Source organism: Methylobacterium sp. 391_Methyba4 (assembly GCF_029691625.1).
GTDB lineage: Bacteria > Pseudomonadota > Alphaproteobacteria > Rhizobiales > Beijerinckiaceae > Methylobacterium > Methylobacterium fujisawaense.
The window spans coordinates 843,383-900,243 of sequence record NZ_CP121475.1 but is presented as its reverse complement, the minus strand read 5'-3'; the positions used below and the strand labels follow the sequence as shown (position 1 = coordinate 900,243).

At 69.2% G+C, this 56,861-nt stretch carries 49 protein-coding genes and 1 riboswitch (2 of these 50 running past the window's edge); of the genes, 28 read left to right on the top strand and 21 right to left on the bottom strand.

The genetic code is table 11. From position 1 onward, the window contains the following. On the bottom strand, window positions 1–471 hold the 5' end (the start) of the coding sequence (gene thiO, locus P9K36_RS04275; protein ID WP_278306592.1) for a glycine oxidase ThiO. Its footprint begins 753 nt before the window's first position; the window shows 471 of its 1,224 coding nt (coding positions 1–471); it begins with the start codon at window positions 469–471; its stop codon lies off the left edge, out of view. Between the two features lie 64 nt (window positions 472–535). Continuing rightward, a riboswitch (TPP riboswitch) is annotated at window positions 536–664 on the bottom strand. Between the two features lie 233 nt (window positions 665–897). Between thiO and P9K36_RS04270 the strand changes: the two genes are divergently transcribed. Both P9K36_RS04270 and P9K36_RS04265 read left to right on the top strand, forming a co-directional pair. Beyond that, complete coding sequence (locus tag P9K36_RS04270) at window positions 898–1,407, top strand: TIGR02281 family clan AA aspartic protease (RefSeq protein WP_236961578.1); 510 nt, start codon at window positions 898–900, stop codon at window positions 1,405–1,407. Window positions 1,408–1,790: 383 nt separating this feature from the next. Continuing rightward, window positions 1,791–2,945 carry a glycosyltransferase gene (locus P9K36_RS04265; RefSeq protein ID WP_111474226.1) on the top strand — a complete coding sequence of 385 codons (1,155 nt, stop codon included), beginning with the start codon at window positions 1,791–1,793 and terminating at the stop codon, window positions 2,943–2,945. Window positions 2,946–3,048: 103 nt separating this feature from the next. Here P9K36_RS04265 and P9K36_RS04260 read toward each other — a convergent pair whose 3' ends face one another. The 4 genes from P9K36_RS04260 to P9K36_RS04245 form a co-directional block, all read right to left on the bottom strand. Continuing rightward, window positions 3,049–4,308, bottom strand: coding sequence for an adenylate/guanylate cyclase domain-containing protein (locus tag P9K36_RS04260; protein WP_043383266.1), 1,260 nt, complete (start codon window positions 4,306–4,308; stop codon window positions 3,049–3,051). A gap of 76 nt (window positions 4,309–4,384) precedes the next feature. Next, window positions 4,385–6,367, bottom strand: coding sequence for an RNA polymerase sigma factor RpoD (gene rpoD, locus P9K36_RS04255; protein ID WP_043356038.1), 1,983 nt, complete (start codon window positions 6,365–6,367; stop codon window positions 4,385–4,387). Between the two features lie 198 nt (window positions 6,368–6,565). After that, entirely contained in the window at window positions 6,566–8,458 is a 1,893-nt protein-coding gene (dnaG, locus tag P9K36_RS04250) for a DNA primase (protein ID WP_043755675.1), read from the bottom strand. 100 nt (window positions 8,459–8,558) lie between these two features. Then, the gene (locus P9K36_RS04245) at window positions 8,559–9,020 is read right to left on the bottom strand and encodes a GatB/YqeY domain-containing protein (protein WP_043356034.1); all 462 of its coding nucleotides are present in this window, start codon (window positions 9,018–9,020) and stop codon (window positions 8,559–8,561) included. Between the two features lie 192 nt (window positions 9,021–9,212). Here P9K36_RS04245 and carA point away from each other — a divergent pair, with 192 nt between their 5' ends. Together carA and P9K36_RS04235 are read left to right on the top strand one after the other, a co-directional pair. Beyond that, window positions 9,213–10,445, top strand: coding sequence for a glutamine-hydrolyzing carbamoyl-phosphate synthase small subunit (gene carA / locus P9K36_RS04240; RefSeq protein ID WP_043383260.1), 1,233 nt, complete (start codon window positions 9,213–9,215; stop codon window positions 10,443–10,445). A gap of 162 nt (window positions 10,446–10,607) precedes the next feature. Further along, complete coding sequence (locus P9K36_RS04235) at window positions 10,608–10,985, top strand: hypothetical protein (protein WP_043356030.1); 378 nt, start codon at window positions 10,608–10,610, stop codon at window positions 10,983–10,985. Window positions 10,986–11,020: 35 nt separating this feature from the next. Here P9K36_RS04235 and P9K36_RS04230 read toward each other — a convergent pair whose 3' ends face one another. Beyond that, window positions 11,021–11,428 (bottom strand): pseudoazurin, encoded by a 408-nt coding sequence (locus tag P9K36_RS04230; RefSeq protein WP_278306591.1) that lies wholly within the window; start codon window positions 11,426–11,428, stop codon window positions 11,021–11,023. 334 nt (window positions 11,429–11,762) lie between these two features. Here P9K36_RS04230 and carB point away from each other — a divergent pair, with 334 nt between their 5' ends. The 4 genes from carB to P9K36_RS04210 all read left to right on the top strand — a co-directional run bounded on the left by carB (window position 11,763) and on the right by P9K36_RS04210 (window position 17,408). Next, window positions 11,763–15,236 carry a carbamoyl-phosphate synthase large subunit gene (gene carB / locus P9K36_RS04225; protein ID WP_043356025.1) on the top strand — a complete coding sequence of 1,158 codons (3,474 nt, stop codon included), beginning with the start codon at window positions 11,763–11,765 and terminating at the stop codon, window positions 15,234–15,236. 90 nt (window positions 15,237–15,326) lie between these two features. Beyond that, the gene (gene greA, locus P9K36_RS04220) at window positions 15,327–15,803 is read left to right on the top strand and encodes a transcription elongation factor GreA (RefSeq protein ID WP_170861838.1); all 477 of its coding nucleotides are present in this window, start codon (window positions 15,327–15,329) and stop codon (window positions 15,801–15,803) included. Between the two features lie 3 nt (window positions 15,804–15,806). Continuing rightward, on the top strand, window positions 15,807–16,307 hold the full coding sequence (locus P9K36_RS04215; protein ID WP_043356024.1) for a hypothetical protein: 501 nt from the start codon (window positions 15,807–15,809) through the stop codon (window positions 16,305–16,307). A 51-nt stretch (window positions 16,308–16,358) separates the two neighbouring features. Beyond that, entirely contained in the window at window positions 16,359–17,408 is a 1,050-nt protein-coding gene (locus P9K36_RS04210; protein WP_043383257.1) for a mitochondrial fission ELM1 family protein, read from the top strand. Between the two features lie 124 nt (window positions 17,409–17,532). Here P9K36_RS04210 and P9K36_RS04205 read toward each other — a convergent pair whose 3' ends face one another. After that, a complete protein-coding gene (locus P9K36_RS04205) occupies window positions 17,533–17,748 on the bottom strand; it encodes a hypothetical protein (protein WP_139239445.1) in 216 nt (71 codons plus the stop codon). A 35-nt stretch (window positions 17,749–17,783) separates the two neighbouring features. Between P9K36_RS04205 and trxB the strand changes: the two genes are divergently transcribed. The 5 genes from trxB (at window position 17,784) to P9K36_RS04180 (ending at window position 22,554) form a co-directional block, all read left to right on the top strand. Next, complete coding sequence (gene trxB / locus P9K36_RS04200) at window positions 17,784–18,788, top strand: thioredoxin-disulfide reductase (protein ID WP_043383250.1); 1,005 nt, start codon at window positions 17,784–17,786, stop codon at window positions 18,786–18,788. A gap of 629 nt (window positions 18,789–19,417) precedes the next feature. Further along, on the top strand, window positions 19,418–20,005 hold the full coding sequence (locus P9K36_RS04195) for a TetR family transcriptional regulator (protein ID WP_075379613.1): 588 nt from the start codon (window positions 19,418–19,420) through the stop codon (window positions 20,003–20,005). 110 nt (window positions 20,006–20,115) lie between these two features. After that, window positions 20,116–20,931 carry an oxidoreductase gene (locus tag P9K36_RS04190; RefSeq protein ID WP_278306590.1) on the top strand — a complete coding sequence of 272 codons (816 nt, stop codon included), beginning with the start codon at window positions 20,116–20,118 and terminating at the stop codon, window positions 20,929–20,931. Window positions 20,932–21,360: 429 nt separating this feature from the next. Beyond that, on the top strand, window positions 21,361–22,251 hold the full coding sequence (locus P9K36_RS04185) for a LysR family transcriptional regulator (protein WP_043356004.1): 891 nt from the start codon (window positions 21,361–21,363) through the stop codon (window positions 22,249–22,251). 42 nt (window positions 22,252–22,293) lie between these two features. Beyond that, window positions 22,294–22,554: a YARHG domain-containing protein gene (locus tag P9K36_RS04180; RefSeq protein WP_043356002.1), complete on the top strand. Its 261-nt coding sequence runs from the start codon at window positions 22,294–22,296 to the stop codon at window positions 22,552–22,554. Between the two features lie 124 nt (window positions 22,555–22,678). Here the strand turns inward: P9K36_RS04180 and msrP are convergent, their stop codons facing one another. The 4 genes from msrP to P9K36_RS04160 all read right to left on the bottom strand — a co-directional run bounded on the left by msrP (window position 22,679) and on the right by P9K36_RS04160 (window position 27,942). Further along, window positions 22,679–23,632, bottom strand: a complete 954-nt coding sequence (msrP, locus tag P9K36_RS04175; RefSeq protein WP_043356000.1) for a protein-methionine-sulfoxide reductase catalytic subunit MsrP — start codon at window positions 23,630–23,632, stop codon at window positions 22,679–22,681. Between the two features lie 160 nt (window positions 23,633–23,792). Beyond that, on the bottom strand, window positions 23,793–25,547 hold the full coding sequence (locus P9K36_RS04170; RefSeq protein ID WP_278306589.1) for an AMP-binding protein: 1,755 nt from the start codon (window positions 25,545–25,547) through the stop codon (window positions 23,793–23,795). A 99-nt stretch (window positions 25,548–25,646) separates the two neighbouring features. Beyond that, the gene (locus tag P9K36_RS04165) at window positions 25,647–26,381 is read right to left on the bottom strand and encodes a hypothetical protein (protein WP_043755663.1); all 735 of its coding nucleotides are present in this window, start codon (window positions 26,379–26,381) and stop codon (window positions 25,647–25,649) included. Between the two features lie 49 nt (window positions 26,382–26,430). Continuing rightward, entirely contained in the window at window positions 26,431–27,942 is a 1,512-nt protein-coding gene (locus P9K36_RS04160) for a leucyl aminopeptidase (RefSeq protein ID WP_043755661.1), read from the bottom strand. A gap of 287 nt (window positions 27,943–28,229) precedes the next feature. On the opposite strand from P9K36_RS04160, the gene lptF reads away from it, so the two are divergent. From lptF to rsmA, 5 genes are all read left to right on the top strand, one after another. Next, a complete protein-coding gene (gene lptF / locus P9K36_RS04155; RefSeq protein WP_043755659.1) occupies window positions 28,230–29,390 on the top strand; it encodes an LPS export ABC transporter permease LptF in 1,161 nt (386 codons plus the stop codon). An 8-nt stretch (window positions 29,391–29,398) separates the two neighbouring features. After that, the gene (lptG, locus tag P9K36_RS04150; RefSeq protein WP_043760753.1) at window positions 29,399–30,487 is read left to right on the top strand and encodes an LPS export ABC transporter permease LptG; all 1,089 of its coding nucleotides are present in this window, start codon (window positions 29,399–29,401) and stop codon (window positions 30,485–30,487) included. Between the two features lie 77 nt (window positions 30,488–30,564). After that, window positions 30,565–33,144: an LPS-assembly protein LptD gene (locus tag P9K36_RS04145; RefSeq protein WP_278306588.1), complete on the top strand. Its 2,580-nt coding sequence runs from the start codon at window positions 30,565–30,567 to the stop codon at window positions 33,142–33,144. Window positions 33,145–33,257: 113 nt separating this feature from the next. Then, window positions 33,258–34,373 carry a 4-hydroxythreonine-4-phosphate dehydrogenase PdxA gene (gene pdxA, locus P9K36_RS04140; RefSeq protein WP_043755657.1) on the top strand — a complete coding sequence of 372 codons (1,116 nt, stop codon included), beginning with the start codon at window positions 33,258–33,260 and terminating at the stop codon, window positions 34,371–34,373. Window positions 34,374–34,383: 10 nt separating this feature from the next. After that, window positions 34,384–35,262 (top strand): 16S rRNA (adenine(1518)-N(6)/adenine(1519)-N(6))-dimethyltransferase RsmA, encoded by an 879-nt coding sequence (rsmA, locus tag P9K36_RS04135; RefSeq protein WP_278306587.1) that lies wholly within the window; start codon window positions 34,384–34,386, stop codon window positions 35,260–35,262. Between the two features lie 45 nt (window positions 35,263–35,307). Here the strand turns inward: rsmA and P9K36_RS04130 are convergent, their stop codons facing one another. The 3 genes from P9K36_RS04130 to P9K36_RS04120 form a co-directional block, all read right to left on the bottom strand. Next, window positions 35,308–36,279: a TIM44-like domain-containing protein gene (locus P9K36_RS04130; RefSeq protein WP_278306586.1), complete on the bottom strand. Its 972-nt coding sequence runs from the start codon at window positions 36,277–36,279 to the stop codon at window positions 35,308–35,310. A 220-nt stretch (window positions 36,280–36,499) separates the two neighbouring features. Continuing rightward, window positions 36,500–37,597, bottom strand: coding sequence for an ATP-binding protein (locus tag P9K36_RS04125; protein WP_278306585.1), 1,098 nt, complete (start codon window positions 37,595–37,597; stop codon window positions 36,500–36,502). A 96-nt stretch (window positions 37,598–37,693) separates the two neighbouring features. After that, window positions 37,694–38,326 carry a helix-turn-helix transcriptional regulator gene (locus P9K36_RS04120; RefSeq protein WP_043355978.1) on the bottom strand — a complete coding sequence of 211 codons (633 nt, stop codon included), beginning with the start codon at window positions 38,324–38,326 and terminating at the stop codon, window positions 37,694–37,696. Window positions 38,327–38,641: 315 nt separating this feature from the next. Between P9K36_RS04120 and P9K36_RS04115 the strand changes: the two genes are divergently transcribed. From P9K36_RS04115 to P9K36_RS04100, 4 genes are all read left to right on the top strand, one after another. Beyond that, window positions 38,642–38,992, top strand: a complete 351-nt coding sequence (locus P9K36_RS04115; RefSeq protein WP_278306584.1) for a DUF952 domain-containing protein — start codon at window positions 38,642–38,644, stop codon at window positions 38,990–38,992. Further along, complete coding sequence (locus P9K36_RS04110; RefSeq protein WP_278306583.1) at window positions 38,989–40,065, top strand: quinone-dependent dihydroorotate dehydrogenase; 1,077 nt, start codon at window positions 38,989–38,991, stop codon at window positions 40,063–40,065. Before P9K36_RS04115 ends, P9K36_RS04110 begins: the two co-directional genes overlap by 4 nt. Before the next feature lie 157 nt (window positions 40,066–40,222). Beyond that, entirely contained in the window at window positions 40,223–42,520 is a 2,298-nt protein-coding gene (locus tag P9K36_RS04105) for an FdhF/YdeP family oxidoreductase (RefSeq protein ID WP_043755647.1), read from the top strand. Further along, window positions 42,517–42,792, top strand: coding sequence for a hypothetical protein (locus P9K36_RS04100; protein ID WP_043351746.1), 276 nt, complete (start codon window positions 42,517–42,519; stop codon window positions 42,790–42,792). Before P9K36_RS04105 ends, P9K36_RS04100 begins: the two co-directional genes overlap by 4 nt. 92 nt (window positions 42,793–42,884) lie before the next feature. Here the strand turns inward: P9K36_RS04100 and P9K36_RS04095 are convergent, their stop codons facing one another. Further along, window positions 42,885–43,778, bottom strand: a complete 894-nt coding sequence (locus P9K36_RS04095; RefSeq protein WP_043383208.1) for a CoA ester lyase — start codon at window positions 43,776–43,778, stop codon at window positions 42,885–42,887. 215 nt (window positions 43,779–43,993) lie between these two features. On the opposite strand from P9K36_RS04095, the gene P9K36_RS04090 reads away from it, so the two are divergent. Next, window positions 43,994–44,335 carry a hypothetical protein gene (locus P9K36_RS04090; protein ID WP_043383204.1) on the top strand — a complete coding sequence of 114 codons (342 nt, stop codon included), beginning with the start codon at window positions 43,994–43,996 and terminating at the stop codon, window positions 44,333–44,335. Window positions 44,336–44,369: 34 nt separating this feature from the next. On the opposite strand, the gene P9K36_RS04085 is transcribed toward P9K36_RS04090, so the two are convergent. After that, window positions 44,370–45,728: an MATE family efflux transporter gene (locus P9K36_RS04085; RefSeq protein ID WP_193376716.1), complete on the bottom strand. Its 1,359-nt coding sequence runs from the start codon at window positions 45,726–45,728 to the stop codon at window positions 44,370–44,372. A 130-nt stretch (window positions 45,729–45,858) separates the two neighbouring features. Continuing rightward, entirely contained in the window at window positions 45,859–46,212 is a 354-nt protein-coding gene (locus tag P9K36_RS04080; RefSeq protein WP_043351744.1) for a DUF6460 domain-containing protein, read from the bottom strand. 287 nt (window positions 46,213–46,499) lie between these two features. On the opposite strand from P9K36_RS04080, the gene P9K36_RS04075 reads away from it, so the two are divergent. Genes P9K36_RS04075 through pdeM form a run of 3 tightly spaced genes read left to right on the top strand, consistent with a single transcriptional unit; the run spans window position 46,500 to window position 50,931 of the window. Then, window positions 46,500–47,456: an alpha/beta hydrolase gene (locus P9K36_RS04075; protein ID WP_043383200.1), complete on the top strand. Its 957-nt coding sequence runs from the start codon at window positions 46,500–46,502 to the stop codon at window positions 47,454–47,456. After that, window positions 47,453–50,176, top strand: coding sequence for a ligase-associated DNA damage response DEXH box helicase (locus P9K36_RS04070; RefSeq protein WP_164706440.1), 2,724 nt, complete (start codon window positions 47,453–47,455; stop codon window positions 50,174–50,176). Before P9K36_RS04075 ends, P9K36_RS04070 begins: the two co-directional genes overlap by 4 nt. Before the next feature lie 41 nt (window positions 50,177–50,217). Then, window positions 50,218–50,931: a ligase-associated DNA damage response endonuclease PdeM gene (gene pdeM / locus P9K36_RS04065; RefSeq protein WP_043351737.1), complete on the top strand. Its 714-nt coding sequence runs from the start codon at window positions 50,218–50,220 to the stop codon at window positions 50,929–50,931. Between the two features lie 121 nt (window positions 50,932–51,052). On the opposite strand, the gene P9K36_RS04060 is transcribed toward pdeM, so the two are convergent. Together P9K36_RS04060 and P9K36_RS04055 are read right to left on the bottom strand one after the other, a co-directional pair. After that, complete coding sequence (locus P9K36_RS04060; RefSeq protein ID WP_043755640.1) at window positions 51,053–52,513, bottom strand: PAS domain-containing methyl-accepting chemotaxis protein; 1,461 nt, start codon at window positions 52,511–52,513, stop codon at window positions 51,053–51,055. Window positions 52,514–52,719: 206 nt separating this feature from the next. Beyond that, window positions 52,720–53,706 carry a CorA family divalent cation transporter gene (locus P9K36_RS04055; RefSeq protein ID WP_043351732.1) on the bottom strand — a complete coding sequence of 329 codons (987 nt, stop codon included), beginning with the start codon at window positions 53,704–53,706 and terminating at the stop codon, window positions 52,720–52,722. A gap of 213 nt (window positions 53,707–53,919) precedes the next feature. On the opposite strand from P9K36_RS04055, the gene groES reads away from it, so the two are divergent. Next, window positions 53,920–54,210 (top strand): co-chaperone GroES, encoded by a 291-nt coding sequence (groES, locus tag P9K36_RS04050; protein WP_010682002.1) that lies wholly within the window; start codon window positions 53,920–53,922, stop codon window positions 54,208–54,210. Between the two features lie 74 nt (window positions 54,211–54,284). Next, on the top strand, window positions 54,285–55,925 hold the full coding sequence (groL, locus tag P9K36_RS04045) for a chaperonin GroEL (protein ID WP_043755635.1): 1,641 nt from the start codon (window positions 54,285–54,287) through the stop codon (window positions 55,923–55,925). Between the two features lie 106 nt (window positions 55,926–56,031). Here groL and P9K36_RS04040 read toward each other — a convergent pair whose 3' ends face one another. Together P9K36_RS04040 and fae are read right to left on the bottom strand one after the other, a co-directional pair. After that, complete coding sequence (locus P9K36_RS04040; RefSeq protein WP_236961580.1) at window positions 56,032–56,361, bottom strand: hypothetical protein; 330 nt, start codon at window positions 56,359–56,361, stop codon at window positions 56,032–56,034. A gap of 373 nt (window positions 56,362–56,734) precedes the next feature. Next, on the bottom strand, window positions 56,735–56,861 hold the 3' end of the coding sequence (fae, locus tag P9K36_RS04035; protein ID WP_043353182.1) for a 5,6,7,8-tetrahydromethanopterin hydro-lyase. The gene runs 386 nt beyond the window's last position; the window shows 127 of its 513 coding nt (coding positions 387–513); its start codon lies beyond the right edge, outside the window; the stop codon is at window positions 56,735–56,737.

The following is a 56,861-nucleotide window of genomic DNA, read 5'->3' as shown; positions in this document are numbered from 1 at the left end:
CACCTCGCTGCCCGGCAGCCAGGTGGCGTCGAGTCCCGAGCGGCGCTGCAGGTCGTAGCGGAAGCGCAGGCGTTCGACCTCGTCGCGGCCGACCGCCAGCACCAGGGTGCCGTCGGCCCGATAGTCGATGGTTCGGCCGGACTCGGCCTCAAGGGCGTCGCGGAAGCCGGGCCAGAGCCGGAGCGAGTCCAGGGCGAGCGGCAGAAGCGGGTCCGAGCCGGGCTCGTGCTCGGCGGCCGGAGCCAGCATGCCGGTGGCCGCGAGGCTCGCGCCCGCGCCGATCGTCTCCCGCTCCAGCACGGTCACCGTACGGCCGGCCCGCGCGAGCCGCCACGCGATCGACAGACCGATCAGCCCGCCGCCGATGACGGCGACGTCGGTCCGCGCCGGCAGGACGGCGGGCGCGACGACGCCCTCGGGATTGCGGCGGCGGCCGATCGGTGAGGCAGGTCGGTCGAAGGGCACAGGCATCTCCGCGGATTGCCGTCGCGGGGAGCGGGCCGTGCGCTTCTGCCAGAAGCTGTGGCCTGCCTTTCGGGCGGCCGCGGTCCAATCCCTACGCCGGTATGAGCCGGATCAGGTTCGAAGGATTTCCGCGCCGCAGGTCCTGAGGGACGTGCCAGCGGTTTCTCAGCCCCTTGCCGGGGATCTCCCTGGAACAGACGCAGATGTGGCGTCACGGCTTGTGTCGGTCAACCCCGCGCCGCCGCCCCTGCATCATTCCCGTGACAATCCGCGGGTCGCGGTGACAGTCCAGACACCAAGCGGACCGGAATCGGCGCGCGGACAGCGGTCGCGATAGGCGGCGCGCACCATCCCTTCACGCGTCTGGGATCTGATCGCCGGGATCCCGGACCTCCTCCGGGCGCCGGCACTCCACGTCACGGGCGAATTTGCGTGCGCACAATCCTGTTGATCTGCATGCTCGGCTTTCTCGGTGTCACGGCCGTCCTGAAGGTGCGCGACGGCATGCGGGCGGCGCCGGTCGCGCTCGCCGTCGCACCGCCGCCGGAGCCGGATCTCGCAGGCCGTGCCGCCGCCGGTGTGGCCCTCCAGGCTGGCCGCAACGGCCACTTCTTCGTCAACGCTCTGCTGGACGGCCGTTCACTGCCGATGATGGTGGATACCGGGGCGAGCGCCTGCGCGTTCTCCGAGGAGGATGCCGCGCGGATCGGGATCCAGGTCGCTGCGTCCGACTTCACGCGCGTCTGGAACACCGCGAACGGGACGGTTCGCGTGGCGCCGATCCGGATCGCGATCGTGCAGATCGGATCGATCACGGTGCGAGACGTCGATGCGGTCGTGATCCCGCGCGGGCTCCTGTCCACCAGCCTGCTGGGCATGTCATTCCTCAGACGCCTGCGCGATTTCGGCGTGTCCGGCAGCACGATGACTCTGAGGGGCTGAAACGCCCGAACGCCCATGCCGATCTCTAGGGTCGCGGTGCGCCAACGGCGGCTGGCGCGGCCCGTCTCCCCGGGATCGGCTGCGGGACCAGGTCGATCACGCGGCCGATCCTGCGCGGAAAATATTCGGTGCGCAGGCCACGGACGGCCCGATGATGGATGGTCCCCGACCGGTTGAATAATTCAATCTTTCCCGGTTAATTTATAGATATTAGGTTATTGTGTTTGAATATTTCTGAGTTTGACCCCGATAAAGCTGCAAATACGCCGATCAATCAGAATTGTCATGGAGCAATCGGTCGTTTTGTGAATGCGCTGATGTGGTGCTAGTAGCCGTGATGACTGCGCGTTCGAGGCGTGAGTGCATGACGGGGCGGCTTCAGGATGAAGAATCGCGAATCCACGATCTGCTTATCGATGATTGTGAAAAACGAAGCCCACGTGATCCGTCGGTGCATCGACTCTGTTCGTCCGATTATCGATCATTGGATCATCGTTGACACTGGATCGACGGATGGAACACAGGATATTGTCCGTGCCGCGCTCGCGGACATACCGGGGGCCCTGGTCGAGCGCCCCTGGGTCGATTTTGCCTTCAATCGGAACGAGGCCCTGAAACTCGCGCGGCGTCACGCGCAGTACGCTCTGATCATCGATGCGGATGATGAGCTGGTCATCCCGGCCGACTTCACGATGCCGAAGTTGCATGCGCCCGGCTATCGGTTCGAGATCATCGACGAGCAGACGCGATACTGGCGCACCCATTTGGTCAGATGCCGGGAAAACTGGCGCTACCGGGGCGTCCTGCACGAATTTCTCAGCTGCCCCGGCGTCTCCGAGACACCGGTCCTTCCCCTCGCGATGCGCCGGGGTGATGACGGCGCCCGTCACCGCGACACCACGGCGGACGCGCGGGATATCGCCGTTCTCAAGAAGGCGTTGGCGGTCGAGACCGATCCCCACATGATCGCCCGATACACGATGTACCTCGGGACAACGTATAATGCTGCTGGAGAATACAGGAAAGCTCTCGAATGCTTTCTGAAACGAGCAGAGCTGGGCGGATGGGACGAGGAGATCTATTACAATCTGCTGATGGCCGCTGTGAACGCGGAGCGCCTCGATGAGCCGGAGGACAGGGTGTTGCAGCTCTACGAGCGCGCGACCTCCGTCCGCCCCGCGCGGGCGGAAGCGCGCCACGGGGCCAGTCGGTTCTGCCGGTTGAGGAAGCGGTTCGCGGACGGATATCGATACGCGGAGGCGGGCCTGGCACTCGAACTTCCGAGCGAGGGGATTTCCCTGAATCCGTGGGTCTACGAATACGGCATACTCGAAGAGTTCGCCATCAACGCGTACCATATCGGCCAGTACAGCGCGTGCGGACATGCCTGCCTGAAGATCCTCGAACGGAGGCATGTCCCGAAGGAGGTGGCCATACATGCCGGCGCCTTGGCCCGGGAGGTGATGGCGAGGATGATCGACCCGGTCTGGGGTTGCCGACACAACCCTTACACTCTGCCGTTCGTGCCGACGTGGTGAGTCCGAGCGGCGCACGGATCGGCTGCGGGGCAGGGTTCACGGCGGACGGGTGGGACGGCTTCCTGACGCCGAGAGCCGATCGAGGACGCGATCGGAGAGGGGCTCAGCTGGATTTGCGCGGGCGCAGGAACTTTGGCCGGAAGACCGCCATGGGCTCGTCGAACCCGTTGAGCCGGTGCTCGCCCAGCGGGATCGGATCCCCCCAGAGGAAGTCCACGAAGGGCTTGGACATCAGCAGCGGCTCGCCGAGGGTGCGATTCAGCTGCGCGATGCGGCTCGCGAGGTTCACGTCGCGGCCGATCACCGTGAAGTCGAGGCGGGAGCCGGACCCGACATTGCCGTAGGCGGCCTCGCCGTGGTGGAGCGCGATGCCCGCGGCCACCGGTACCGGGAACTGGTGCAGGGCGTTCGCTTCGTCGAGGGCCGCCAGGGCGTGCTGGGCCGCCGTGAGCGCACCCTTGGCCGCGCCGCCGAGGTCGTCACCGGACTCCCGGAAGATCGCCAGCAGACCGTCGCCAAGATACTTCAGGACCTCGCCGCCCTCCCGCTCGATCGGCGGCACGAGGCAGTCGAAGAACACGTTGAGCAGGCCGACGGCCTCCTCGGGCGTCATGTCGGCGGAGGTCCGGGTGTAGTCGCGCATATCGGCGAACAGGATCGCCGAGCGGATCCGCGTCACCTGTCCGCGGCGGATGTCGCCGGCCAGGATCGCCCGGTGCGGCTCGTCGCCGACATAGAGCCGCAGGACGTGGTCGAGCTGCTTGTTGAGGACGCGCATCTCCATCACGGCCGCCAGCGCCGGCATGACGAAGCGCAGGATCGCGATGTCGTCGTCCCGGAACCCATCAGGGGCCCGCGTGGCGAAGGTGATGCCGTTCTGGGTGCCGTTCGTGAAGAACAACGGCGCCACCACGTAGTGGGTGTAGCCGCCGGCCTTCAGGTCCGGAACGATCGCGTAGGCGTCGTCCGGCGTCTTGGACAGGTCGAGGATCAGCCAATCGCCGGTGGCGTGGACCGTATGGAACGGGCTGTTGAGATAGGCATCCGTCGAGCGGGCGCCGTGCGGGAACAGCCGCACGGTGGTGCCGCCGTCCCGGGTCCAGATCCGGCCAACGCCGGCATATTCCGAATGCAGGGTGTCGATGGCCGTCGATGCCCGGTCCACCGGTACGCCGACGGCGATCAGACGCTCTGCGAGCCCGGTGAGCATCTCCTCGGCGTTGGGCATCCGCGCCCCCTCGCCGAGCAGCCAGTCGCGGATGCCGACGGAGGGCTGGAGCGCGCCGAAGGGCACGTCGTCGGCCTCCGATCCGTCCGCGAAGGCCGTCGGGGATCCGGGCGGTGGCGGGCGGCGTTCGAGCATGGCGCCAGAGTGGATGCCGCGCAGCGCCGAAGCAACGCGGTCGACGGGAAAGCGCCGCGTAATCCGCGGCGTGGGCTCAGTTGTCCAGGAAGCTCCTGAGCTTCCGGCTGCGCGACGGGTGCTTCAGCTTGCGCAGTGCCTTGGCCTCGATCTGACGGATGCGCTCGCGGGTCACCGAGAATTGCTGGCCGACCTCCTCGAGGGTGTGATCGGTGTTCATCCCGATGCCGAAGCGCATGCGCAGCACACGCTCCTCGCGGGGCGTGAGCGAGGCGAGCACCCGGGTCGTGGTCTCGCGCAGATTCGACTGGATCGCCGCGTCGATCGGCAGGACGACGTTCTTGTCCTCGATGAAGTCGCCGAGGTGGCTGTCCTCCTCGTCGCCGATGGGCGTCTCGAGGGAGATCGGCTCCTTGGCGATCTTCAGGACCTTGCGGACCTTCTCCAGCGGCATGGCCAGCTTTTCGGCCAGCTCTTCCGGGGTCGGCTCGCGGCCGATCTCGTGCAGCATCTGGCGCGAGGTCCGGACGATCTTGTTGATCGTCTCGATCATGTGCACCGGGATGCGGATCGTGCGGGCCTGATCGGCGATCGACCGGGTGATCGCCTGCCGGATCCACCACGTGGCATAGGTCGAGAACTTGTAGCCGCGCCGGTACTCGAACTTGTCCACGGCCTTCATCAGGCCGATGTTGCCCTCCTGGATCAGGTCCAGGAACTGCAGGCCGCGGTTCGTGTACTTCTTGGCGATGGAGATCACGAGGCGCAGGTTCGCCTCGATCATCTCCTTCTTGGCCTGCCGGGCTTCGCGCTCGCCCTTCTGGACCATGTTGACGATCCGGCGGTACTCGCCGATCTCCAAGCCCGTCTCGGAGGCGAGATCGAGGATCTGCGCGCGCAGCTCCGCCACCTGCTTCGAGCCGCGCTCGACCAGGTTCTTCCAGCCCTTGCCGCCCAGCGTGCCGACGCGCTCCATCCAGTTCGGATCGAGTTCGTAACCCTGATAGTGGCGCAGGAACTCGTCGCGGGCCACGCCGTGGCTCTCGGCGAAGCGCATCAGCCGGCCCTCGTGGCCGATCAGCTGCTTGTTGATCGAGTAGAGCTGACCGACCAGCGCCTCGATGCGGTTGTTGTTCAGCGACAGGGACTTCACGTCGGCGACGACGATGTCCTTCAGCTCGGCCTGTTTCTGATTCTGGGCCGGGGTGTTCTGCTCCCCCGCCGCCTTGCGCTCGGTGCCCTCGATCTGGAACTTGCGCAGCTTGCGGTAGTTCGCGGCGATCGCGTCGAAGGTCTCGAGGACCCGCGGCTTGATCTCGGCTTCCATGGCGGCCAGCGAGACGTTGTTCTCGAGGTCGTCCTCGTCGTCGCCGCCCTCCGGGGGCGCCGGCGGCTCGCCGTCCTCGGATCCTTCCTCGCCTTCGCCGAGCTGCGGCGCGTTCTTGCCGTCCGGCCCCGCGTAGGTCGCCTCGAGATCGATGATGTCGCGCAGGAGGACCTTGCCCTCCACGAGCTCGTCCCGCCAGATGATGATCGCCTGGAAGGTCAGCGGGCTCTCGCAGAGCCCCGCGATCATCGCCTCGCGCCCGGCCTCGATGCGCTTGGCGATGGCGATCTCGCCCTCGCGGGACAGGAGCTCCACCGAGCCCATCTCGCGCAGGTACATCCGCACCGGATCGTCGGTCCGGTCGGTCGGCTCCTTGGTGGTCGTGGCGACGGTGACGGCGCGCGCCGGCGCGACCTCGGCGACCTCGCCGCCTTCGGCCTCCTCTTCCTCGCCTTCGGCGGCCTTCTCGCCGGCCGCCTCGTCGGTCTCCTCGGCCTCGACGACGTTGATGCCCATCTCGGAGAGCTGCGACAGCACGTCCTCGAGCTGGTCCGGATCGGACTGGCCCTCAGGCAGAACCTCGTTGACCTCCTCGTAGGTCACGTAGCCGCGCTTCTTGGCGAGCTTCACCATCCGCTTGACCGAAGCATCCGTCAGGTCGAGGAGCGGCCCGTCGGTCTGCTGCTCGGGGGCAGCGTCCGTCTCGTCCCGTTCCGTTGCCTTCGTCGCCATGATCAGCCTATTGTTTCGCACGCGGCGCGTTGCGGAGGCCCCGATGGGGCCGCTCCACGCCGTCGGCGCCGCTGTATGAGATCGGCGCCGGATTGCTCCAGTCGCCTTGAGTCGTCGGTTTCCGTATGCAAGCCTGAGGCTTGACCGATTGTTAACTATGGCGAGACTCCGCCCGCCGCCACCGCCATGACACAGGGATCACGCGGCCGTCGAGTCGCTCGACACCGGTGCATCGGCCTCCGCCTCGGCGGCGATGACGGTTTCCAGCCTCGCCTTCACTTCGCAGAGCCATGCCCATCCGGCATCGGTCGGATCGTCTTCAAACGCCTGCCGTGCTTCGCGAAGTTCGCTATGTAGCGCTCCTGCCTGCCGGTGCAAGATCATCGCCTGTCTCAGGGCGTCTGCGCGGTGTGCGGGATCAGCGTGCGGGGCCAGGGTCGTGCGGTCCCGAGAGCGGGCCAGGGCGAGGATTCTCTCGGCAGCCGCAGCAAGTCCGGCGCGATTGATGCGATTCTGCAACACTTCCGGCACCGGATGCTCGTCCTCGGCGGCGCAGGCCAGGAGGACCGATAGAATCCCCCGCGCATCCGGATCCTCGAAATCGAGATCGGCGGTCTCTTCGCCGAACTCCGCGATCATCTCGGGATGGGCGAGCAGGGTGCCCACGATGACCGCCTCGCGCACCGAAGCGGCGCCCGTGAAGCCTGCCGAGGCCGTCATGGAGGGGCTCGGACTCCCGGTGATGCGCGGCGAAACGGGCTCGCCGGGCCGGGTGAAGCGCGGGCGTCCGCGCGGAGCCCCGCCGGCGGCGGCTCGCGCGCTGCGGGGTGACAGGCTCCGCAGGCGCTCCTCGATATCGTCGCGGTAATAGCGCCGCACGGTCTCGTCGCGGATCGTCGCGACGGTGGTGCGCAGGGTCTGCGTCAGGCCGGCGCGCCGCTCGGGCGTGTCGACCGGCCCCGCTTCGAGGGCGCGCCGCCACAGCAGCTCGGAGAGCGGCAACGCCGCCGTCAGCACCTGATCGATGGCCGCCGGGCCGCCCGACCGCAGCAGGTCGTCGGGATCCTGGCCGCCGGGCAGCAGCGCGATTCGGAGCGAGCGGCCGGGCGCGAGGAGCGGGAGCGCGATGTCGAGAGCCCGGAAGGCCGCCCGCTGGCCGGCCTTGTCGCCGTCGAAGCAGAGAATCGGCTCGTCGGCGTGGCGCCAGAGCAGGCCGAGCTGATCCTCCGTCAGCGCGGTGCCGAGGGGCGCCACGGTCTCGGGATGGCCGGCGAGCGTCATGGCGATGACGTCGACGTAGCCCTCGACCGCGATGATCGACCCGCGCTCGTGCGCGGCCTTCCGCGCGCCGTGGAGGTTGTAGAGCGTGCGGCCCTTGTGGAAGAGCGGCGTCTCGGGGGAATTCAGATATTTGGCGCGCACCTCCTTGGCGAGGGCCCGCCCGCCGAAGGCCACGACCCGGCCGCGTGTGTCGGTGATCGGGAACATCACCCGGTCGCGGAAATAATCGTACGGGACCGAGACGCCCTCCCCGGCCGCGATGAGGCCGAGTTCGACCATCAGCGCCTTGTCGACCCCCTGCCCGGCGAGGTGGTCGCGCAGGGCGTAACGATCGTTCGGCGCGTAGCCGAGGCGGAAGGCTCGCTGCGTCTCGTCCTTGAGCCCGCGGCGTTCGAGATACGCGCGGGCCTCGCTGCCCTGGCCCGCGAGAAGCCGGTCCTCGAACCAGCGCGCGGCCATCTCCATGACCTCGATCGCCCCGGCGCGCTTGCGTTCGCTGGCGCGGTTGTCCTCGGTGGGGGCCGGCAGGCTGACGCCGGCCTCGCCCGCCAGCCGCTCGACCGCCTCGGGGAAGCTGAGACCCTCCGTCTCCATGAGGAAGGTGAAGATGTCGCCGTGCTTGGAGGACGAGAAGCAGTGATAGAACTGCTTCTGGTCGTTCACGTAGAAGGACGGCGTCTTCTCGGCGTTGAACGGCGACAGGCCGCGCCACTCGCGGCCGGCCTTCTTCAACTGCACGCGGCGGCCGACCACCGACGAGGCCGGCAGCCGGGAGCGGATCTCTTCCAGGATGTGGGGCGGATAGCGCACGGGGCCTGGGATGGGTTGCGTGAACCCGCACCTATAGCGCGTGAGGCGTAACGGAGTCCCTCACGCGCTCGAAATCCGGTGGAGGATTGCGGGGAGAGGCTCAGCCCTTCGCGGCCAGCGCCGCCTTCACCAGACCGCTCGCCTTGCCGAAATCCATCCGGCCCGCGAAGGTCCCCTTCAGGGCGCCGATCACCTTGCCCATGTCCTTGGGCCCGGCCGCGCCGGTCTCGACGATCGCCGCCTCGACGGCCGCCTTCATCTCGGCCTCGTCCATCTGCTTCGGCAGGAAGCTCTCGATGATGGCGATCTCGGCGCGCTCGTTGGCGGCGAGTTCCGGGCGGCCGCCCTGCTCGTAGACCGACGCCGATTCGGTGCGCTGCTTGATCATCTTCTGGAGCAGCGACAGGATCTCCTCGTCGGAGGCCGGCTCCTTGCCGAGACCCCGCGCCTCGATATCCTTGTCCTTGAGGGCGGCCTGGATCATGCGGACGGTGGCGAGCCTTTCCTTGTCGCCGGCCTTCATGGCCTCCTTCATCTCGGTGGTGAAGCGCGCGCGCAGCATCTCGGTGAACCTTCCAACGGTCGAAGCGGGGGACTGGCCTGCGGTTTGCGGGTGTTGAGCCCTGCGGGCGCCGGGACCACATTGACCCCATCGCGGGCCGCTCGCTAAGAGCGCCGCACACGATCATGCTGCAAGCCGAGAGCGCCGCAACCCGGTGCCCGCCTTCGGCCGGACATAAGCGAGACTCAGCCCATGCTGCAAGACGCCGCCGCGCATGCCCCCGAGACTCGGGCGCCCGAGCCCTGGGCCGAGCCCGTCGCGACAGCTTTGCTGGTGCTGGCTGACGGCACCATCCTGGAGGGCTTCGGCATCGGTCAGACCGGCGTGGCCGACGGCGAGGTCTGCTTCAACACCGCGATGACCGGCTACCAGGAGATCCTGACGGACCCCTCCTATGCCGGCCAGATCGTCACCTTCACCTTCCCGCATATCGGCAATGTCGGCACCAACGACGAGGATCTGGAGAGCCTGGAGGCGGCACCGGCCTCGGGCGTGCGCGGCACGGTGATCGCCTCGGCGGTGACGAAGCCGTCGAACTGGCGCTCGTCGTCGCATCTCGACGGCTGGCTCAAGGCCCGTGGCATCGTCGGCATCACCGGCGTCGACACCCGGGCGCTCACCGCCCGCATCCGCGACCAGGGCATGCCGAACGCGGTGATCGCCAACGATCCCGAGGGCAAGTTCGACCGCGAGGCCCTGAAGGCCCGGGCGGCGGCCCTCGCCCCCATGGAAGGGCTCGACCTCGTGCCGCCGGTGACCAGCCGCGCACCGTCTGAATGGTCGGAGACCGTGTGGGCGCTCGGCAACGGCTACGGCAAGCGCGCGCCCGGCGAGGGCCTCAAGGTCGTGGCCATCGATTACGGCGTGAAGCGCAACATCCTGCGCCTCCTCGCCCAGGCCGGTTGCGATGTCACCGTGGTTCCGGCCACCACCGCGGCGGAGGAAATCCTGGCGCTGAAGCCGGACGGCGTGTTCCTGTCGAACGGCCCCGGCGATCCGGCGGCGACCGGCGCCTATGCGGTCCCGGTGATTCGCAAGCTCCTGGACGCGAAGGTGCCGACCTTCGGCATCTGTCTCGGCCACCAGCTCATGGGCCTCGCCCTCGGCGGCCGGACCGTGAAGATGGGCCAGGGCCACCACGGCGCGAACCATCCGGTGAAGGACAAGACCACCGGCAAGGTCGAGATCGTCTCGATGAACCACGGCTTCGCGGTCGATCCGAACAGCCTGCCGGAGACGGCCGTGGAAACCCACGTGTCGCTGTTCGACGGCTCGAATTGCGGCCTGACGCTCACCGACCGCCCGGCCTTCTCGGTGCAGCACCACCCGGAAGCCTCCCCGGGCCCGCGCGACAGCCACTACCTGTTCGAGCGTTTCGTGACGCTGATGCGCTCCGGCACGCCGGAGACCGCCAAGGGCGCCTGAGACCGGATCCGAGCCCGCGTTGCTCCCGCGGCCCGATCCCAATCGGGCCGCGGCGGGGCCATAAAATCCGCCAGATCGGGCAGCTTAAGAGAGCCCACGACGGCCCCTGAACGGCGGCGCATCCGCGTCCCGCGCATTCGGCCCGTCGCAGGGGATTGCCGGATGACCATCGACGAGGCGCGCGACGATTTCTCCCGCCTGCATCGCAGTTTCACGTTCCACCTTGGCGTCGCCGTGGGTCTGTCCTGGCTGACCGCCGTCTATGCCGCCTTCTACGCCCCCTGGGTGCGCAACATCCGAGCCCTCATCGATCCGACGGGCGGGCTCGACCGCGTCGAGAGCACGGTGTCCTACCTGTTCGCCTTGCCGGCGGTCCTCGCCCTCGCCTGGGTTTCTCTCTACTTCGGCCGCGAGGCGCTGCGCCGCGCGCAGACGCTCTCGAACGTCGCCGTCGAGTTCGCGGCCGCCGCCGTGGTGGCCTTCGGGGTTTTCTATCTCTCGATCGACCGGGCCGTCGCGGCGCTTCACGCCGGCCTCTGAGTCGGGACGGGGCGGCCTGGCGCCACCCCGTTTGCCTACTCGACCTTCGCGAACAGCGGTTCGAAGCGCTTGGCGGCCAGCTGGTTCTGCGGGACCGCCTTGGCCGCCTCCAGATTGTCGGGCTTGTCGCCGACCTGGACCAGGCCGACCATGCCCATGATGTAGTGCGGCGAGCACTTGATTCCGTAGAGGCCGGGCTTGTCGAAGGTCACGGTCTCCTCCTTGCCGACCACCGTCTTGAACGGCGCTGCCCCCTCGGGTGCCATGCCCTTGATCAGCTCGGCATTGTGCCCCTTGTCGGCCGGCACGAACCGCACCGTGTCGCCGGGCTGGATTTTCACGTAGGCCGGGTCGAAGACCATCATCCCGCCCGGACCGCTGTTCAGGGTCTTGATGGCGACTTCCGAAGCGTTCGCGCCCAGGATCGATCCGATCAGAAGCATTGCGGAAATAGGGGCTGGCCAGAGCATCTTCGGTCTCGACTCGTTGTGGTATCGATCGACGGATCGGCCGATCGATCGAGGCCTACAAATCGCTCCGGAACCCAGCAAGAAATCTTCCCGCGCGGGCGTTCATTTATAAGAGCTCCAATTCGGCCGACCGGCGTCGCATCCATGCGTCGAACGCACCGTGAGGATGCGCGGTTGTCCCGGCCTTCCAATGCGCCCGTGGCCCGTGTAAACGCGGGGCTCAACGACAATCCCGCCACGCGCGTCCGGGAGCAGGGCTGAAGTCAGCCCTGCCCGATCGGGCGCGCTTGGCCCGACAAGGCCGCAGATGCCCAAACGCACCGACATCTCCTCGATCCTGATCATCGGTGCGGGTCCGATCATCATTGGACAGGCCTGCGAGTTCGATTACTCCGGCACCCAGGCCTGCAAGGCGCTGCGCGAAGAGGGCTACCGGATCGTCCTGGTGAACTCGAACCCCGCGACCATCATGACCGATCCGGACATGGCGGACGCGACCTATGTCGAGCCGATCACCCCCGAGATCGTCGCCAAGATCATCGAGAAGGAGCGCCCCGACGCGATCCTCCCGACGATGGGCGGCCAGACGGCGCTGAACTGCGCCCTGTCGCTCCAGAAGATGGGCGTGCTGGCGAAGTACGGCGTGCAGATGATCGGCGCCACCGCGGAGGCGATCGACAAGGCCGAGGACAGGAGCCTGTTCCGCGACGCCATGACCAAGATCGGGCTCGACACCCCGAAATCGGCGCTGGCCAACGCCTCAACGGCCAAGAAGGCCGACCGGCAGGCCTACCTCGCCGAGATCGCCCGCATCGAAGCCGCCAACGCGGAGCCGGAGGCGCGGCAGAAGGCGCTGGCCGCCTTCGAGAAGAGCTGGGCCGCGGGCGAGACCGACCGGCGCAAGCGCTACGGCGAGCATGCGATCGGGCAGGCGCTGATGGCGCTGGCCGAGGTCGGACTGCCGGCGATCATCCGCCCGTCCTTCACCATGGGCGGCACCGGCGGCGGCATCGCCTACAACCGCGAGGAGTTCCTCGACATCGTCGAGCGCGGCATCGACGCGTCTCCGACCAACGAGGTGCTCATCGAGGAGAGCGTGCTCGGCTGGAAGGAGTACGAGATGGAGGTCGTTCGGGATAAGAACGACAACTGCATCATCGTCTGCTCCATCGAGAACATCGACCCGATGGGCGTCCATACCGGCGATTCGATCACCGTCGCCCCGGCGCTGACGCTCACCGACAAGGAATACCAAGTGATGCGCGACGCATCGCTGGCGGTGCTCCGCGAGATCGGTGTCGAGACCGGCGGCTCCAACGTGCAGTTCGCGATCAACCCCGAGAATGGGCGCATGATCGTGATCGAGATGAATCCGCGGGTGTCGCGCTCCTCGGCGCTGGCCTCGAAGGCCACCGGCTTCCCGATCGCCAAGGTCGCCGCCAAGCTCGCGGTCGGCTACACGCTCGACGAGATCGCCAACGACATCACCGGCGGCGCGACCCCGGCCTCGTTCGAGCCGACGATCGACTACGTCGTCACCAAGATCCCGCGCTTCGCCTTCGAGAAGTTCCCGGGCGCCGAGCCGACGCTGACCACCGCCATGAAGTCGGTGGGCGAGGCCATGGCGATCGGCCGCTGCTTCGCCGAATCGCTCCAGAAGGCCCTGCGCTCCCTGGAGACGGGGCTGACCGGCCTCGACGACATCGAGATCGAGGGCCTCGGCAAGGGCGACGACCACAACGCCATCAAGGCGGCGATCGGCACGCCGACCCCGGACCGGCTTCTCAAGGTCGCGCAGGCCCTGCGGCTGGGTGTGAGCCACGAGCAGGTCTATGCCTCGTGCAAGATCGATCCGTGGTTCCTGGAGCAGCTGCAGGCGATCATCGACCTGGAGAACCGGGTGAAGGCGCACGGCCTGCCGAAGACCCCCGGCGCCTTCCGCCAGCTCAAGGCCGCCGGTTTCTCGGATGCGCGCCTCGCCGTCCTCGCCAAGACCGACGAGGCCGCGGTCAGCGCGGCGCGGCGTGCGCTGTCCGTGCGCCCGGTCTTCAAGCGCATCGACACCTGCGCGGCCGAGTTCAAGTCGCCCACCGCCTACATGTACTCCACCTACGTGGCGCCCTTCGCGGGCGCGGTGGTGGACGAGGCGCAACCCTCGGACCGCAAGAAGGTCGTGATCCTCGGCGGCGGCCCGAACCGGATCGGCCAGGGCATCGAGTTCGACTATTGCTGCTGCCACGCCTGCTACGCGCTGTCGGAGGTGGGCTACGAGACCATCATGGTCAACTGCAACCCGGAGACGGTCTCCACCGACTACGACACGTCGGACCGGCTCTATTTCGAGCCGCTCACCGCCGAGGACGTGCTGGAGATCATCGAGACCGAGAAGCAGGCCGGCACGCTGCACGGCGTCATCGTGCAGTTCGGCGGCCAGACCCCGCTGAAGCTCGCCCGGGCCCTTGAGGCCGCCGGGGTGCCGATCCTCGGCACCTCGCCCGACGCCATCGACCTCGCGGAGGACCGCGACCAGTTCAAGCGGCTGCTGGACAAGCTCGGGATGAAGCAGCCGAAGAACGGCATCGCCTATTCGGTGGAGCAGAGCCGGCTCGTGGCGGCCGATCTCGGCCTGCCCTTCGTGGTGCGCCCGAGCTACGTGCTCGGCGGCCGCGCCATGGCGATCATCCGCGACGAGACGCAGTTCGCCGACTACCTCCTCGATACCCTGCCGAGCCTGATCCCCTCAGAGGTCAAGGCCCGGTACCCGAACGACAAGACCGGCCAGATCAACACGGTGCTGGGCAAGAACCCGCTCCTGTTCGACCGCTACCTGTCGGATGCGGTCGAGGTCGATGTCGACGCGGTCTGCGACGGCAAGGACGTGTTCATCGCCGGCATCATGGAGCACATCGAGGAGGCCGGCATCCATTCCGGCGACTCGGCCTGCTCCCTGCCGCCGCGCTCCCTCTCGCCCGAGATCATGGACGAGCTGGAGCGGCAGACCAAGGCGATGGCGCTGGCGCTCAACGTCGTCGGCCTGATGAACGTGCAGTACGCCATCAAGGACGGCGTCATCTACGTGCTGGAGGTGAATCCGCGCGCCTCGCGCACCGTACCATTCGTCGCCAAGGTCATCGGCGAGCCGATCGCCAAGATCGCGGCCCGGCTCATGGCGGGCGAGGCGCTGTCCACCTTCGGCCTGAAGCCGAAGACCCTGCCGCACATCGCCGTCAAGGAAGCGGTCTTCCCGTTCGCCCGCTTCCCCGGCGTCGACGTGCTCCTCGGTCCGGAGATGCGCTCCACCGGCGAGGTGATCGGGCTCGATACCAGCTTCGGCGTGGCCTTCGCCAAGAGCCAGCTCGGTTCGGGCACGCAGGTCCCGAAGGCGGGCGCCGTGTTCGTCTCGGTGCGGGATGCCGACAAGGCCCGCATCCTGCCGACCATGAAGCTCCTGTCCGATCTCGGCTTCACCATCCTGGCCACGGGCGGCACGCAGCGCTATCTGGTCGAGAACGGCGTTCCGGCCGAGCGGATCAACAAGGTCCTCGAAGGCCGGCCGCACGTGGTCGACGCGATCAAGAACGGCGGCATCCACCTCGTGCTGAACACCACCGAGGGGGCCGGCGCCCTCTCGGACTCGCGCTCGCTCCGGCGCGCGGCCCTCTTGCATAAGGTGCCGTATTACACCACTCTAGCCGGCGCGATGGCCGCGGCCGAGGGGATCAAGGCCTATCTAGAAGGCGATCTCAAGGTCCGCGCGTTGCAGGAATACTTCGCGGCCTGAACCTGAGGGTTCCGCTGACTTTATCTCGTGGCCCGGAGAGAGTGCTCCACTCTCGGCCGGGCCTCTTCATTGTGGCGCGAGACGATGACGATAGACAAGGTTCCGATCACGGTGCGCGGCTTCGCAGCCCTCGAAGAGGAGCTGAAGCACCGGCAGCAGGTGGAGCGTCAGCGCATCATCCAGGCGATCGCCGAGGCCCGTGCCCTGGGCGACCTGTCGGAAAATGCCGAATATCACGCCGCCAAGGAGGCGCAGTCCCATAACGAGGGACGCGTGATGGAGCTGGAGAGCATGATCGCGCGGGCCGAGATCATCGACGTCACCAAGCTCTCGGGCAACAAGATCAAGTTCGGCGCCACCGTGAAGCTCGTCGACGAGGACACGGAAGAGGAGAAGACCTACCAGATCGTCGGCGAGCCGGAAGCCGACGTGCGCTCCGGGCGCGTGTCGATCACGTCTCCGATCGCCCGCGCCCTGATCGGCAAGGGCGTCGGCGACACCGTCGAAGTCACCACCCCCGGTGGCGGCAAGTCCTACGAGGTCGTCGCCGTCCAGTACGGCGGCTGAGGCATGCGCCCGCGTTCCTGGGGCTGGCTTGCCGGCCTGATTCTCGGTGTCGTCGCGGGATCCGCGGCGGCAGGCGATTTTCCCGCCACCGCCGTCTTCTCCGACATCCGGGTCGATGTGCGGCCGCTCGTGGACAAGGGCGCAGGCCTGCAGGCCGAGGCGCTGGCTTCCGATCTCACATCGGCCCTGCGGAAGAATTTCGCCGGTCGCATCGGCGGCCGCGGGCCGCGCCTCGTCGTGGTCGTCACCAGTCTGTCGCTGCGCCCCTATGTCGGCAGTGGCGACCGGCCCGGCTTCGGCAGCAATTTCCAGACCGACTACATGGAGGGCGAAGCCCTGCTGGTCGGGCCCAAGGGCCAAGTGCTGGGACGCTATCCGCAGATGACCGCGACGCCGTCCAGCTACGGGGGCGCGTGGTACGATCCGCAATTCGAGCAACGCCGGCTGGCCGCGATCGCCGACATTTATGCCCAGTGGCTCGCCCGCGACCTGCCGCGGGATTAGAGAAGGGCCGTCCGCCCCGGCCCGCGGCGTAGGGCGTTTCCGGTGAGGAGCATGGCAAGCATCGACGTGACGGAGTCGCAGACCGCGCCGCTCAGCCGCTTGGACTCGCGGCCCGGGCGCCTGCCCGAACTCGCCCGCGCCCGCGCCTGGATCGTCACCGACGGCAAGGCCGGCGACGAGAACCAGTGCGTCGGCATCGCCGAGACCCTGGGGCTCGCCTTCGAGACCCGTAAGGTGCCCGCCTCCGGACCGTTCGGGTGGATGGCACCGTGGGGGCCGATCGACCCCCGCGAGGGCCCGCGCCGGCGCGCCGGCGCCCTGTCGGGCCCCTACCCCGACATCCTGATCGCGTCCGGGCGCCGGTCCGTGCCCTACCTGCGGGCGGTGCGCCGCGCCACGGGTGGCCGGACCTTCACGGCCTTCCTGAAGGATCCGCGGATGGGCGCGGACAGCGCCGACTTCATCTGGGTGCCGGATTACGACGACCTGCGCGGCCCGAACGTCTTCACGACCCTCACGGCTCCGCATCTCGTCACGGCCGCGCGACTGGCCGCCGCCCGGGCCCACCCGGATCCGCGCCTCGCGCGCCTCGACGGTCCGCGGGTGGCGGTCCTGGTCGGCGGCGACAGCCGGCATCTGAGCTACCGCAAGACCGACATGATCCGTCTCGTGGAGGATCTGCGCGGGCTGGCGGCGCAGGGCTGCCGGCTCATGGTGACGATTTCCCGCCGGACGCCCAACCCGCTCCGCGAAGCCGTGAAGGCCCTTGCGGCAGAGACCGGCGGCTTCCTCTGGGACGGGTCCGGCGACAATCCCTACGTCGCCATGCTGGCGCTCGCCGAGGCGATCGTGGTCACCTCCGACTCGGCCAACATGGTGAGCGAAGCGGTGGCGACCGGCGCGCCGGTCCTGCTGTTCGACCTGCCGCGCACCTATATTCGGCATCGGCGGATGTTCGCCGGGCTTGCCATCGCCGGAGCGCTGCGGCCGTTCACCGGTCAGTTGGCGGAGCTGACGTACAAGCCGATCGACGCGACGCCGGTGATCGCTCAGGCGCTCGCCGACGTCTATGCCGCACGACGCGCGGCCGGACCGGCCTGAGGAGGCCGAAACAGATGGCCCACACATACGCCAAACGCGTGATCGTCGGCTCCGGGCACGCCGCCGGCACGTTGGGCTTCTGTGCCGCCTTGGCCGACATGAAGCCCATCCCCGCGCCGCCCAGTCAACCGGCCACGGCGATCAGCGACGGGTCTTTGCCCATGTGCCACGGTGGCTCCCGGAGCGAGACGCCCGGCACCGCCGGGACCGAGATCCCGAACGTGCTCGCGACGATTTCCGAACCGCTGGCGTCCCGGATGTGTGTGGATCCTAACACCTGCCCGGCGAACGACGACCGTCCGCGGCCCGTGCTTGAAGCTGCGGCGTAGAGCACATTCAAGACATCTCCGCTCCCTCGCTACGTCCAGGCTCGCCATGACCACTCACAAGACGAAGGTCCTCATCATCGGGGCCGGACCGGCCGGCTACACCGCGGGCATCTACGCCGCCCGGGCCAACATGAAGCCCATCCTCGTGACGGGCATCCAGCCCGGCGGCCAGCTGACGATCACCACGGACGTGGAGAATTATCCGGGCTTCGCGACCGCCGTTCAGGGGCCCGACCTGATGGAACAGATGCGCCTGCAGGCCGAGCACGTCGGTACCCGGATCCTCTCCGACACCATCGTGTCGGTCGACTTGTCTCAGCGCCCCTTCGTGGCCCAGGGGGATTCCGGCGACACCTACGTCGCCGATACCCTGATCGCCGCCACGGGGGCCCAGGCCCGCTGGCTCGGCCTGCCCTCCGAGATCGAGTTCAACGGGGCAGGCGTGTCGGCCTGCGCGACGTGTGACGGGTTCTTCTATCGCGGCAAGGAGGTCGTCGTGATCGGCGGCGGCAACACCGCCGTCGAGGAAGCCCTGTACCTCGCCAACCTGGCCTCGAAGGTCACCGTCATCCACAGGCGCGACCGCTTCAGGGCGGAGCCGATCCTGCAGGATCGGCTGTTCGCCCATCCGAAGATCTCGGTCATCTGGAACCACGTGGTCGAGGAGGTCCTCGGCCGAAGGGAGCCGGTGAAGGCCGTCACCGGCGTGCGGTTGCGCGACACCGGCAGCGGCGCAACGCGGGACGTGCCTGCCGACGGCCTTTTCGTCGCCATCGGTCACGACCCGGCGACGAAGCTTTTCGCTGGCCAACTCGAACTGCTGGAGGGCGGCTACATCAAGATCGTGCCGGGCACGACGCGGACCAGCGTCGAGGGCGTCTACGCCGCCGGCGATTGCGCCGAGTTCGTCTACCGGCAGGCGGTAGTCGCTGCCGGCATGGGCTGCATGGCGGCGCTCGAGGCGGAGAAGTTCCTCGCCGAGCACTCCCCGGACCCGAAGGTCAGGACCGAGGAGTTGCAGGAACCGGAGATGATCGGCGCCTACGACTAGGCGAGCGGACGCGCGCCCTGCATCCAGCGCCGCACTGACGTGGCGGCGCCGGGCTTCGACGCGCTGGAGGTCACGACGTTGGCGCGCGCATCGCCCGGCGGCCCTATCCTCTGGCTTAGGCCCCAGGGTACCAGCCCGTCCTTTCTTGCTTGGAGCGGCCTCAAAACGCTCCTCGGCTCCGCGCAAGCCGACCTTTACGGCTCGGTGCGTTCCCGGAACGGTGTGCTTCGCCTCCACGACACCGACAGGTCCCAGAGGACCGAACTTGGGCGGAGGCGGTCAGTCCGCTTCGGCCGTCGGGTGTGGGTAAGCGGACGTTCTGCGGGCGTCGGAAGAAGGTCTCGAAGCGATCCGAGGCCGCTCGCCCAGATCGCCTACCTGGAGATCCGCAACGCGGACGCGGTGCTCGAGACCGACATCCGCGTGCCGGGTGAAGTCCCCGACGGCAAGCCTCCGCCGGACATCCACGCGCCGATCGTCCCCGAACGCACCGCGATCGAGGCGAAACGTCCGCCAGCTATTGCATAGCTACCGCCCGCGCTGGGGCAGAGAACGCGACAGACGATCCCTTCAAAAATGATACTAAACATCTAAATTGAACATGGTCGCGTCGCACTGAGGATCCGGGGATGCCGAGAGTTTCGCAGGAGCAGGCCAAGCTCAACCGCCAGCGTGTGGTCGAGGTCGCGGCGACCCTGTTTCGTGAGCGGGGGCTCCATGGCGTCGGCGTCGCCGATATCATGGGTGCCGCGGGGCTCACCCATGGCGGCTTCTATGGCCAATTCGCCAACAAGGACGCGCTGGCGGCCGAAGCCTTCGAGACCGCGCTGACCGACAATGGACGGGGACAGTTGGACAGCCTCGTGTCCAACTATCTGTCGATCGCCCATGTGCGCGCCCCCGGGATGGGCTGTCCCGTCGCTGCGCTCGCCAACGACGTCGCACGGGAAGCCCCGGACAGCCCGGTCCGATCCCGCTTCACGCGAGGCGTGCGCGGGATGGTGGACCTGATGGCGGCCCTCGTGCCCAAGACGCCGAAACAGAAGAGGCGGCAGCGTGCGCTGTCATCGCTCGCGACGCTGGTCGGTGCCGTCGTCCTGGCTCGCGCGGTCGACGACGAAGCGCTGGCCGAGGAGATACTGGGGGCAGCTCGCGTCTCGCTGGGTGCCGAAGCGCCCGAACGGGATACGGCGGCGGGACCCTCCAACAGCGGATAGGGGCGCGCCTCCGCGGCGACAGGGCACGCTTTCCACTTGCCATTATAAATTATGATCGTCATCTATATGGGGTGCGGTTGCGACGCAGGCCGCGTCGGAAGGAGACCATCGTGCAGCAGAGCGAAACCAGGATCGCGGTCGTGACAGGGGCCGCTTCGGGCATCGGCCTCGAGTCAGCGAGAGCTTTGAAGGCCGCGGGCTACCGGGTGTTCGGCACCAGCCGAACGGTGGACCGTGTCGTGGAAGGCGGCATCACGATGCTGCCCTGCGACGTCACCTCGGACGCTTCGGTCGCGGGTGCTGTCGAGGCGATCTTCGCCCGGGCGGGGCGGATCGATGTGCTGGTCAACAACGCCGGCTTCGGCATCAGCGGCGGCGCGGAGGAATCCTCCACCGCGCAGGCGCAGGCCCTGTTCGACGTCAACCTGTTCGGCGCCATCCGCATGACCCGGGCCGTCCTGCCCCTGATGCGGGCAAGCGGAGGCGGTCGCATCGTCAACATCAGCTCGGCCTTCGGGCTCGTCCCGGCCCCGTACATGGCGCTCTACGCTGCGAGCAAGCATGCGCTCGAAGGCTATTCCGAATCCCTCGACCACGAGGTCAGGACCCAGGGCATCCGGGTCGTCCTCGTCGAGCCCGCCTATACCCGCACGGCCTTCGACCGGAACCTCGTCACGCCGGATGCGCCGCTCGCCGTCTACGACGCCGCGCGCGCCGGCCAGGAGCGGCTGATGCGCGACGTCATGGTGGTTGCCGACGCGCCGGGGATCGTGGCCGAGAGGGTCGTGACGGCGGCGACCGCGGCGGTACCGAAGAGCCGATACACCGCCGGCAAGATGGCCCGGCGGGTCAGCCTGCTGCGTCGTTTTGTGCCCGCAAGCGCCTTTGATAAAAGCTTTCGCAAGCAGATGCGGCTCCCGCAATGACAGGGGGAGCACCTCCGCTCGGACGGCAGCGCGCGGTGCCGCCGGACAGGGCGGGCGAGACGGCGTTCTTCGCCGCCGGCATGGGCTGACGGGCGGCGCCGGAGGCCGAGACATTCCTCGCCAGCCGCACGATCGGCGAGAGCCCGGTCCAGGCCGGCGCAGCGGAATGCCGGCGGCACCGGCCGCGGCGCTTCGCCCGCAGCGCCCACCATTTCAACAACTTCCCGCCTTCGCCGCTTGCGTCGCATCATGCGCTGTGTGCATAGGAGTGCTGACTGCGCCGGGATGCACCGATTGCATGCCCGCGCGGTGCCGCGAGCGGTCATCCGCCCTCGGCGCCGCGCAGTTCGCCCGGTGATCTGCCCGCCGCTTCGTGCCCATCCTGACCCGGGCGCGACCCGCGGGCGCGTGCTGGTAGGGGTTCTTGCCTTGGACTGGGATAAGATCCGGATCTTCCTCAACGTCGCGGAGGCGGGGAGCTTCACCAAGGCGGGTGACGATATCGGGCTCAGCCAATCGGCGGTGAGCCGCCAGATCAGCGCCCTGGAGCGCGAGCTGAAGGCGCCTCTGTTCCACCGCCATGCCCGCGGCCTGCTGCTGACCGAACAGGGCGATCTCCTGTTCCGCGCCGCTCGGGACATGAAGCTGCGCCTGGAGAATACCCGCGCCCGGCTCGTGGAAACCTCCGAGCGTCCGACCGGCGATCTCAAGGTCACCACCACGGTGGGCCTCGGCACCTCCTGGCTGTCGCAGCGCGTGGGCGAGTTTCTCGACCTCTACCCGGACGTGCGCATCGAGCTGATCCTCACCAACGAGGAACTCGATCTCGCCATGCGCGAGGCCGATGTGGCGATCCGCATGCGGCGGCCGGCCCAGCCGGACTTGATCCAGCGTCGGCTGTTCACCGTGCACTACCATGCCTTCGCGAGCCCGGATTACGTCAAGCGCTTCGGCGAGCCCAAGACCATCGAAGAACTCGACGATCACCGCCTCGTCTCGTTCGGCGGAAACGAGCCGTCGTACCTGCTCGCGGCCCACTGGCTGGCGGATGCCGGCCGCGATGGCCGGGACCGGCGTCAGGTCCACCTGACCGTGAACAACATCGGCGCCCTCCAGCGCGCGATGGAGGCGGGAGCCGGGATCGGGATTCTGCCCGACTACGCGGTGGATGGCGGCCAGCAGCTCGTGCAGGTGCTGCGCGAGACCGAGATGCCGAGCCTCGAGAGCTACCTCGTCTATGCCGAGGAGATGCGCTCGGTCGCCCGGGTCCAGGCGTTCCGCGACTTCCTGGTCTCCAAGGCGCAGCGCTGGACCTACTGAGCATCCGATGCTTGAGTCGCGTCTTCTCACGGAGACGATTCGATGCGCGCTGCCCTCTACGCTCTGATCCTCGTCGCGGGTTCGACCAACGCGATGGCGGATGACTGCGCGGAAGCTTGGTACCAGCGCAACCTGATCTACAAGCAGGCCGGCTATTGTTTCAGCACGCCGCGGGCGATCCGGACCTTCGGCAATACCGATTGCCGGTACGACGCCATGGACCGCATACCGCTCTCGCGCCAGGAACAGGCGACGGTGGCGGAGCTGCAGGCCTTCGAGCGCGCCCATGGCTGCCCGCGCTAGCGTGCGCGCCGCCGCAGTGGACGCCGATACCGCGTACAGGCGCGTGACGACACGGATCTGAAGCCCCGCCCGGTGGGGCGAGGCTCGGGCGGGTTTGCCTGAGCGGGTGTCGCCGAGCAGCCCCTCACACGAACAGGCGTTCGCCTTCGAGGCCCTTGTAGAGGCCGGCGACCTGCTCGCCGTAGCCGTTGTAGATCAGCGTCGGCACCCGCTGGTCGGTCCCGAGTACCCGCTCCGTGGCCTGGCTCCAGCGCGGATGCGGCACGGCCGGGTTCACGTTGGCCCAGAAGCCGTACTCGGAGGCCTGCAGCCCCTCCCAGAAGGTCTTCGGCCGATCGGCGGTGAAGGAGATCTTCACCAGCGACTTGGCCGACTTGAACCCGTATTTCCACGGCACCGCGACGCGGATCGGCGCCCCGAACTGGTTGGGCAGCGGCTTGCCGTAGACCCCCGTCACCATGAAGGCGAGGTCGTTGCCGGCCTCGGCCAATGTCAGGCCCTCCGTGTAGGGCCAGGGGTAAAAGAAGGCCCGCTGGCCGGGGGCCATCGCCTTGTCCATGAAGGTCTCGAAGCGGATGTACTTCGCGCCCGAGGCGGGCTTGGCGAGCGCCACGAGCTTCGCCAGCGGGAAGCCTGTCCAGGGCACCGCCATGGACCACGCCTCGACGCAGCGGTGGCGGTAGAGCCGCTCCTCCAGACCCACCTTCCGGATCAGGTCGTCGACGCCGATCTCGAACGGCTTCTCCACGAGGCCGTCGATCTTCAGGGTCCAGGGTTGCGTCTTGAGGGCGTTGGCTGCCGGTAGCACCGTCTTCGACGTGCCGAACTCGTAGAAATTGTTGTAGTCGGCGCTGAAGCGCTCGGGCGTCAGGGGCCGGTCGAGGGTGTAGGCCGGGTTCTGTGGCGCCGGATAGAGCGACGGGTCGCCTGCGGCCGCCAGGGCCTGACGGGGGCCGAGGAGCGAGCCGGCCGCGAGCCCGGCCGCACCGCCGATCAGGGCCCGCCGGTTGATGAAGACGGCCTCCGGCGTCGCCAGATGCTCCGGAATCTCCCAACCGCGCTTGCGCTTGATCAACATGGCCGTCTCCTCGGATGTCCTGCGCGCACAACCCACAGATCGGCCGCGGCCGACAGGGGCGCAAGCGCCGCAGCCTCACCTTTCGGCGAGTCGCATCCCGGCGTTACGCCGCAGGTGAGCGGCACCTGGACGCAGGCGGGCGCCCGACGATCGGCCGAGCTCAGGCCGGCGGAGTCTCGTCGCGGAGCATCCGCCGCAGCACCTTGCCGACATTGGTCTTGGGCAGCGTCTCGTGGAACACCACGCGGCGGGGCACCTTGTAGCCGGTGAGCTGGGTGCGCGCATACGCCCGGAGGGCCTCGGGGGAGACCGACTGATCCTTCAGGACCACATGGGCCACCACCATCTCGCCGGTTTCCTCGCTCGGTGCGCCGACCACCGCGCATTCGAGCACGGCGGGGTGGGCCGCCAGGACGTCCTCGACCTCGTTGGGATAGACGTTGAAGCCGGAGACCAGGATCATGTCCTTCATCCGGTCGACGATCCGGATCTGGCCGTCCGCCTGCAGGATCGCCACGTCGCCCGTCCGGAAGAACCCGTCCGCCGTCATCGCCCGGGCCGTCTCCTCCGGTCGGTTCCAGTAGCCGCGCATCACCTGCGGGCCGCGCACGCAGATCTCGCCGGGCTGCCCGATCGGGACCGGTTCGCCGGCGACGTCGCGGATCGAGACCTCGGTGGAGGGCAGCGGGTAGCCGATCGTGCCGGAGAAATCCCGCATGCCGTGCGGATTGACGCACACGACCGGGGAGGTCTCGGACAGGCCGTAGCCCTCGATGATCGTGTTGCCGGTCAGCGCCTTCCAGCGCTCGGCGACCGCCCGCTGCACGGCGGTCCCGCCGCCGACCACGAAGTCGAGGTTGGCGAAATCCACCGTGCCGATCTTCGGGTGGTTGATCAGCACGTTGAACAGGGTGTTCACGCCCATCAGGTGGGTGAAGCGGGTGCGGCTCAGCGTCTTGACCATGCCGTCGCAATCGCGCGGATTGGGGATCAGGAGGCAGGATCCGCCGCTGCGCATGAACTGGAAGAAGCACGCCGTGAGCGCGAAGATGTGGTAGAGCGGCAGGGCCGTGACCACGCAGCGCGGGACGCTCGGATCCTTCGAGTTGAACCAGAGCTGCGACTGCTCGACATTCGCCATGATGTTGCGGTGGCTCAGCATCGCCGCCTTGGCGATGCCCGTGGTGCCGCCGGTATATTGCAGGAAGGCGAGGTCCTCCGGTTCGACCGGGACCGTCGCCCGCGGCATCGACCGGCCCCGGCGCAGGACGGTGGCGAAGGGGATCGCGAGGCCCTCCGGAAGGCGGAACGGCGGCACGGCCTTGCGCACATGCCGGCTGGCGAGCGTGATCACGTGGCCCTTGAGCCCGAGCCCGTCGCCCGGGCCCACGAGGACGACCCGCTCCAGGGCGACGTCCGGCAGGGCTGCCGCGACCGTGGCGCCGAAATTCTCCAGGACGATCAGGATCCGCGCACCGGAATCGTTGATCTGCTGCGCGCATTCCCGGGGTGTGTAGAGAGGGTTGGTGTTGACCACCGTCCCGCCCGCAAGGAGAACGCCGAAGATCGCGACCGCATAGGCCGGGACGTTCGGCAGCATGATCGCAACACGGTCGCCCTTTGCCAGCCCCTGTCCGCGCAGCCAGGCCGCGAGGTCGCGCGCCTGCTGGCCGAGGGTCGCGTAGGTCATGGTCGAGCCGAAGCACAGCATCGCCGGCCGGTCGGCGAAGGCGGCCATGCTGGATTTGAACAGGCCGACCAGGGTCCCGAGGGCCGCGACGTCGATCTCCGCCGGAACCCGGGACGGGTAGGAGGCCAGCCAGGGGCGGTCGGAGGACCCGCCGCTTGGCGTGGCCGGCGACGCGCCGGCCGTAGCGGCTTGAGCGCCGTGCTCGATCACGTTCGCCTCGTGCATCGCGATGCCTCCCGCGGGCCCGACTCTCGGTGGCCGGGTCTCGCTACGCCTGTCGCGCAGACTCTGCGGGAACGGAGGCCGGCCCGCAAGGCAGGGGGCTCAGACGCCCCGACGATGCCGGCGCAATGTCGCCAGAGCGGTGTGGGGCAGAGCAGCGGCGATCAGCAGGCCCGCGGCGAGCGCGGCCTCCTCCGGTCGCATCGCCCGGCGCGGCCAGGGGCCGACGCCTAGGTCGCCAGCGAGGCCGATCAGGATCGCGCCGAACCACAGGGCCAGGAAGGCGAGCGCTCCGAATCCGATCCGGCGCAGGCGCGGCCGCAGGGGGCGGTTGGCCGCGACCGCGAACAGCCCGAGGACGCCGCCGAACAGCAGGGCACCCACAGCGGCGCCGAGTCCGAAAGCCAGCCACAGGGGCTGATGCGTGAGGAACGCCATGCCGCCGGTGGCGAAGGCAGCGCGCAGGATGAGGCCGCCGAAGGTGGGATAGAGCCCGGCGGCGAGAAGGGCGGCCGCCCCCGCGAGGCCGAATAGGACCCGGCGCGGGACGGAGGCGGGACCCGGCTCCGCCGCCACGCGCGCGAGATGCCCCAGCCCGTAGACCAGCGCGAAGGCGAAGAGCGGGTAGCGGCCGATGAAGTAGCCGAAGATCCAGGGCTCGAGGGCCTCCGGCACGAAACCACGCTGGCTCAGGCCGGTGACGGCGACGAGCGCCAGGGCGGCCAGCATGGCGAGAATCGGCCCGACGGCTGCCAGGAGGAGGCCGCCGACGCGGCCTCCGGACGTCCCGTCACCCGGATCGGCCCGATCGCGCGCGGCGTTGGCGTGTGCGGCCATGCTGAGATTGCCCGGACCGGCGCGCGGCGTCTGGACCGCCGCGGCCGCCTTAGCGGGCCTCGTAATGGTCGCGAATCAGCCGGTCGAGGAGGCGCACGCCCCAGCCCGCGCCCCAGCTGCGGTTGATCTCGCTGGCGTTCGACGACATCGCCACGCCCGCGATGTCAAGATGCGCCCACGGCACGTCCTCGACATAGCGCTTGATGAACGAGGCCGCAGTGGCGGCGCCGCCGTGACGGCCGCCGGTGTTCTTCATGTCGGCGAACTTGGAATCGATCGCCTTGTCGTAGGCCGGGATCAGCGGCATCCGCCAGACCTTCTCGCCCGTCGCCTCGCCGGCGGCGTGGATGTTGCCCGCCAGCGTGTCGTCGTTGGAGAACATGCCGGCGATGTCCTGGCCCAGCGCCACGATGATCGCGCCCGTCAGCGTCGCGAGGTCGACCAGCGCCTTCGGCTTGGTGCTGCGAATGACGTGGGTGATCACGTCGGCCAGCACCAACCGGCCCTCGGCGTCGGTGTTGATCACCTCGATGGTCTGGCCGGACATGGAGGTCAGGATGTCGGAGGGGCGGTAGGAGCCGCCATCCGGCATGTTCTCCACGATGCCGATGGCGCCGACCACGTTGCAGCGCGCCTTGCGCGCGGCGAGGGCATGCAGGGCACCGACCACGGCGGCCGCGCCGCCCATGTCGCCCTTCATGTCCTCCATGCCGCCGCCGGGCTTGATCGAGACGCCGCCGGAATCGAACACGACGCCCTTGCCGATGAGGGCCACGGGCGGCTCCGCCGCGGGGCCGCCGTTCCAGCGCATGATCACGATCCGCGGCTCGCGGGCCGAGCCCTGCGCCACCGCGAGCAGCGCGCCCATGCCGAGTTCCCGCATCCGGGCCGGCTCCAGCACCTCGATCTCGACGCCGAGCTTGGCGAGTTCCGAGGCGCGGCGGGCGAATTCCGCCGGGAAGAGCACGTTCGGCGGCTCGTTCACGAGGTCGCGCGCCAGGATCACGCCGTCGGACAGGCTCCGGGCGCCCTCGCCCTCGCGGGCGGCCGCGCCGTGATCGGCGAGCAGCAGGGTCAGCGCGGTGACGGACTTGTCGTCGGCGTCGGGCTTCTTCTTGGTCTTGTAGCGGTCGAACGCGTAGGTCCGCAGGCGCGCGCCGAGGGCGAACTCGCCGGCCTGCGTCGCCGTGACCGTCGTGCCGGGCCAGTCGAGCACGACCCGGGCGGTCCGCCCCGCCACCTTGCCGGCGGTGAAGCCGCCGAGCGCCGGCCAGTCGGTCTTGGCCCGATCCTTCTCGGAGCCGAGGCCCACGACCACGAGGCGGTCGGCGCCGACGCCCGAAGGGGCCGGCAGCGTCAGGGCGCTGAGCGCGCGGCCCTTGAACTTCTCGGAGGCCGCGGCGCGGGCCACCAGATCCGCCCCGGAGGCGCCGAGCGCTTCCCGGGCCGCCGATCCGAGCGACAGGTCGTCGCCGACGAAGACCACGAGATCGCCGGATCCGCCGGGGCCCTGGCCGCTCTGCTCCAGGGGACCGAAACCGATCTCGATACCGTCCGCCATACCCGTCGCCCTGCCCGTTATCCCGGAGCCGTACTACGTACCCGCGCGCCGAGGCGCGGGCCATCCGCTCTGTGTAGCCGCTGAGACGGAGAACGCAACGCGGCGTGACAGCCCTGGAATCGCCCCTTTTGTCGGGTCCCTGCCGCTCCGAGGGCGCAAGAGGATGGGACCATCATGCCGGATTTGAAGGATCCGGCACGGCGGGCTCGAGCTTTGGATTCGCATCGTCTTTGCCCGAAAGCCGGCACCACCTTTCGGGACGATGCTGAAGCGGGACTGCCGGGCCGATGAGGCAGATCGAGCGCTACATCTTTCGGATCGCCCTGGGCGCCACCCTCGCCTGCCTGATCGGGCTGACGGGCACGATCTGGCTGACGCAGGCCCTGCGCGAGCTCGACCTCGTGACCGCCAAGGGCCAGACATTGCTGGTCTTCCTCTTCGTCACGGGCCTGTCCCTGCCGACCCTCGTGGTGGTGATCGCCCCCGTCGCCCTGTTCATCGGCACGATCTACGCCCTCAACAAGTTGAACGGCGATTCCGAGCTGATCGTCATGTCGGCGGCCGGGATGCCGCCCCGCTCGCTCCTGCGCCCCTTCCTGACACTGGCGCTGTTCGTCAGCTTCCTGGTGGGATTCCTGGTGGTGGTGGTGATGCCCGCGAGCTTCCAGGAGCTGCGCGACGTGATCACCCGGGTCCGCGGCGACTTCATCGCGAACGTCGTCAAGGAGGGGCAGTTCACCCAGCTCGACAACGGCATCACCTTCCACTTCCGCGAGCGCGGCCCGGGGGGCACCCTGAAGGGGCTGTTCATCCAGGACCGGCGTGAAGCCGGGAAGACGAAGGTCTACCTCGCCGAGCGCGGCAACGCGGCCGACGTCGAGGGACAGAGCTATCTGATCCTGGAGAACGGCAGCGTCCATCAGCAGCAGAAGGATTCCCGCGATTCGTCGATCCTGACCTTCGAGCGCTACACGATCGACCTCGCCGCCTTCGCGCCCCCGGATTCCGACACGATCTACAAGCCCCGGGAGCGATCGACGGCGCAGCTCCTGTTCCCCGACACGACCGAAGGCTACTACAAGCTGCAGAAGGGCCGGTTCCGGGCGGAGCTGCACGACCGGCTTTCCGCATGTCTCTACCCGCTGGCCCTGGTCTTCATCGCCTTCGCAGCGCTGGGCGACCCACGCACGACACGGCAGGGGCGCGGCGTCGCGGTCGCCGGGGCGATCCTCGCCGTGGTGGCCCTGCGCATCGGTGGCTTCGCGGCGGTCAGCGCCGCCGCGCGCAGCCCGGCGGCCGTGGGGGCGGTCTACGGCGTGCCGCTTCTGGCGATCGTCCTGTCGAGCCTCCTGATCTTCTTCGGACCGCGGGTGCGCGCATTCAACGCCGTCCTGGCCCGCTTCGTGCGCGGCCTGTTCCGCGGCCCGCGCCTGGCGCCGGCGGCCTGAACCCGATGATGCTGATCGGCCCCACCCTCGGGCGGTATTTCGCCGCCCGGTTCCTCCGCACGGTGCTCGGCGTGTTCGTCACCGTGTTCGCCCTGGTCTACACCCTGGACTTCGTCGAGCTCCTCCGCCGCGCTGGCGAGGCCCAGGGCGCCTCCGCGGGGCTGATGGCGCAGCTCTCGCTCTATCGCACCCCCGCGGTGGCCGAGGGCGTCCTGCCTTTCGCGATCCTGTTCGGCTCCATGGCGGCCCTGCTCCAGCTCTCGCGCAAGCTGGAACTGGTGGTCGCGCGGGCAGCCGGGATCTCGGCGTGGCAGTTCCTGCAGCCCGGCTTCTTCGTGGCCCTCACCCTCGGTGCGCTGGCCGTCGGCGTCTACAACCCGGTCTCGGCGCTGCTGAAACAGCGCTCCACCGAGATCGAGGCGAAGATCTTCGCCAAATCCACCAAGGCGAGTTCGGGCAAGGACCTCTGGATCCGCCAGAAGGGCCTCGACGGCGAGGCGATCCTCCGCGCCGAGACCGCCATCGAGGGCACGACCACCCTCGCCGGCGTGTCGGTCTTCACCTTCGACGCGGCCGGCAAGTTCGCCGAGCAGCTCGTCGCGGCCCGCGCCACGCTGCACGACGGCTACTGGGAACTCTCCGATGTGCGCGTTCTCACACCGGACACGCCCCCTGAGTCGTTCGACACCTACCTGATCGCCTCGAACCTCGACCCCGCACAGGTGCGTCAGGGGTTCACGCCCCCCGAATCTGTGCCTTTCTGGCAACTTCCCACAACGATCGCGCGGACCGAGCGGGCCGGTTTGGACGCCACCCGATACCGGCTCCAGTACGATGTCCTGTGGGCAAGGCCGGTGCTGTTCGTGGCCATGGTCATCGTCGCCGCAACCGTTTCCTTACGGTTCTTCCGCTTTGGTGGTGTCGGAAAACTCGTGCTCGGTGGCGTCGCGGCCGGCTTCGCTCTCTACGTGGTCCGACAGGTCATGGAGGGGCTCGGGGCGTCCGGACTCGTCGCCGCACCGGTGGCGGCCTGGTTCCCGGCCGTGGTAGGCAGTCTTCTCGGTACGCTCACGCTTCTGTACCAGGAAGACGGCTGACTTCCGCGAGCCTTCGCGGGACGGGAGACGGGTGTTGAGGTTGGTGGCGGCAGACGTCACAGGGGTTGGGACGCGCGTTGCGTAAGGTCGCCGACATCCTGCGGAAGGCTGGTTTCCGAGCTGTGCTGGCGCTCGCCGCGCCGCTGGCGGGGGGCCTGTCCGCCCATGCCCAGGGCCTGCCCGCCGTGACGGCCGGCAAGCCCGGCGACAAGCTCCTCGTCGAGGCCGACGAGCTGATCTACGACAACGACCACGGCACCGTGACGGCGCGGGGCAACGCCGAGCTGCATTACGGTCCGCGGACCCTGCAGGCCGACCGCGTGCGCTACGACCGGACTTCCGGCCGGGTCTTCGCCGAGGGCAATGTCCGCCTCACCGAGGCCGATGGCGGCGTCGTGACCGGCGCGCGCATGGAGCTCACCGACGACTTCAAGACCGGCTTCGTGGATGCCTTCCGCGGCCAGCAGACCGTCCAGCGCAAGTTCGAGACCGTGCGCACCCGGTTCTCTGCGCCCCGGGCCGAGCGCCTGAACGGCGAGCAGACGAGCTTCGAGTCCGGCAGCTACACGGCCTGCGAGCCGTGCAAGGACAACCCTGAGACGCCGCCGCTGTGGCAGATCAAGGCGAAGAAGATCATCCACGACAACGAGACCCACACGGTCTACTTCGACGACTCGACGCTCGAGATCGCCGGGATCCCGGTGGCCTACCTGCCGTATTTCGAGGCGCCGGATCCGACGGTGAAGCGCAAGACCGGCTTCCTGACGCCACGCTTCATCACGACGACCGCCCTCGGCAACGGCGTGTCGCTTCCCTACTTCATCAATCTGGCACCGAACTACGATCTGACGGTGACGCCGACGCTGCTCAGCCGGCAGGGCCTGCTCGCGCAGGGCGAGTTCCGCCAGCGGATCGACAACGGCTTCTACAACATCCGCCTGTCGGGCATCTCGCAGACGACGCCCTCGGCCTTCCTGCCGAGCCCCCTCGGCGCCGGCGAGCGCGATTTCCGCGGCTCGGTGGAGTCGCAGGGCCGGTTCTACATCAACCCGCGCTGGCGTACGGGCTGGGACCTCGTCGGCGTCACCGACAAGTGGTTCCTCGACAATTACCGGATCCGCAACCAGAACATCACCACGGACTATTTCCGTGAGGCGACCTCGACGGCGTACCTGATCGGCCAGGGCGACCGCTCGTGGTTCGAGGCGCGGGGCTACTACTTCAAGGGCCTGTCGAGCTTCGACTGGCAGAAGCAGCAGCCGATCGTCGCCCCGGTCATCGACTACGACAAGCGGGTCAATGGCCCCTCGGAGATCGGCGGCGAGGTGCGCTTCCAGGCGAACATCACCAGCCTGACCCGCGAGACCACGCAGTACCAGGGCCTGCCACGGACCTCGAGCTACCTGTTCTCGCCGAGCGTCAACGGCGTCAGCTTCCCGCTCTACCAGACCTGCACGGTCTTCCAGCGCGGCCTCTGCGCGATCGACGGGCTCGCCGGCACCAACACCCGCGCCTCCGCGGAACTGTCCTGGCGCCGCAGCTTCATCGACGACTGGGGCCAGAAGTTCACGCCGTTCGCGTATATGCGCACGGACGCGTTCTTCACCAATCCGAGCTTCTCCGGCTACCAGAACGATCTCGCGCCGCAGGTGGCGAAGATCGACGACGGCTTCGCCGGCCGGGTCATGCCGGCGATTGGCCTCGATTACCGCTACCCGTTCGTCGCCAATTTCGGCGCGCTCGGCGTCCACACCCTGGAGCCGATCGGCCAGATCATCGCGCGCCCGTCGGAGACCCGGATCGGCCGCCTGCCGAACGAGGACGCGCAGAGCCTCGTCTTCGACGACACGTCGCTGTTCGAATGGGACAAGTTCTCGGGCTACGACCGGGTCGAAGGCGGCGTGCGCACCAATCTCGGCGGCCAGTACTCCGTCGTGACCCCGTCCGGCTGGTACGCGAACGTGCTGTTCGGCGAGTCCATCCAGCTCGCGGGCGTCAACTCGTTCCGTCGCGGCGACATCGCCAATACCGGCCTGGATTCCGGGCTCGAGACGCAGCGATCGGACTTCGTCGGCCGGTTCCAGGTCTCGCCGAACCAGAACATCACGTTCATCAGCCGTGCCCGGTTCAACCAGGCCGACTTCCACGTGGCGCGGTTCGAGACCGGCGTGACGGCACGATTCGCGCCGTTCGCGCCGCTGACGCTGTCGGCTTTCTATTCCTACTACGAGGCGCAGCCGCTGCTCGGCTACAGCCATTATCGCGAAGGCGTCACGGCGTCCGCGACCTACAACATCACGCCGAACTGGTTCGTGTCGGGCTCGCTGCTCGTCGACCTCACGCACTACCTGGACGTGCGCAACACCTATACGGATGCCCTGAGCTCCTATCTGGCGAACCCGATCGGAACCGTGCCGATCTACCAGAATCCGGGGCGCTTCTATCTCTCGGGGGCGAGCTTCGGCGGCGGCTATCAGGACGAATGCACCACCGTCTCGCTGAACTACATCAATTCCCCGATCGCGACGGCCACCGGCGTCCGCGAGCGCAACCAGACCGTCCTGCTGCGGGTCGAACTCAAGACGCTGGGTGAGGCGGATCTGCGCCAGAACGTCGGCACCGCCACCACCGCGGACGGCATCGCCTCGGTGCGGTAAAGTCCCGCTCTCCGCGTCTGTGGGCCTCAGGATCCGTGGACCTGCGATCTCCGGCGGCTCGGACCCGTGGCGTCGAGGATGCGCCCGCGCCCCGCCGGCGCTATAGACCGCCCATGCCGCCCCTCGCCCTCACCCTCGGAGATCCTGCCGGCATCGGTCCGGAGCTGGCGCTCAGCGCGTGGCTCGGACGGGGCGGCACGGAGCCGCTGCCGCCGTTCTTCCTCGTGGCCGATCCGGACTTCGTCGAGCGCCTCGCCCACCGCCTCGGCCGCCCCGTTCCGGTGGCCGAGGTCGATCCCGAGACCGCCGCCGAGGTGTTCCCGCGCGCCCTCCCGGTGGTGTCGCTGCCGAGCGGCGCCCGCGTCGCCGCCGAGCCGGGCGTGCCCGATTCCGTCAATGCCGGCGCGACCATCGAGTCGATCACGGCGGCGGTGGCGTTCGTGAAGGCCGGACGCGCGAGCGCAGTGGTCACCAACCCCATCGCCAAGTTCGTGCTGACCCGGACGGGGTTCGCCCATCCGGGCCACACCGAGTTCCTGGCCGCCCTCTCGGTGCCGCCCGGCCAGACGCCGCCCAGGCCTGTGATGATGATCTGGAGCCCGGAGCTCTCGGTGGTTCCGGTGACGATCCACGTGCCGCTGAAGGACGTGCCGGCCCTGCTCACCCAGGACCTCGTCGAGGAGACCGCCTTGATCGTCGCCCGGGACCTGCGCGACCGGTTCGGTCTGCCGGAGCCGCGCCTCGTCCTCGCGGGCCTCAACCCGCATGCGGGCGAGGCCGGGACGATCGGCCATGAAGACCGCGACGTCCTCGCCCCCGCAGTGGCGCGGCTGCGGGCACAGGGCATCGACATCCGCGGGCCGCTCCCGGCCGACACCCTGTTCCACGCCCGCGCCCGGACCGCCTACGACGTCGCCCTCGCGCCCACGCACGACCAGGCCCTGATCCCGATCAAAACCATCGCGTTCGACGACGGCGTGAACGTCACCCTCGGCCTGCCCTTCGTGCGGACCTCACCGGACCACGGCACGGCCTTCGATATCGCCGGTCAGGGCATCGCCCGGCCCGACAGCCTCGTGGCGGCTTTGCGCCTCGCTGATCGGCTGGCCGCCAACGCGGCGGTGCGACGCGGTCCGTTGGGCGGTGCCGAAATCATCCCGTTCAGCGTCTATGCCGGGCGGCCGCGATCCCCGGGCGCCCACCACTTCGACGCCGAGGACGAGCTGTGAGGGAGCCATCATGAGCGCCGGGGACGGTCTTCCGCCGCTGCGCGACGTCGTCGCCCGCCACGGCCTGGAGCCGAAGAAGGCGCTCGGCCAGAACTTCCTGTACGACCTCAACCTGACCGGGCGGATCGCCCGGGCAGCGGGGCCCCTCGCGGGTGTGACCGTGGTGGAGGTCGGCCCCGGTCCGGGCGGCCTGACGCGCGCGCTCCTCGCCGAGGGCGCCGCCCGCGTCGTGGCGATCGAGCGCGACCCGCGCGCCCTGCCGGCGCTCGCCGAGATCGCCGCCCATTATCCGGGACGCCTCGAGGTGGTCGACGCCGACGCCCTCGCCTTCGATCCGCGGCCGCTGGTGGGCGATGGTCCCGCCCGGATCGTCGCCAACCTGCCCTACAATGTCGGCACGGCGCTGCTCACCGGCTGGCTCGACGGCGAAGCCTGGCCGCCCTGGTGGGATCAGGCCGTGCTGATGTTCCAGCGGGAAGTCGCAGAGCGCATCGTCGCCAGCCCCGAGGAGCGGGCCGATTACGGCCGGCTCGGCGTGTTCTGCGGCTGGCGGACCGAGGCCGAGATCCTGTTCGACGTGAGCCCTTCGGCGTTCGTGCCGCCACCGAAGGTGACGTCGAGCGTGGTGCGGCTTGTGCCGCGGGCGGAGCCCTTGCCCTGCCGCGCCGGTGCGCTGGAAGCCGTCACCCGCGCGGCCTTCGGCCAACGCCGGAAGATGCTGCGTCAGAGCCTCAAGGCGCTGACGCCCGAGCCCGGCATCCTGCTGGCCGCGGCCGGGCTCGTCGAGACGGCGCGGGCCGAGGAAATCCCGGTGGCAGGCTTCGTCGATCTGGCGAACCGGTGGGACGCGCACAGAAAAGCCGGCACCGCGGGGGCGGCGCCGGCTTGAAAGCCTGCACGGCGGCTCCGGCCCGGAGGCCGGAGCGCGGCGCAATCAGCGGGTCTGCTGGATCGCCGAGAGCACCCAGCCGCGCCCGGGCTGGCGCAGGAAGGTCCAGAGCTCCGTCGCCTCGGACGTATCCGTCGAGACGACGCGGCCGCTGGCCCGCTCCACCATCACGTCCTTGAGGGCGTAGCGCATCGCCACGGTGGCGTAGTCGGTGCGATCCTCACCCCAGGCTTCCGCAAGATCGCCCTGCAGCAGCTTCACGTCCGAGATCGTGTTCACCACGCCGCGGGCCGCGTTGTTGCGCAGCTCCTCATCGAAGTAGCCGACCATCTCGGGCGTCGACAGGTTGCCCAGCGTCACCCGATCCTCGCGGGAATAGGCATCCTGAACGTCGCCGAGCAGCCGCTCGAACGCCTGATAGTCGGCCGGGCCGATCTGGACCGGGCGTGTCTGCGGCGGCCGCTGGCCACCGCCGAACATGCCGGCGGCGGGGCCGGCCGGAGCACCGCCCATCGGGCCGCGCGCGCCGGGCTCGTCGTTGAGCGACGAGCGGGCATAGGGGGCACCGGCGCCGGCCGGCTCGTTCCGGCGGCGGAAGAAGCGCAGGGCCAGCATCACCACGAGCACGACGAGCCCGACCTGGAACAGGAGGCCGATCATCGAGGCGAGGCCACCGAGGCCGCCGAAGAAGCCGCCGCCGAGGAGTGCGCCGATCAGGCCGGCACCCAGCAGGCCCGCGAAGAAGCCGCCGCCGAACCGCCGGCCGGGCGCGGCCGGAGCCTGCATGCCGGGGCTGCCCATGCCGGGGGACGGCGCGGTCTGCGAACGCTGCATGGTCATGCCGCCGCCCGGGGCCGTCGGCGTGGCCGAGGGGGCCGTGTAGGTGCGCGAGCCACGGGATCCGAACGATCCGCCGCCGCCCGGACGGGCTTCCGCGACGGGCGCCGCGACGGTCAGCGCAGCGGCCAGCGCCAGGAGGGCGGCCACACGCCGGCGGCGCGAAATCTCAGTAAACATGTACACGCCTCAGAGGACGAGAACCGAAGAGCGCGGAGCGCCAGTGACGATATGGGAACGGCTCGGCTCGGGTTTTAGTCCTGCCCGACGGCGCCGGGATGACGTTTTCCACGGGATCGCCCCCCGTCCATGGACGCGGTGAACGGCGATCCGGTCGAGCCGGGCACGCCGAACGCCCGCTGCCCGGGGTTGCGTTGCGCCGCGCGTCGGACCCGGCGGCTCAGTGGAGAGTGCGCTCGGGAGCCGCCGGAAAGACGAGGCGCACCTGGGTCCCCTCCCCGCTGCGGCTGTCGAGGGTGATGGTGCCGTTCTGGCGCTTCATCAGCCCATGCACGATCGCGAGGCCCGCGCCGCGCCCCGCCTCGTGACTGGTCTGAAACGGCGCCAGGGCCCGGGTGAGCATCTCGGGCGACATGCCCAGCCCCGTATCCCCGACCGCGATCCCGACGCTGCCGAGGCCCGGCTGCTGCAAGGACCGGTCGCCGGGATCGATCCGGAAGGTCGACAGCGTCAGCGTTCCCCCGGACGGCATGGCCTCGCAGGCGTTGGCGACGAGATGCCGCAGGGCGAACTCGATCTGGGTCGGATTGCTGATCGCCCGGGGCAGGCCCGGCGTCGCCGCGACGGTGAGACGGATGCCCGGCGGCAGATCGGGCTCGAGGCGGCCTGCGAGATCCGCCACGATCGCGTCGAGGTCCACCGCCCGGACGTCGGGCGCGATGCGTCGGGAATAGGCCAACAGGTGCCGGGTCAGGATCGCCGCCCGCTCGGTGGCGTCGGCTGAGCGGGCGATCGCCCGCTGGATGAACGGCTCCTGCCGGTCTCCGAGGCGACGTTTCAGCCCGTCGATGTAGCCGATCAGGATCTGCAGGAAGTTGTTGAACTCGTGCGCCACGCTGTTGGTCAGCAGCCCCAGTGCCTCGCGCTGGCGGGAGAGGGCGAGCGCCCCCTCGGCCTCGCGGCGCGCCGTGACGTCGAGGATCTGGCCGATGCGGTTGCGGGTGCCGGGAAGCGGCGCCGTGTCCAGATGGGCCCAGAAGGTGGTCCCGTCCGCGCGTGCGGCCAGGAATTCCTGACTCGCGGGGCCGACGGGATCGAGCGCCGTCGTGCGATGGGCCAGCATAAGGTCCAGACCCTGCGCGGCGAGCCGCTCGGCCGGATACCCGGCGAGATGCTCCAGGGCCGGGTTGGCGTGGAGGACACGGCCCTGCGGATCGAGCAGGAGGCTGGGCGTCGGCAGCGCGTCGAGCAGCGAGCGGGCCTCGCCGCCGAGCGGCTCCCCCCTGCCCGCACTGTGATCCGTCCCGGGCTGCACCATGCTGCGTTCGCGCTCAGCGGATGCGGAAGGTCCGCGACGGGCCAGCGATAGCGATGAACGGCGTCATGGCCAAGCGCCGGCCGCCGTGAGCACCGTCTACTGGCGCACCCACATGACCCGCGCCATCCAGGCGATCTCGCCGAGATTCAGGACTCGGTCCTCGTGTTCGGGGTTCAGGGAGGCCAGCTCCACGGTCCGGGCCGTGCGCCGCTTCAGCTCCTTGGCCAGGACCTCGCCGCCATGCAGGCGGACCACGACGCGGTCGCCCTTGCGGACGCTGGCCGTGGGCGACACGATCAGCACGTCGCCGTCCCGGAACAGCGGCAGCATGGAATCGCCCTGGATCTCCAGCGCGAAGGCCCGCTCCTCCCCGAGATCCGGAAACTCGATCTCCTCCCAGCCCGCGCCGCCGGTGGGCATGCCCTCGTCGGTGAACAGGCGGCCGGCGCCGGCCTGCGTCAGGCCGATCAGCGGAACCATGGTGCGGGCGGGAATCTCCCGCGCCTCGATGAGCCGCAGGAACTCGTCGAGGCTCGATCCGGTCGCAGCCAGGACCTTGGACACCGATTCCGTGGAGGGCCAGCGCTTGCGGCCGTCGGCGCCCACGCGCTTCGAGCGGTTGAAGCTCGTGGCGTCGAGGCCGGCGCGGCGGGCGAGCCCGGAGGCCGAGTAGCCGTGGCGCTCGGCGAGCCGGTCGATGGCGTTCCAGATCTGCTCGTGCGACAGCATCGCGGACTCGGAGGCTCACCCTCAGCGGGCCGGCACCCCCGTCTCACCAGCCGGGATCCGGCTGCCTCGGGGGCACGGAGACGGTTTGTCCGCCGGGTCCGTTCAAAACCCGCCGGGTACGCGCGGAGATACTTGACAATTTACTTTCCGGATCCGCTCTGCCGGTCCGGACAGGGCTGTGTGACGTCCAGCCTAGTTGTAGGAAAGTAGAACTACGGGCGTCAGATTGCAATCGCTCCTCGAATCGGCAGAGCGCATCGGTGTTGCCGCCGGCGCCCGGCGCCTCTATCGACGCGTCGGTTCCGGGGAGCTTCGATGCCGCTCATCTACAAGATCTGTCCGCGTGCCCTGTGGCGCGAGGCCGAGGCCGCGGGCCAATTCACGGGGGCGCCGATCGATCGCCAGGACGGCTTCATCCATTTCTCGACGGCCGCCCAGGTCGCCGAGACGGCCGCCCGACACTTCGCCGGACAGGACGACCTGCTCCTCGTTGCGGTCGAGGCCGAGGCGCTCGGCGACGGCCTGCGCTACGAGGCCTCCCGGGGGGGCGATCTGTTCCCGCACCTCTACGGTCCGCTGCCGCTCTCGGCCGTGGTCGCGGTGGACGAAATGCCGCTGGACGGCGACGGGCGGCACGCATTTCCGGCCGGGATCCTGCCGGCATGATCGACGCCGCCTTCCCGCTCGTCCGGCCGCTCCTCCATCGCCTTGACGCGGAGCGCGCGCACGACCTGACGCTGCGCGCCCTGGCGCTCCTTCCGGCGGCTGGCCCGCCGACGGACGACCCGCGGCTCGCCGTCGACCTGCTCGGGCGCCGCTTCCCCAACCCGGTCGGCCTCGCCGCCGGCTTCGACAAGGGCGCGCGCGTTCCCGACGCGTTGCTGAGCCTCGGCTTCGGCTTCGTCGAGGTGGGCGGGGTGGTGCCGCGGCCGCAGCCCGGCAACCCGCGGCCGCGGGTGTTCCGCCTGACCGCCGACCGGGCGGTGATCAACCGCTTCGGCCTCAACAGCGAGGGGGTGTCGGTGGTGGCCGGCCGGTTGCGTGCCCGGAAAGGCCGCTCCGGGATCGTCGGCGTCAACATCGGCGCCAACAAGGAGTCCACCGACCGCCTCGCCGACTACGCGGCCTGCACCGCCGCCCTCGCGCCGCTGGTCGATTTCGTCACCGTCAATGTCTCCTCGCCCAACACCCCGGGCCTGCGCGACCTCCAGGGCGAGGCCTTCCTCGACGAACTGCTCGCTCGGACGGTCGAGGCCCGCGACGCGGCGGGTGCCGACGCGGCGATCCTCCTGAAGATCGCCCCCGACATGGCGTTGGGCGCCCTCGACGCGGTCTGCGCAACGGCGCAACGGCGCGGCGTCCAGGCCCTCGTCGTGTCCAACACCACCGTGGCCCGTCCGGCGAGCCTCCGCGAGCAGGGGCTCGCTCGGGAGACCGGCGGGCTGTCGGGGCGGCCGCTCTTCGGCCCGGCGACCCGGATGCTGGCCCAGACGCGCCTGCGGGTCGGAGACACGATTCCGCTGATCGGCGTCGGCGGCGTAGATTCGGCGGAGGCCGCCTGGGCCAAGATCCGGGCCGGGGCCAGTCTCGTGCAGCTCTACTCCGCGCTCGTGTACGAGGGCCCGGGACTGGTCGGGCGCATCAAGGCGGGCCTGCTGGCGCAGATGGACCGGGCCGGCGTCACCAGCCTCGCCACGGTGGTCGGACGGGACGCCGCGGAACTCGCCCGCACCGCGTGAGAGGGGACGCGCCAGTTTAGAAAGGCTTTGCGGAGTGGGAGCTTAGCCTGTGCCCCATGCATGAGGGGCCTGCGCCCGCACGCCATTGTGAGGGACCTGGAGAGCCGCTTATCTCGCGTCTGCGAGACACGTCGCGTCAGCCAATCCAGGACGGTTCATGGCCCAATCTGAAGGGTCTTCCAAGCGCTCATCCGCCGCCGGCGGCTGGGGCGCTCTGAAGAGCTGCGGCAAGCACCTGCTCGGCAGCCGCGCGCCCCTCACCGGCGCCCGCGCGCTGTTGAAGGCCAACCAGCCCGACGGGTTCGACTGCCCCGGCTGCGCCTGGGGCGACCCGGAGCACGGCTCGTCCTTCGAGTTCTGCGAGAACGGCGTGAAGGCGGTCTCCTGGGAGGCCACCGACAAGCGCACGAAGCCGTCCTTCTTCGCCAAGCACACGCTGACCGAGCTGCGGGACTGGAGCGACTACGCCCTCGAGGGCCAGGGCCGCCTGACGCATCCGATGCGCTACGACGCGGCGAGCGACCGCTACCTGCCGGTGAGCTGGGACGCGGCCTTCGCGGAGATCGGCGCGACCCTGCGCGGGCTCGACCATCCGGACCAGGCCGAGTTCTACACCTCGGGCCGCGCCTCCAACGAGGCCGCCTACCTGTACCAGCTCTTCGCCCGGGCCTACGGGACCAACAATTTCCCCGACTGCTCGAACATGTGCCACGAGGCGAGCGGCGTGGCGCTGATCGATGCGATCGGCATCGGCAAGGGCACGGTCCTGCTGGAGGATTTCGAGAAGGCGGACGCGATCTTCTGCGTCGGCCAGAATCCGGGGACCAACCATCCGCGGATGCTCGGCGACCTGCGCCGGGCGGCCGAGCGCGGCGCCCAGGTCGTGGTGCTCAACCCGGTGCGCGAGCGCGGCCTGGAGCGGTTCGCCGATCCGCAGAACACCGTCGAGATGCTCCGCGGCTCGAGCCGCCCCATCGCCAGCCACTATCTGCAGCCGCGCTCGGGCGGCGACATGGCGGCCTTCCGGGGCATCGCCAAGATCGTGTTCGCCCGCGACGCCGAGGCCCTGGCGGCCGGCCGGCCGTCGCTCCTCGACCAGGCCTTCCTGGAGCACCACACCGCCGGTCTCGACGCCTATCGGTCGGCCGTTGAGGCGACTTCCTGGGACGCGATCCTCGACCAGTCCGGCCTCACGATGGACGAGATCGCCGCTATGGCGGACGTCTATCTCGGCGCGCAGCGGGTCATCGCCACCTGGGCGATGGGCGTGACCCAGCATCGGCACTCGGTGGCGACGATCCGGGAGATCGCCAACCTCCTGTTCCTGCGCGGCCATATCGGCCGCCCCGGCGCGGGCCTGTGCCCGGTCCGGGGCCACTCGAACGTGCAGGGCGACCGCACGGTCGGCATCAACGAGCGCCCCTCCGCGTCCCTTCTGGACGCCCTGGAGCAGCATTTCGGCCTCGCCATGCCGCGCCGGCACGGCCACAACGTACTCGCGGCGATCCGCGCCATGCGGGACGGCACGTCCAAGGCCTTCATCGGGCTCGGCGGCAATTTCCTGCGGGCGACGCCCGACACGCCGGTGGTGGCGCAGGCGCTGGCGTCGTGCCGGCTCACCGTCCACATCGCCACGAAACTCAACCACGCCCATCTGGTGCCCGGCGCGGTCGGCTACCTGCTGCCCTGCCTCGGCCGCACCGAGATCGACCGGACCGAAGAGGGCAAGATCCAGATCGTGACCGTCGAAGATTCGATGAGCATGGTCCACGGGTCGGGCGGCATCAACAAGCCGGCCTCGAAGGAGCTGCGGTCCGAGATCGCCATCATCGCCGGGATGGCGCAGGCGACTCTCGGCGCCTCCGCCATCGACTGGGCCGGCTTCGCCGCGGATTACGACCGGATCCGCGAGGCGATCGCCGCCACGATCCCGGGCTTCACCGGCTACAACACCCGCGTGCGTAAGCCCCGCGGCTTCATGCTGCGCAACCTCGCCGCCGAGCGGGTGTTCGAGACGGCCACCGGCCGGGCCAATTTCTCGGCGGATGCGCTGCCGGCCGAAACCGAACATCAGGCCGCCCGGAAGGCCCGCGACACGTTCGTGCTGCAGACGTTCCGCAGCCACGACCAGTACAACACCACGATCTACGGGATGGATGACCGCTACCGCGGCGTCTACGGCGAGCGCCGCGTCCTGTTCGCCCATCCGGACGACCTCGCGGCGATCCGCGACCGGCTCGGCGAGCGCGTCGACATCGTGGGCACGCACGACGACGGCATCACCCGCCGCGCGGAGAATTTCCGCCTCGTGCCCTTCGACATGCCGCGGGGATCGCTGGCCGGCTACTATCCGGAGCTGAACGTGCTGGTGCCCCTGTCGACCTTCGGCGAGAAGAGCGACACGCCGACCTCCAAGTCCGTGCTGGTGACCCTGCAGGCGCCCGTGGCCGCGTGAGCCAGGGCCCCGACGAGGCGGCGTTCGTCGCCGCCCTCGACCGGGTTTCGGCCGCTCATCCCGGCCTCGACCCGTTGTCGGCGGGTCTCCTGGCGGCGCTGGATCTCGGCCTGCCGGGCGACAGCCGCGCCTTCGCCCGCACCTTCGGGGTGGAGCACGCCCTCGTGCTGCGGTCGCTGGTCGGCCTGGAGGAGGCGGGGCTCGTCGTGGTCACGGCGCGCGACGGGCGCACCCAGCGGACGCGCTACGAATCCGCCGGGTGCGCCACGTGATGAACAAACGCGGACCCGTCATCACGAGGGTCGCGCGATGACCCAGGCCTGCGCGACACGGCAGAGATTGGCGCTGCGGGCTGGAAGACGGTTCAGAACCCCTTCGCCTTGATCGCCTCGGCCCAGGTGACCGCCCGGCGGTTCACGCCGAGGTGCTGCCGCTCGTAGAGCCGACCCTCCAGCTTGATCGCGCCGCGCTTGGCATATTCCGGGCGCTCGAACGCCTCGATCACCAGCTTGGCCCGGCGCACCTCCTCCTCGGTGGGGGCGAAGGACGTGTTGGCGGGCTCCAGCTGCGTCGGGTGGATCAGCGTCTTGCCGTCGAAGCCCAGGTCGCGGGCCTGACGGCACTCTTCGCGACAGCCTTCGGTATCGGCGATGTCGTTGTACACGCCATCGAGGATGGCCAAGCCCTCCGACCGGGCCGCGGCCAGCGCCATCATCATCCAGGGCAGCATCGGCACGCGGCCGGGCACGATCTTGGCCCAGGTGTCCTTGGCGAGGTCGTTGGTGCCCAGCACAAGGCAGGTCAGGCGGTTGCGCGGATCGCGCTTGGCCCGTGCGATCTCCTGGATGTTGAGGATCGAGGCCGGCGTCTCGATCATCGCCCAGATCGCGATGCCCTCCGGGGCGTCGAGGGATTCGAGCCGGTCGGCGATGCTCTCCAGCACCGCCGGCGACGAGACCTTCGGCATCAGGATCGCGTCGGGCTTGGCTTCGATGGCGGCGTGGAGATCGGCCTCACCCCAGGGGGTCTGCGGGGCGTTGACCCGGATGATCAGCTCGCGGCTGCCGTAAGCGCCGCTCTTCACGGCGGCGCAGACCTGCTCCCGGGCGATCTCCTTTTCCTCCGGACCGACGGCATCCTCGAGGTCGAGAATGATGCTGTCCACCGGCAGGGTCTTGGCCTTGTCGAGCGCCCGCTGGTTCGAGCCGGGCATGTAGAGCACGCTCCGGCGCAGGCGCAGATCGGTCGTCGTGGCCATCGGCTTCTCCCTCCTGGGCCGTCGCGCGGCCTCCTGTCGTTGCACTGCACCCTAAAGCACGAAACCGGCCGCGCCACACCTTGACGATCGGGGCCGGTGAGTTCCCGGGCGGTTTGATACCGCGGCCTCTCTGCGCAGATCGAAGCCGCGGTTTGGTCATGTTCCGCCGCTTAAAGGCCGGACGAAACCAATTCTTGGAACCCGGAAACTCGACGATGCGCAAAGTCTTGGTCACCCTGGCCTTGCTCGGGACATTGGCGGCACCCGAGGCGGCCCGGGCCCAGAGCCGGACCACCCTCGGCGTCGGCTCCGGCGCGGTCGCGGGGGCGCTGGTCGGCGGGCCGATCGGTGCCGTCGCGGGCGCCGTGGTCGGCGGCTTCGTGGGGAACTCGACGGAGCGCGGGCGCCGCCATGTCCGCCGGGGCCGCCGCTACGGCTCCGCGGCGCCGCGCCGGTCCTACCCGCGTCGGGCGGAGGCCGTCATGCCGCGCACCACGGGCACCGTCGCCCGCGCCGCGCCGTCCGCCCAGCCCACCACCTGGAAGGATCCGCGCTAGCAGGCCGCTCGCCTCGCACGGACGCGGAATCCGCCTAGGCCGCCTGTTCGCGGGCGGAGGACGCAGGCTCCCGGAACGTCTCCCGGGCGAGGCCCGGGAAGGCGATCGCCTGTCCGAGGCCCCGGGCGCCCAGGAAGCCCACGAAGGCGAGCCACAGCCCGGTATTGCCGAGGCCCAGGCTCTCGACCAGCACGAGGATCGCGCAATAGGCGGCGAGCGCGCACGCCATCAGGTTGCGCATCGCCCGGGTCCAGGTCGCGCCGATGTAGATCCCGTCATACGCGAAGGGCGCAGCGGCGGCGAGCGGCGCCAGGGCCGCGAGGACGAGGTAGGAGCGCGCCGCCTCGCGCACCGGCCCGTTCGTCGTCACGGCATCGATGAAGGCCGCGCCGCCCGCCAGCGACAGCAGGCTGACCGCGAGCCCGAAGCCGAGGCACCAGCGCAGGCACAGGGTGGCGGCCGCATCGAATGCGTCCGCGTCCCGGGCGCCCACCGCCTGGCCGCAGAGGGTCTCGGCCGCCGTGGCGAAGCCGTCGAGGAAGAACCCGCCGATCAGGAAGAGATTCCACAGGACCGAGTTCGCCGCCAGCACCACGTCGCCCTGCCGGGCGCCCAGCGCCGAGAACAGCACGATGCCGGTGATCAGGGCGAGCGTCCGCAGGATCACGTCGCCGTTGACGCTGAGCGTCCGGCGGAGCGCCGTGGCGTCGCGGAGATCGCGCAGCGGCACCCGGAACGGCCGCGCGCCGAGGCGCGCCAGGAGGACCAGCCCGAGGCCGAGCCCGAGGGCCTCGGCGCCCAGCGTCGCCAGCGCCGCCCCGGCGAGCCCGAGGCCGAAGCCCAGGACCAGGGTGAGCGTCAGCGCGACATTGGTCAGGTTGATCGCGACCTGCAGCAGCAGGCCCAGATCGGTGCGCCCGCGCCCCAGGACCGAGCCGAGCACGCCGTAGCTCGCCAGCACGAAGGGCGCGGACAGGATGCGGATGTGGAAATAGGTCGCAAGGCCCGCAATCACGGCCTCGCTCGCCCCGCTGATCCGGAAGGCGAGCTGGGCGAGCGGTTCCTGCAGGACCACCAGGACCAGGCCGATCAGGGCGCCCGCCGCCAGCGCCCGGGCCAGGATGCGATCGACCTCGGGCTCGTCTTGTCCGCCGACCGCCTGCGCGGTCAGGCCGGCGGTCGCCATGCGAAGCGCCCCGAACGACCAGAAGATCGCGTCGAAGATCACCGCGCCGAGGGCGATGGCGCCGAGCAGCGCCGCGTCGCCGAGCCGGCCGATCACCGCCGCCCCGACGAAGCCGAGCATCGGCGTCGTGACGTTGGCGACCGTCATCGGCAGCGCCAGAGCCAGGACGCGGCGGTTCGTCGGGCGGCCGGAACTGGCGGCGTGCATCAGGCCTCACGCTGGAAAGCTGCGCCGTCCGTGCAAAGCCGGACGAGGGCATCGGCGGGTCAGGCTCCCAGGCTCCGCTCCGCGGCGCCGGGATGACGGGCCTGACCGTGCCGGTCGGCCTCGGATTCGGTCAGCGCGAGACGGCGAAGAGGCGCGCGATCAGCCAGAGCGGCACGACCACGATCGCCCCGGCGAGGATCCAGCCGCCGAAATCGTGGAGCGAGGCGAGCCCGACATCGATCAGCGCCCGCGCCGAATCATAGACGTGCCAGAACAGCCGCCCGGGCGTGAGGCCGAGCATCGACATGAAGGCGCCGACCAGCACCGACAGGAACAGCAGGCGCAGGAACACGCCGGCGGGCGAGCCGCCGAGGAAGCGCCGGAGCGCCGAGGGTCGCGACCGGTAGGTCTCCGCCCCGTAGGGGGCGTTCGGCGGCGCGCCCTGCTGATAGCCTTGCCGGCGCCGGTCGTGATCGACGAGCATTGCGTCCTCGTGAAGCCTCAGGGCCTTCGGATCGGCGACGAAGCGGGCGGAACCGTGGCCGGCGCACCACACCGCGTCGAAACCGGAACGCGGATCGGGCGTTGGCGGGTTTCTCCTGCGCCGTGCAGATGGCAAGCGGCGACGCGCACGCCAAGATGCAGGGCCAAGATGCAGGACGGGGTGGGGCACGACGCCGGGTTGTCGCAGCGCCCCCTCGACCAAAGGGAGAACTCCCGGGATATGGGAGTGTTGTGAGAGGCTCGAGTGCCGACGGGACCATACGCACGATGATCGACCACGCCCTGTTCGACCCGGCGACGATCGATCCCGAGACGATCCGGATCAACGCCGAGATCGTGGCGGCGCATGCCGCCCTGCCCGATCCCTGGTCGCTGCCGATCGCCGAAGTCCGCGAGCGCCGCCGCCTGGGCACCAAGGCGGCGCCGGCCATGCCGCACAGCGCCCGGGCGGAGTGGCTGACGATCGACGGGCCCGGTGGTCCTCTCAAGCTCCGCGTGGTCCGGCCCAAGCCCGGTACGAAGCTGCGCGGCGCCTATCTGCACATCCATCGCGGCGGCTGGGTCTGGGGCTCCGCCGACGAGCAGGATCCCTGGCTGGAGCGGATCGCCGACACCTGCGGCTTCGTCGCCCTCTCGGTGGAGTACCGGCTCGCCCCGGAGCATCCCTATCCGGCGGCGCTGCACGATTGCGAGGCCGCGGCCCTCTGGCTGGCCGGCCCCGGCAAGGTCGAGTTCGGCATTCACGCCCTGACGATCGGGGGCGAGTCGGTGGGCGCGCACCTCGCCGTGATGGTGCTGCTGCGGCTGCGCGACAAGCACAACCTGCCGCGGGCCTTCCGGGGCGCCAACCTGAATGCCGGCTTCTTCGACCTCGGCCTCACCCCATCGGTCCGGAACTGGGGCGAGGAGCGGCTCGTCGTGAACACCCGCGACCTGACCAAGTTCGCCGACGGCTATGTCCGCGAGGGCATCGACCGGCGTCGGCCGGACGTGTCGCCGATCTATGCCGACTTGAAGGGGCTGCCGCCGGCCCTGTTCACCATCGGCACTGCCGATCCCCTCCTCGACGACACGCTGTACATGTCGGCGCGCTGGGCGGCGGCCGGCAATGGCGGCCACACCGCGGTCTATCCCGGCGGGTGTCACGTGTTCGCCCGCTATCCGAGCCCGATGAGCGAGAGGGCCCTGGAACTGATCGACCGTTTCCTGATGGCGCTCGCCTGAGCGACCTGTCCGAGGTCCTTCCGGAGCGGTTCCAGGCCTGGTTCGCGGCCCGCGGCTGGGCGCCCAGGCCGCACCAGCTCGATCTCCTGCGGATCGCCGGCGCCGGCCGGTCGGCCCTCCTCGTGGCGCCGACCGGGGCCGGCAAGACGCTGGCCGGCTTCCTGCCCAGCCTCGTCGCCCTCGCTGAGCGCGGGACGCAGAAGCTGAAGCCGGCGGGGCTCCACACCCTCTACGTCTCGCCGCTCAAGGCGCTGGCGGTGGACATCGCCCGAAACCTCGACGCGCCGATCGCCGAGATGGGGTTGCCGGTGCGCGTCGAGACCCGCACCGGCGATACCCCTGCGCACAAGCGCACCCGTCAGATCAGCCGTCCGCCCGACATCCTGCTGACCACGCCCGAGCAGCTGGCGCTGCTGATCGCCCACCGCGAGGCGGCCGAGTTTTTCTCCGGATTGCGGTGCGTGGTGCTGGACGAGTTGCACGCGCTGGTGACGTCCAAGCGCGGCGACCTGCTGTCGCTGGCGCTGGCGCGTCTGCATCGCCTGAGCCCGGGGCTCGCGGCGATCGGGCTGTCCGCGACGGTGCGCGAGCCGGATGAGCTGCGGAAATATCTGGTGCCGCAGGGGCCGCTTCCCTTCCCCCCGTCTGCGGGTGCGCCTCCCACTTTGCACGACGAAACGGCCGACACGGTTGTGGGACCGGGCGTGGGTCCCCTCTCCCGAGCGGGAGAGGGTGAAGAACGAGAACTCACAGAACCTGGCTCGACCGCGACGCCCGGCGCCGACGTGCCTGATCCCGAGACTCCTCGTCCCTCACCCCAGCCCTCTCCCGCTCGGGAGAGGGGGCAGGTCGCGCCCCCCATGGCCGATCTCGTCACGGTGGCGGGCGGCGCGAAGGCGGATCTGCGCATGCTCGATCTCGGCCGGGCGCTGCCGATCTCCGGCCACACCGCGTGGCACTCGATGCCGGCCATCTACGAGCTCATCAAGGAGCACCGGACCACGCTGGTCTTCGTGAACACCCGGCTCCAGGCGGAGTACACCTTCCAGGAGCTGTGGCGGCTCAACGAGGACGCGCTGCCGATCGCGATCCACCACGGCTCGCTGGACGCGCAGCAGCGCCGCCGGGTCGAGGCCGCCATGGCGGCGGGTCAGCTGCGGGCGATCGTCTGCACCGCGACCCTCGATCTCGGCATCGACTGGGGCGACGTCGATCTCGTGGTCAATGTCGGTGCGCCGAAGGGTGCGAGCCGGATCATGCAGCGGATCGGCCGGGCCAACCATCGCATGGACGAGCCCTCGAAGGCCTATCTCGTCCCGGGCAACCGCTTCGAGATGCTGGAGTGCCAGGCGGCGCTCGACGCCGTCGAGGAAGCCGCGCAGGACACCCCCGATGCCCGCCAGGGCGCCCTCGACGTCCTCGCCCAGCACGTGCTCGGCATGGCCTGCGCCGACGCCTTCGACCCGGTCGATCTCTACGACGAGATCGTCTCGGCGGTGCCTTATGCCGGGCTCACCTGGGAAGCTTTCGAGCAGGTGGTCGATTACGTCGCCACCGGGGGCTACGCGCTGCGCGCCTACGAACGCTTCGCCAAGATCCTGCGCGGCCCGGACGGGCTCTGGCGCGTGCGCGACGCCCGCACCGCGCAGGCCTACCGGATGAATGTCGGCACCATCGTGGAGGCGGCGCGGGTCAGGGTTCGTCTGGGCCGGACCCTGCGCGGCAAGCCCGGCACGGTCCTGCCGAAATCCGGCCGGGTGCTCGGCGAGATCGAGGATGAGTTCGCCGAGACGCTGACCGTCGGCGACACCTTCCTGTTCGCGGGCGAGACCCTCCGCTTCGAGGGCCTCGCCGAGGACGAGTGCCTCGTGACCCGCGCACCGCCCGGCACCGACCCGGCGATCCCGTCCTACGCGGGCGCGAAATTCCCGCTCTCGACCTTCCTCGCCGCCCGGGTCCGGGCACTCATCGCCGACCCGTTCGCGTGGGATCGCCTGCCCAAGCAGATCGGCGAGTATCTGGTCCAGCAGCGCCGCCGCTCGGTCCTGCCGGGTGAGCGCGATCTGCTCGTAGAGACGTTCCCGCGGGGCAAGCGCTACTATCTGACCGCCTTCCCATTCGAGGGCCGCCTCGCGCACCAGACGCTCGGCATGCTGCTTACCCGCCGGCTGGAGCGCGACGGCCTGCGGCCGCTGGGCTTCGCGGCCAACGATTACGGCATCGCGATCTGGACGACCCGCGACGTTTCCGAACGCGCCGCCCGCGATCCCGACTTCATCGGCGACCTCTTCGCGGTCGACATGCTCGGCGACGATCTGGAGGCGTGGCTCGACGAATCGGCCATGATGAAGCGCACCTTCCGGCAATGCGCCGTCATCGCCGGGCTGATCGAGCGCCACCATCCGGGGCAGAAGAAATCCGGCCGGCAGGTCACGATCTCGACCGATCTGATCTACGACGTGCTGCGCAAGCACCAGCCCGACCACCTCCTGCTGCGGGCTGCGCGGCAGGATGCGGCAACCGGACTCCTCGACGTGAGGCGCCTCGGCATGATGCTAGAGCGCATCCAGGGGCGAATCATCCACAGGTCTCTCGACCGGGTCTCGCCGCTCTCCGTATCCGTGATGCTCGAGATCGGGCGCGAGCGGGTCTACGGCGAGGGCGCCGACGAGATCCTGGCCGAGGCCGAGGCGGAGCTTCTCCAAGAGGCTCTGTCCTGACCGTCGATCCGCCCTCCCCCGACGACACCGAGGATGCGATCTTGGCGGCCGGCCTGAGACTCGAGAAGACTCACAAGCACCCCACCCTGATGCTCGCGGGCGAGACCCTGGTGCTCGATCTCTGCGGCGGCCTCTGGCTGCCGGAGCACCGGACGCTGATCGTGTCCGACCTCCACCTGGAGAAGGGCTCGTCCTACGCGGCCCGATCCGGCCAGTTCCTGCCGCCCTACGACACCCGTGAGACGCTCGCCTGCCTCCACGAGGCGGTGGCGCGTCACGAGCCCGCCCGCGTGGTCGCCCTGGGCGACTCCTTCCACGATGCCCGCGGGCCCGAGCGCATGGAGCCGGGCGACCGCGCCCTGGTGGCGGCGCTGCAGGAGGGCCGGGACTGGGTCTGGATCGCCGGCAACCACGATGCGGCCGTGAACGAAGGCGTCGGCGGGCGCTACGCCGACGCGCTGACCCTCGGCGGCCTCGTCCTGCGCCACGAGCCGAGCCCGGAGCCCGTTCCCGGCGAGATCGCCGGCCATCTCCATCCCTGCGGGAAGGTGGCGATGCGGGGGCGGGCCGTCCGCCGCCGCTGCTTCGTCACGGATGGCACGCGGCTGGTAATGCCGGCCTTCGGCGCCTATGCGGGCGGGCTGAACGTGCGCGACAAGGCCATCGAGGGCTTGTTCCCGAAGGGATTCACCGCCCACCTCCTCGGCGACGGTCGGGTCTTCGCCATCGGCCGGGCGCAGCTCGCCCGGGACTGAGCGCGCCCGTCATCCCGCGCAAATTCGCGCGGCGCGTCGTTTCGATGCGCCGCGCCGACGGGATCGCCTCGCTCCGTTCGCCAGGACGGCGCCGCGGCGAGGCGCCCGGTCTGATCCGGCCTCAGGCCGTCTTCATGAACCGGGTCACGCTGTCCGACAGGCTTGCCGAGTGGCCCGCGAGGCTCTCGGCGACATCCTGGACGGCCCGGGCGAGCTGACCGGTAGCATTGGCGGCCTCGGAAACACCGCCGATATTGCCCGCCATCTCGTGGGTGGAGACCGCCTGCTCCTCGACGGCGCTCGCCATCGCCAGGGTCAGCTTGGACAACTCGCCCACCGCCGCGGTAATCATCTCGATCGCTCCCACCGCCTCGCCGGTGGCGCTCTGGATCGCCGAGACCTGCTGTGTGATCTCGCCAGTCGCCTTGGCGGTCTGCTCTGCGAGCGCCTTGACCTCGGAGGCCACCACCGCGAAGCCGCGGCCGGCGGCCCCCGCCCGCGCCGCCTCGATGGTCGCATTCAGCGCCAGGAGATTGGTCTGGTCGGCGATCGACTTGATCATGCTGACCACCGCGTCGACCTTGCGGGCATTCTCGGCGAGCTGGCGCATGGTCGCGTCCGTGGTCCCGGCCTGCGCGGCGATCTGCTGCGCGCGCTCCGAGACGCGCCCGACCTGACCGGAAATCTCCTGGATCGCGCCGTTCATCTGCTCGGAGTTCGCCGCGACCGACGAGGCCTTGTGCCGTGCGGATTCGGCGGACTGCATCAGCCCTTCGGCCGAGTTCTGCATCTCCTGGATGGCCGAGCCCACCGCCTCGACCACCCGCTTGACATCGGTCTCCATGTTCACCTGCGCGGTGACCACGGCCCAGGTCAGCATCGGCCCGAGATACTGACCCTTCTCGTCGTTCACGGCCGTGACGCGCAGGTTCAGGGTCTCGGGTCCGACCTTGATCTTGGTGGAGTGCGGCAGCCGGCTCGCATCCGCCAGCATGGTGCGCTGGTGGCTCGGATTCTTGTGGAAGATGTCGAACGACCGGCCGAGCATCTCGTCGACTTTCACCGGCAGATGCTGGTCGATCGTCCCGAGGGTCCGGCGCGAGGTGGCGTTCATATAGTCGATCTTGAAATCGTTCTTGAGGTCGGCCGTCATGACGGCCACCGGAACGTTGTCGATCATGGTCAGGAGCCGGTTGATCTCCTTCTTCTTGGCGGAGATGTCCGAGGCGAACTTGACCACCTTCACGGGCCGGCCACGGGCGTCGAGGACGGGATTGTATGTCGCCTCCAGCCAGACCGAGTTGCCGTCCTTGTCCAGGCGGAGGAACTCGCCGGTGACGTACTGGCCGACCTTCAGCTTGTCCCAGAATTCCGTATACTCCGCGGTCTCGGCATAAGCCCTATCCACGAAGAGACGGTGGTGCCGGTTCTGAATATCCGGCAGATCATACTTCATCAGCTTCAAGAAATTCTTGTTCGCATGGACGACGTTTCCGTCCATCGAAAACTCGATGATCGCGAGCGAACGATCCAGGGCATCGATCTTGGCCTGGGCTTCGTTGAAAGTCGTACGGTTGAACATTTCGACACTCGCATTCCTCGCCCGCGGGTATCGCATCGCAGCGTTAATGAACTCTTTCTTGCTGCGTTATGCTGGTCTCCGTTTGGCGGCAGGCAATCGAAGACTTTTGATCGCGATGACGGAGTGCCTTCGAGGTCGGGGTAGATGGTTTCCGCGCCACTAACACTTGGCGAGACGCTTTTTGTGCTGTTAAAACGGTCTGAATATCAGAACCAACCGCGCATTCGAAAGTATACTATAGGCGCTATGGCGCTGAAAAGGATCAGGCCGAGCGCGTAGGGATAGCCGAGAGTCCAGTCCAGCTCCGGCATGTGCTTGAAGTTCATGCCGTAGATCGACGCGATCAAGGTTGGCGGGACGCCGACCACCGAGACGACGGTGAGCACCCGGAAGACGTTGTTCTGCTCGATGGTGATGAGGCCGAGGGCCGCGTCGAGCAGGAACTGCACGTTCTCAGCGAGGCGCGTCTCGAACTCGTCGAGGGATTCGATGTCCCGCTTGATCGTCTCGAAGCGCGCGTCCTCCGGCAGGCCGATGCCGTCGCAGGCTGCGGCGACGAACGGCACGATCCGTTCGAGCCCGAGCAGACTGGCGCGGATCTTCCCCAGGACCTTTCCGCGGTTGCTGATGCCCCGCAGAATCCGGCGCAGGGCGAGGTCGCGGCGCCGGGGCGGCGGGCTCTCCAGGCGCCGCCGCTCGGCACCGCGGACGTCGAAGTCGAAGATCCGGGTCGAGAGCGTGTCGAGTTCCGATCCCATGTCCTCCAGGGCGTCCGCGAGGCTGTCGACCAGCTCCTCCAGGACGACGAGGAAGATCTCGCTCGGGGTCGTGCTGCCATCGCCCTCCGCGATGCGCTTCGCGGAGGAGTCGAAGGCGCGCAGGTCGTGAAAGCGGATCGTGACGAAGTGGTCCTTGGTCAGCAGGAAGCCCAGCGGCTTCACCTGCGACGCGCTCTGCTCGAAGGTGATCATCGGCGTCGAGAGCGACAGGCCGCCCTTCACCCGGCGCAGGCGACTCGACGTCTCGACCTCCGACAGCGCCGCCCGGGACGGCACGCGCAGACCGGTCGCCGCCTCGACCGCTTTGGCTTCCTCCGGGCTCGGGTCGTTCAGGTCGAGCCATACCGTATGGCGCGCGATCGGGCTGCCGGGTTGCAACGCCACCGGGCCTTCGGGTCCGTGCAGGCTCAACATGACGGCGCATTATCCATGGGGCGAGAAGGAAGGCCGCCGGCGCGTCATCGCACCGTCGCGCGGGGGTGCGACAGCCTTGACTCGGAACCGCAGCGAGCCTATCTCGCCGCCGTCTTTGGCACTCGCCGAGACAGAGTGCTAACAGTCGAGTTCGCGAGCGGTCCCGCCGGCCGCATCAACGCCAACTCCAGACCTGAAGCAAGAGGGCAGCTCATGAAGTTCCGTCCGCTGCACGACCGCGTGGTCGTCCGTCGCATCGAGAGCGAGGAGAAGACCAAGGGCGGCATCATCATCCCGGACACCGCCAAGGAGAAGCCGCAGGAAGGCGAGATCGTCGCCGTCGGTCCCGGCGCCCGCGACGAGCAGGGCCGCGTCAACCCGCTCGACGTCAAGGCCGGCGACCGCGTCCTGTTCGGCAAGTGGTCCGGCACCGAGGTCAAGATCGACGGTCAGGACCTCCTGATCATGAAGGAATCCGACATCATGGGCGTCGTCGCCGTCTGATCGGATCACCTCTCACCGCCCTTTGAGACTTTCCATAGTCTTGGGGCGCAACCCAACCAGATAAGAGGCACACAATGGCAGCGAAAGACGTTCGTTTCTCCGCCGACGCCCGCGACAAGATGCTGCGCGGCGTCGACATCCTCGCAGACGCGGTGAAGGTGACGCTCGGCCCGAAGGGCCGCAACGTCGTGATCGAGAAGAGCTTCGGCGCCCCGCGCATCACCAAGGACGGCGTCACCGTCGCCAAGGAGATCGAGCTCGCCGACCGCTTCGAGAACATGGGCGCCCAGATGGTGCGCGAAGTGGCCTCGAAGACCAACGACATCGCGGGTGACGGCACCACCACCGCGACCGTGCTGGCCCAGGCCATCGTCCGCGAGGGCGCCAAGTACGTCGCCGCCGGCATCAACCCGATGGACCTGAAGCGCGGCATCGACCTCGCCACCCAGGCTGCGGTGAAGGACATCATCGCCCGCGCCAAGAAGGTCTCGACCTCCGACGAGGTCGCCCAGGTCGGCACGATCTCCGCCAACGGCGACAAGGAGATCGGCGAGATGATCGCCCACGCCATGCAGAAGGTGGGCAACGAGGGCGTCATCACGGTCGAGGAGGCCAAGACCGCCGAGACCGAGCTCGACGTCGTCGAAGGCATGCAGTTCGACCGCGGCTACCTGTCCCCGTACTTCATCACGAATGCGGAGAAGATGGTCGCCGAGCTCGAGGATCCCTACATCCTCATCCACGAGAAGAAGCTCTCCTCGCTCCAGGCGATGCTGCCGGTGCTCGAGGCCGTGGTCCAGACCGGCAAGCCGCTCCTGATCATCGCCGAGGACATCGAGGGTGAGGCGCTCGCCACGCTCGTCGTCAACAAGCTCCGCGGCGGCCTGAAGGTCGCGGCCGTGAAGGCGCCGGGCTTCGGTGACCGCCGCAAGGCGATGCTCGAGGACATCGCGATCCTGACCAAGGGCCAGATGATCGCCGAGGACCTCGGCATCAAGCTCGAGAACGTGACGCTCCCGATGCTCGGCCGCGCCAAGCGCGTGCGGATCGAGAAGGAGAACACCACGATCATCGACGGCGTCGGCGAGAAGGCCGACATCGAGGGCCGGATCAGCCAGATCAAGGCGCAGATCGAGGAGACCACCTCGGACTACGACCGCGAGAAGCTCCAAGAGCGTCTGGCCAAGCTCGCGGGCGGCGTCGCGGTGATCCGCGTCGGCGGCGCGACCGAGGTCGAGGTCAAGGAGAAGAAGGACCGCGTCGACGACGCCCTCAACGCCACCCGCGCGGCGGTCGAGGAAGGCATCGTCCCCGGCGGCGGCACCGCGCTCCTGCGCGCCAAGAAGGCGGTCGCTGCCCTGAAGTCCGACATTCCGGACGTCCAGGCCGGCATCAAGATCGTCCTCAAGGCTCTCGAGGCCCCGATCCGCCAGATCGCCCAGAACGCGGGCGTCGAGGGCTCGATCGTGGTCGGCAAGATCACCGACAAGGCGGACTCCGAGACCTACGGCTTCAACGCCCAGACCGAAGAGTACGTCGACATGATCCAGGCCGGCATCGTCGACCCGGCCAAGGTGGTGCGCACCGCCCTGCAGGACGCGGCCTCGGTCGCCGGCCTGCTGGTGACCACCGAGGCGATGGTCGCCGACGCCCCGAAGAAGGACAGCCCTGCTCCGGCGATGCCGGGCGGCGGCATGGGCGGCATGGACTTCTAAGTCCACGCCACCGCGCATGACGGAGGAAGGGGGTCGCCGAGAGGCGGCCCCTTTTCTTTTGGCGCTGCCGTGGCTGCTCGGCGCGCGCGGCGGAGTCTGGTCGGGCTCAGCGGCCTTGACGCGACGCCGGGGCCTGAAGGCGGGCTCGCACAGTGGCGATCAAGGATTGCCGGACACGCTCGGTCGCCTGGAAAGGGATGTCGAAGTTCAGGCTGTGGTAGATCAGGTCGCGGATACCGTCGTGATCGGGGTCTCCGCCGCCGCCCTCGATGACGTCGAGGATCCAGGCATGGATCGCCGCGTGATCCGACGGATCGGGATCCGCGGCGAGGACCAGATGGCCGCCGTGCATCCAATCATCGCGCAGGGCTCCGGATTCTTCGGCGGCTGTTGGCATGACCTGACCTTGCGGCTCTGATTGGCGCGGCCGCGACAACAGAGTATCCGCGCGCCGCGATGGAGTTCTTCCACATCAACGGCGGAGCCGCGACGTCGGCGGCGCCGCCGCGTCACCGGTGCGACCGCGCCTTACCCTGCCGCGACGGCGCACAGCGGTCGAGGGGAGGTCGACGTCTCGGGCTCAGTCCGCGCGTCCGCGGTCGCGCGCGCCGACCATGACGCGTCCAGCGCGCCGGCGCCCGAAGCCCCGTCTCGCGGCGTTTCGAGTGGCGGGCGACAAACGAAAAACGGGACGGCTTTCGCCGTCCCGTTCAAAGGCTTACCTATCGGCCAAGGAAGATCGAAGCCAGTCGCTGGAGCAGGCCCCGCGGTGCGGGCGGAGGCTCGCTCTGCCCAGGACCGTCCCCGATCTAAGCGTTGGCGGCGAAGGGGTGCTGCGCCGAGTTGCGCTGCTCGGTGACCGTCGAAGCCTTCGGCTCACCGTTGACGGCGCGCTGGATCGACAGCTTGGTCGCCTCGTAGTTGTACTTCTGGATC

What these genes read in the sequence shown, in the direction of transcription:
- lptG (WP_043760753.1), top strand. Translation starts at nt 29,399, where the DNA reads ATGCTGATCGGCCCCACCCTCGGGCGGTATTTCGCCGCCCGGTTCCTC.
- pdxA (WP_043755657.1), top strand. Translation starts at nt 33,258, where the DNA reads ATGCCGCCCCTCGCCCTCACCCTCGGAGATCCTGCCGGCATCGGTCCG.
- carB (WP_043356025.1), top strand. Translation starts at nt 11,763, where the DNA reads ATGCCCAAACGCACCGACATCTCCTCGATCCTGATCATCGGTGCGGGT.
- P9K36_RS04125 (WP_278306585.1), bottom strand. Translation starts at nt 37,597, where the DNA reads ATGGTGCAGCCCGGGACGGATCACAGTGCGGGCAGGGGGGAGCCGCTC.
- P9K36_RS04170 (WP_278306589.1), bottom strand. Translation starts at nt 25,547, where the DNA reads ATGCACGAGGCGAACGTGATCGAGCACGGCGCTCAAGCCGCTACGGCC.
- P9K36_RS04195 (WP_075379613.1), top strand. Translation starts at nt 19,418, where the DNA reads ATGCCGAGAGTTTCGCAGGAGCAGGCCAAGCTCAACCGCCAGCGTGTG.
- P9K36_RS04085 (WP_193376716.1), bottom strand. Translation starts at nt 45,728, where the DNA reads ATGCACGCCGCCAGTTCCGGCCGCCCGACGAACCGCCGCGTCCTGGCT.
- P9K36_RS04235 (WP_043356030.1), top strand. Translation starts at nt 10,608, where the DNA reads ATGACCATCGACGAGGCGCGCGACGATTTCTCCCGCCTGCATCGCAGT.
- lptF (WP_043755659.1), top strand. Translation starts at nt 28,230, where the DNA reads ATGAGGCAGATCGAGCGCTACATCTTTCGGATCGCCCTGGGCGCCACC.
- P9K36_RS04075 (WP_043383200.1), top strand. Translation starts at nt 46,500, where the DNA reads ATGATCGACCACGCCCTGTTCGACCCGGCGACGATCGATCCCGAGACG.
- P9K36_RS04260 (WP_043383266.1), bottom strand. Translation starts at nt 4,308, where the DNA reads ATGCTCGAACGCCGCCCGCCACCGCCCGGATCCCCGACGGCCTTCGCG.
- P9K36_RS04165 (WP_043755663.1), bottom strand. Translation starts at nt 26,381, where the DNA reads ATGGCCGCACACGCCAACGCCGCGCGCGATCGGGCCGATCCGGGTGAC.
- rpoD (WP_043356038.1), bottom strand. Translation starts at nt 6,367, where the DNA reads ATGGCGACGAAGGCAACGGAACGGGACGAGACGGACGCTGCCCCCGAG.
- P9K36_RS04095 (WP_043383208.1), bottom strand. Translation starts at nt 43,778, where the DNA reads ATGGCCACGACGACCGATCTGCGCCTGCGCCGGAGCGTGCTCTACATG.
- P9K36_RS04115 (WP_278306584.1), top strand. Translation starts at nt 38,642, where the DNA reads ATGCCGCTCATCTACAAGATCTGTCCGCGTGCCCTGTGGCGCGAGGCC.
- P9K36_RS04130 (WP_278306586.1), bottom strand. Translation starts at nt 36,279, where the DNA reads ATGTTTACTGAGATTTCGCGCCGCCGGCGTGTGGCCGCCCTCCTGGCG.
- carA (WP_043383260.1), top strand. Translation starts at nt 9,213, where the DNA reads ATGCTGCAAGACGCCGCCGCGCATGCCCCCGAGACTCGGGCGCCCGAG.
- rsmA (WP_278306587.1), top strand. Translation starts at nt 34,384, where the DNA reads ATGAGCGCCGGGGACGGTCTTCCGCCGCTGCGCGACGTCGTCGCCCGC.
- P9K36_RS04090 (WP_043383204.1), top strand. Translation starts at nt 43,994, where the DNA reads ATGCGCAAAGTCTTGGTCACCCTGGCCTTGCTCGGGACATTGGCGGCA.
- groL (WP_043755635.1), top strand. Translation starts at nt 54,285, where the DNA reads ATGGCAGCGAAAGACGTTCGTTTCTCCGCCGACGCCCGCGACAAGATG.
- msrP (WP_043356000.1), bottom strand. Translation starts at nt 23,632, where the DNA reads ATGTTGATCAAGCGCAAGCGCGGTTGGGAGATTCCGGAGCATCTGGCG.
- P9K36_RS04080 (WP_043351744.1), bottom strand. Translation starts at nt 46,212, where the DNA reads ATGCTCGTCGATCACGACCGGCGCCGGCAAGGCTATCAGCAGGGCGCG.
- groES (WP_010682002.1), top strand. Translation starts at nt 53,920, where the DNA reads ATGAAGTTCCGTCCGCTGCACGACCGCGTGGTCGTCCGTCGCATCGAG.
- P9K36_RS04055 (WP_043351732.1), bottom strand. Translation starts at nt 53,706, where the DNA reads ATGTTGAGCCTGCACGGACCCGAAGGCCCGGTGGCGTTGCAACCCGGC.
- P9K36_RS04060 (WP_043755640.1), bottom strand. Translation starts at nt 52,513, where the DNA reads ATGTTCAACCGTACGACTTTCAACGAAGCCCAGGCCAAGATCGATGCC.
- P9K36_RS04120 (WP_043355978.1), bottom strand. Translation starts at nt 38,326, where the DNA reads ATGCTGTCGCACGAGCAGATCTGGAACGCCATCGACCGGCTCGCCGAG.
- trxB (WP_043383250.1), top strand. Translation starts at nt 17,784, where the DNA reads ATGACCACTCACAAGACGAAGGTCCTCATCATCGGGGCCGGACCGGCC.
- P9K36_RS04245 (WP_043356034.1), bottom strand. Translation starts at nt 9,020, where the DNA reads ATGCTGCGCGCGCGCTTCACCACCGAGATGAAGGAGGCCATGAAGGCC.
- P9K36_RS04215 (WP_043356024.1), top strand. Translation starts at nt 15,807, where the DNA reads ATGCGCCCGCGTTCCTGGGGCTGGCTTGCCGGCCTGATTCTCGGTGTC.
- P9K36_RS04160 (WP_043755661.1), bottom strand. Translation starts at nt 27,942, where the DNA reads ATGGCGGACGGTATCGAGATCGGTTTCGGTCCCCTGGAGCAGAGCGGC.
- P9K36_RS04210 (WP_043383257.1), top strand. Translation starts at nt 16,359, where the DNA reads ATGGCAAGCATCGACGTGACGGAGTCGCAGACCGCGCCGCTCAGCCGC.
- P9K36_RS04230 (WP_278306591.1), bottom strand. Translation starts at nt 11,428, where the DNA reads ATGCTTCTGATCGGATCGATCCTGGGCGCGAACGCTTCGGAAGTCGCC.
- P9K36_RS04265 (WP_111474226.1), top strand. Translation starts at nt 1,791, where the DNA reads ATGAAGAATCGCGAATCCACGATCTGCTTATCGATGATTGTGAAAAAC.
- P9K36_RS04105 (WP_043755647.1), top strand. Translation starts at nt 40,223, where the DNA reads ATGGCCCAATCTGAAGGGTCTTCCAAGCGCTCATCCGCCGCCGGCGGC.
- P9K36_RS04180 (WP_043356002.1), top strand. Translation starts at nt 22,294, where the DNA reads ATGCGCGCTGCCCTCTACGCTCTGATCCTCGTCGCGGGTTCGACCAAC.
- P9K36_RS04110 (WP_278306583.1), top strand. Translation starts at nt 38,989, where the DNA reads ATGATCGACGCCGCCTTCCCGCTCGTCCGGCCGCTCCTCCATCGCCTT.